The organism is Novosphingobium naphthalenivorans NBRC 102051 (assembly GCF_001590985.1).
GTDB lineage: Bacteria > Pseudomonadota > Alphaproteobacteria > Sphingomonadales > Sphingomonadaceae > Novosphingobium > Novosphingobium naphthalenivorans.
Genome location: NZ_BCTX01000003.1, coordinates 1 through 54,854 on the forward strand (window position 1 = coordinate 1; position 54,854 = coordinate 54,854).

The window sequence follows — 54,854 nt, forward strand, 5'->3', positions numbered from 1 at the left end:
GACTAGAAGGCAACCAGCAGGAGTTGCCCAAGCGGTTCCCGGGTCATTTTTTGGCGGCTTATCGCTCATACAGGGCGTTTCGCCGCACTCGCACCCTTGCAATCTTTTAATGAAATTAACCGGGTTGTATAAATGAAAGTTACCGCAGGGAGAGGCGGCACTTTAGGTAAGTTACACGAATGACTGCAAATTCCCGTAACAGACCCTTTTAAATACAAGCGACTCAAGACCTAGATGACAACAGGCCTTCCGCCGCTTCTGGTTGGAAAGGACTTGCTGCATAGCAACGCGGCCTGTCTCGTTTCGCCGATTACCAACGATTAATCATCCGATTTCCGGACACTTATGTCCGGAACTCCTCCCCCTGCGCCTTGTCCAGAGAGGAGACAGACCATGAGAAGGCTTACAATTGCCGCCTGCGCAATGACAGCACTGCTCGTCGGCTCGCCCGCGGTTGGAGACGTCATCGTGCAGGATGGAGGCTGGGCTGACCGGCCTTACGTCGAAGTCCGCTACGGCGACCTCAACCTTGACAGCCAGAGCGGCATCGCAACCCTGAACAAACGCCTGACCGCCGCCGTCATGACGGTCTGCGGTGACGACGACATCCGCCTGTTGCGGGAACATATGGCCGTTCGAAACTGCCGGAGCGATACGATGGAGCAAGCCTTCGCCGATCGTGACGCCGTGATCGCGGCACATATGGCGGCCCGCAACGATCCCACCAGGCTCGCCGCCATGGAGCTTCCAGCCTTGCGCGTGCATCGCTGACCTCAAGCCCCCGCCCGGGCCGGCTTGCGGGCGATACCCTTGCAGCACGTCCCACTGCAATCGCCCAGCGATCAAGTCCGGTCCGGCCCCAAGGCCCGCCCTCATCCGCAAGGGGCGGGCCTTGGCTCATCCGGTCGCGGCCCTGATTACGAAGCTGCTGTGGCGATCCGCGCACCGTCGGTGCGTCCATGGAAAGCCAGCACTCCATCGAAGGCGGCAATCTCTACTTTTTGATACCCGCGACGATGCCGCTGCCTTCGAAACCAGAACCGGCGGCATACCAGACATAGCCCATTTCTGCCCCTTGCGGTCCGAACAGAGATCCCGTGAAAGCTCCGGTCGCGTTTGATCCAGCAAGTGTTCCCGAAAAACCAGGGCCGCCGGAATCCAGCGAACCGGTTCCCGTGAACGATCCGAAATTTCGTGAAACACCGGTCTGGTACGAAGTGCCGGCAAGGTTAAGAGTCGTATTGACCGAGCCAGTTCCGAAATTGAGCGAGAACGTGGCAGAGGATTCACTGGTTCCGGTGTTGGGATCGGACAAGGTGTAGGTCGTGTCATCACTCATCACCGAGCCCCCGACGTATGTGTCGTAGGAGGCAGTTCCCGACTTGGGAATATCGCTTTTTTGGGTTTGCACGCCGCCGACGAACAGATTGTCACGCAATGCAGTTATTACGCTCCCTGCCGGCACATGCCGCCAAGTCCCGAACATCGTGTAGCTGAGCCGGACATTCTTCACCATAAGGCGCCACAACCAAACGTTGTCCCCAGCGGTACTGTCGCTCTTGCCGTAAACGCTCCTTACATTGTTCGACAGGGCGGAATCATAGTTCGCCTGAGTCATCGCGACCGAATAGCCCTCCGGCGAGGTCAGCATGTAGGCACCTGCAGACGCATCGTAGTCAACCCGGACTGCCGAACCGGCTTTGTAGCCTGTCGCTGAACTGCTGTTGCCCCGAAAAACCGGTACGTTAATGCTCGCCGTCTCGAATGTCTGAGTTCCGCTGAGCTGATCCAACGTTGCATATGTGGCAGCAGGCGTCGGGGCCGGCGTGCTGTTCACCCCGCCTCCGCCGCCGCACGCGGACAACGCAAACACCAGTGCCAGGGCTGTCGCCCCGCCAAAACCATGCTTCATCAATGTCGCACCTTCAGAAAGCCGAACTCACGCCCAGTTCGGCAGAAACGCGTTTGTAGTCATAGATCTCGATCGAAGACCGGTTGCGCTCCCACTTGACGCGCACCAGCGGCGCGAAGGCGCCAACGTGGAGGGCGCGCAGCGTGGCGGCGAGACTTGCGGAATAGCGGTCTTCCACGCGCCGATGGGGATAGAGGAACAACCGCGCGTCTGCTTCCAGGTGGCTATAGCCAGCCGTGCCGATCAGGGTAGTGCGGCCCACTTCGCGGAAGACGTAGACGCTCGCCCCGCCGCTCGCGAGCGAATAGCCCGGATCGCGTGCAGCCTCGCGGAAACCGTAGACCTGGACGCCCCCGCCCATGCGCGCGCTGAAGGCACGGTCGAGGCTGGCGCTGAGCGTGAAATCATCGGCGACCTGCAAGGCATTGCGCTTGTTCTCGACATGCGTGATGCCGCCCTCAATGCGCAACTGGCTGCGCTTTCCGGTGGGATGCTGCCAGTTTGCCGTGCCGCCGTAGCTGAGCGAATAGAGCGACTTGCCGTACCAGCGCCAGGTCGGCCCGGCGGCCAGCGTGATCCGGTCCTTGCCGGAAGCGTACTGCGGACCGATCTGCAGGCCGGTCGAGATATCGTTGAACGCACTGTCGCGGTAGAGGCTGCCGCCCCCGGATACCCGCACAAGCAGGTCGGTTCCCTTCTCCAGTCCCTCGCGCCAATAGGCCTGTCCGCGAAGATCGAGGCCGACACCCGATTTCGCCTGCGCATCCTTGTCCAGCGTGAAGTCGCCGATGACTGTCCCCAGCGTATCGGAACGGGTGGCGCGGTTGATGTTGCTGTCCGGCGCCAGCGCCACTTCGAACGAGCCGCCGAAGGGTTTGCGGGCGTTCAGTGCATTGGCATAGAAGCGCACCATGCGCTCGACCTGCGGCGGCAGGCCCGCCGCTTCGGCGGCGCGGAATTCGCGTTCGGCGGCGCGCATGTCGCCGGTCATCGCCAGCACGCGCGCCAGTTCCAGCCGCACGCGCGCGGCCCCTGGCTTGTCATCGAGGATTCGGCGGAACGCAATGGCGGCGTCGGTGTAACGATGCAGGTCATCCGCCAGCATCATGCCCAGGCGAAAACGGGCTTCGGTGCGCAGTTCGGGATCGGGATCGGACTCCAGCGCGTGATAGGCCGCTTCGGCCGTCGCGAAATCCCCCTTCGCACGGGCCGCATCGGCAAGCGCAAACACCTGCGCGGCGGAAAGCCGGGCCGGTGTTTGCGCAGGAGACGTCCTTACGTCCTGAGCATGCACCACGACTGGCACGGCTACCAGCGCGGCCGCGGCAACAACCTTCGACAAGCTAATGATTCGCACCCCTTTTCGCGCCCACTATGAGTGGCAAGAGTGCCTGTCTACAGGGACAGAAACGGAAATGCGGCGATTTGCGCCCGGCACTGTTTCGCTGCCGGCCCGGCAGCCGATTTCCGCCATTTTTCGGCAGTTAAAATTTAGCAACAACCGGAGATCCGCGCGGCCAGGACATGCCGGCTCAAGCAGCGGGTTGCCTCTCCTGCCCCGGCATCTAGAATTGCCCCATGCACAAAACGATGTCCGCGCTGGTAACGGCGCTTCTCGCCTCGATCTCTCAACCCACGCTCGCCCAGGTCTCCGTCGATCCCGGCCGCATCGTCGAAGACGTGAAGACGCTTGCGTCAGACACGTTCGAAGGGCGTGCGCCCGGCACTGCGGGCGAGGAGCGCACGATCGGCTACCTGATCGCGCGGATGCAGGACACCGGGCTCGAACCCGCCGGCCCCGGCGGGCAGTGGGTGCAGACGGTGCCGCTGCTCCACACCGCCTTGCAGCCTGCCAAAACCCTGGCCTTTGCGACGCCCCAGGGCGTCATGCCGGTCGGGCAGAGCGAGCAGGTCTATGTCTCGACCGTGCGGCCCGACGACGAGGCAGTGATTGCGAATGCGCCGGTGGTCTTCGTCGGCTACGGCGTCGATGCACCCGAGCGCGGGTGGGACGATTTCAAGGGCGCGGACCTCAAGGGCAAGGTCGTGGTCTTCCTTGTCAACGATCCGGATTTCGCCGCCACGAAGGGCGAAGCGCCCTATGGCAAGTTCGGCGGGCGGACGATGACTTATTACGGCCGCTGGACCTACAAGTTCGAGGAAGCCGCGCGGCAGGGCGCGGTGGGCGCGCTGATCGTCCACGATACCGATGGGGCGGGCTATGGCTGGAATGTCGTGATCAGCCCGGGCGGCGAGAACTACGACATCGTGCGCAAGCCCGAGGACCTCACTTCGCTGAAACTGCAGGGCTGGATTTCGGGCGATGCGGCGAAAGAGCTGTTCGCCAAGGCCGGGCTCGATCTGGCGAAACTGCGCGCCGATGCGCGCAAGGCCTCGTTCAAGCCGGTGCCCTTGAAGGGCGTGACCTTCGATGCCGACGTGCCGGTGACGCATGAGCAGATCGCCAGCCACAACGTGCTCGGGCGCATTCCCGGCACTTCGCACGCCGATGAAGTGGTGATGTTCGGCGCGCACTGGGATGCCTATGGCAAGGGCGCGCCGGATGCACAGGGCCGCATCTACCGCGCCGGGGCCAACGACGATGCGCTGGGCATTGCCGGCATCCTCGACATCGCGCGGGTGATGAAGGCGGGGCCGCCGCCGCAGCGCAGTGTCGTCTTCGCCGCCTGGACGGCCGAGGAGCGCGGGCTGCTCGGGTCCGAGTACTACGCGGCGAACCCGGTCTATCCGATGGCCAAGACTGTCGCCAACCTCGCCATCGACATCCTGCAGACGGCGGGCGCGGCGAACGACGTGGTGCTGGTCGGCAAGGGACAGGACACGCTGGAGGACGACATGGCGCGCGTCGCCGCCACGCAGGGCCGCACGGTCACGCCCGAAAGCCTGCCCGAGCGCGGGCTGTTCTACCGCGCCGACCACTTCTCCTTCGCCAAGCGCGGGGTGCCGGTGATGCTGCTGATGGGCATTGCTGGCGCGGCCGACCTGAAACAGGGCGGGACGGCGGCCGGGCAGGCGTGGATCGATGCCTATACCGGCCAATGCTATCATCAGGCCTGCGACGCTTATGGCCCGGACTGGAACCTCGCGGGCGCGGTGCAGGACATCGACCTGATCGGCACGATCGGCGACGAACTGGCGAATTCGCGCCATTGGCCGCAGTGGAAACCGGGCTCCGAATTCAAGGCGGCCCGCGACAAGAGCGCGGGCGAGCGGGACTAGGCCATGCGGCTGCACGCCCTTGCCCCCGCGCTGCTGGCCCCTGCCATGCTGACGCTGGCGCTCTCGGCCTGCGGGGGCGGCGTGCATTACCGGCCGGTCAGCGACACCCCGGTGCGGATCGGCCCGGCCTATACCGTGCGCGGGGTGACATATACGCCCGCCGCTGATCCGCATTACGACATGCTGGGCTATGCGACCTGGTACGGGAACGAGAGCGGCAACCAGGTCGCCAATGGCGAACGGTTCCGGCCCGACTGGATCACCGCCGCGCACAAGACCCTGCCCTTGCCGAGCTATGTCGAAGTCACCTCGCTCGATACCGGCCGGCGCATTCTGGTGCGGGTCAACGATCGCGGACCGTTCGGCGAAAGCGCGCGGATCATCGACTTGTCGAAAGGCGCGGCCGAACTGCTCGGCGTGCGGGCGAAAGGCAAGGCCGCGGTGCGGGTGCGCGTGGTCCAGCCGGACGAGCACGACCGCAAGGCCCTGCGCAAAGGGCACACGGCGCGCCAGCTGTCACCCGTTTCGGGCCGGGCGCTCGCCAATCTGCAGGCGCAATTCGCACGCGGCGTCGGCCCGCGCTGACCCCGCGCTGACATAGCCCGGCGCACATTGTCGCGTTTGCGACATTGCCTGCGCCGGATTGGAACAGGCCTTCAGAAGTTGCTGAAATGCCCTTCCTTGCGCGCCTGCGCGCGGGCAGAGGCAATGATTGCCTTCGACTTACCCGGCGGAGAAACGCGCGAAATCAGGCGGTTGACCGAATGGTTGCCGCACTTCGGACAGACCGGCTGGTCGCTCGCGCGCATCAGCAGCTCGAAATCGGCCGAGCATTCGGGACAGTGAAAATCGTATAGCGGCATCGGGCTTCCCGGTCAGTTTGGATGGGGCGGGAAGCCCGATGCGAGATCTGTGCCAGAATTCGGGACGAAGGGATCAGGCCGCCCGCAGTTCGTATTCCTCGGCTTCCTTGCCGATCAGGATGTCGGCGAGGAACCAGTAAGCCTCGCCCCATGCCGCCAGGACCTCGTCGGTCGCGGCCTCGCCCAGCACGTCGCGGATCGCGGGCAGCAGCGCTTCGGCCACCAGCGGATAGTGCTCGGCCTTCACCCCGGTATCGCAATGCCGCTCAACCATGCGGCGCACCGGAGCGTCGAGGTTCTGCAGCTTGTCCACATTCTGGGCATAGGCCAGGATCGCCCCGGCAAGGCGGCGCGGCTGCTCGCCGGAATCCTGCGCGGCCTGATCGAACATCGCCTTCACGGCCTCGTTCTGGAACAGGCGATCGTACATGCGGGTGGTGATCGCGACGCCGTGCTGCTGCAGCGCCGGGGCCGTCGCCTTGACGATGGCAATGGTCTGTTCGGAAAGCGGTGCGGCCATGAAAGTCTTCTCCCTAAAACATGCGAATCGGATGCATCTATACGACGATCCAAAAACATGTAAATAGAATGCATGATAACCCGCGAACGAGGACACCTGCCTTGCGCCTGACCGCGCACACCGATTACGCCCTGCGCATCCTGCTCCATGCCGCACTGCTTGCGGACAAGGATGCCGAAGGCCTGCTGTCGATCGCCGAAGTCGCCGAGGCCCATGCGATCTCGCGCAACCATGCGATGAAAGTGGTGAACCTGCTCGCCAACGCAGGCCTGCTGGAGACAGTGCGCGGGCGCGGCGGCGGGTTCCGGCTGGGGCAGCCCGCCGGAGAGATCCGGCTCGGCCAGGTCGTGCGGCTGACCGAGCCGTGCCTGTCTCCCGCCGACTGCGCCCAATGCCTGCTGCGCTCCGGCTGCGGGCTGACGGCCATGCTCGGCCGCGCGATGGACGCTTTCCTCGCCGAACTCGACACGCAGACCCTGGCCGACGCCGCAGCGGCATCGCGCCTGCCGGTCATGCCGGCCTGACCGGGAACTTTAAGGCGGCTACGGCGTTTTCTCCTTGAGAGGAGAACCGGAATGAACATCGGAGCCGAAATTCCCTTCCGCCGCAGCCGCCGCAGGCAGGATGCCACCGGATCGCTGATCTTCGATCGCGAACGCGACGCGCGGATGCGCGAGCAAGGGGAATCACAGACGGGCAAGATGCACGTCTGGATGAACGGGCACTTCCGCAAGGCTTGACCTTGGGCTTGACCTTGGGCTTGACCTTGGCGCCTGACTTCGGTCCCTGATTGCATTCCGGCGGCGCCGCCGTTTCCGGGCGCAACAAGCTTGCGCGCCGGAGCGGCGACGCTTTTCATTTTCGCGCCCTTCCCGCCACCGGACGAAACCCTTTTGCAATCGCTTCACAAGCTCTTGCAACGCGCTGGATTCTCGGTTTCAAGCAGTGCCCATGACCATACCGGCAGCCCTTCGCGCCGCGTCTTTCGCCGCGCCCTTCCCCCTATCCGGCTGCCGCACCCCTGGAGAGCATGACAATGAAAATCCGGCTCATGGCCGCCGCCGCTCCGTTTGCCATCGCCCTGCTCGGCGCGGGCGCCATCATGCCTGCTGAAGCGAAGACGGCGGCAGCCGCGCCCGCTTACACCGGCCCCTTCGCACAGCCCAGCACCCTGCCCTTCCACGCGCCCGACTTCAGCGTGATCAAGGACAGCGACTACCAGCCCGCCATCGAGGCCGGCATTGCCGCCGAGCTGGCCGAAATGGAAGCGATCGCCAACAATCCGGCGAAGCCCACGTTCGAGAACACGGTCGTCGCGATGGAGCGGGCCGGCACGCTGCTCTCGCGCGTCGCCGGCGTGTTCGACCAGCTCGTGAGCGCGAACACCAACGACACGCTCGATGCCACCGATACCGCGATGTCCCCCAAGCGCGAGGCGCTCAAGGACGAAATCTACCTCAACGACAAGCTCTTCGCCCGCGTGAAGGCCGTGCATGACAGCGCCGCGGGCAAGGCCCTGACCGGCGAGGACAAGATGCTGCTGGAGACGACTTACGCCAAGTTCGTCCACCGCGGTGCCGAGCTCGATGCCGCGCACAAGGCCGAGCTCAAGCAGATGAACCTGCGGATCGCCGCGCTGGAAACCAAGTTCTCGCAGACGCTGACGGCGGGCACCGATGCCGCCGCCGTCGTCTTCGACAGCAAGGACCAGCTAGCCGGCCTGTCGGACGCCGACATTGCCGCTGCCGCCAAGCGCGCTGCCGACAAGGGGCTTGCCGGCAAATACGTGCTGGCGCTGGTCAATACCACGCAGCAGCCCGCGCTTTCGCAGCTCACCAACCGCGAGACCCGCAAGAAGCTGTTCGAAGCGAGCGTCACCCGCTGCACCGGCGGTGACGACAGCACCATCGGCATCGTCAGCGAGCTGGCCGTGCTGCGCGCGAAGAAGGCCAAGCTGCTTGGCCTGCCCGACTATGCGACCTTCCAGATGTACGACCGCATGGTCACCAAGCCGGCCAAGGCGATGGAGTTCATGAAGGGCTTCGTTCCCGCGCTGGGCGCCACCCAGTCGCGCGAGCAGGCGATCCTGACCGAAGCCGCCAAGGCCGACGGCGTGACCAAGCTGGAACCGTGGGACTGGGGCTACTACGCGGAGAAGGTCCGCAAGGCGAAGTACGATCTCGACGATGCGCAGATCAAGCCCTACTTCAATGTGTGGAACACGCTGGAAAACGGCGTTTTCTATGCCGCCACGCAGACTTACGGCATTACCTTCAAGCGCCGCACGGACCTGCCGGTGTATCACCCCTCGATGCGCGCCTACGAAGTGTTCGACAAGGACGGCAGCCCGCTGGCGCTGTTCTACTTCGATCCCTATGCCCGCCCCAACAAGCAGGGCGGCGCCTGGATGACCAACTTCGTCGAGCAGTCCGATCTGCTGGGCGACAAGCCGGTGGTGGTCAACACGCTCAACATCACCCCGCCCCCCGAAGGCCAGCCGCCGCTGGCGACGTGGGATGATGTGACCACGATGTTCCACGAATTCGGCCATGCCCTGCACGGCATGTTCGCCAGCCAGAAGTACCCCTCGCTCTCGGGCACCAACACCGCGCGCGACTTCGTGGAGTTCCCCAGCCAGTTCAACGAGAACTTCGCCACGGTGCCGCAAGTGCTGCAGCACTTCGCCAAGAACGCGGCCGGAGAAACAATTCCCGATGCGCTGATGCAGAAGATCGAGGCCGCCGAGAAGTGGAACCAGGGCCTGGGCTTCGGCGAGACGCTGGAAGCGGCCATGCTCGACATGGACTGGCACACCCTGAACGAAGAGCAGGCCGCCCAGCCGCCGCTCGCTTTCGAGGCCAAGGCGCTGGCCGGCATGGACGCCGAAGGCCTGCACACCGGGATGATCCCGCCGCGCTACCGCACGCCCTATTTCCGGCACATCTGGAGCAACGGCTATTCGGCCGGATACTACGCCTATATCTGGACCGAAATGCTGGCCCACGACGGCTGGGACTGGGTGGAAAAGAACGGCGGCATGACCCGCGCCAACGGCGACCACATCCGCGCTACCTTCCTGGGCCAGGGCCACAGCAAGGACTTCTCGGTCATGTACCACAACTTCACCGGGCATGATCCGCAGCTGGAGCCGATGCTCGAAGCGCGCGGACTGACGGAAAGCCAGTAATACCAAGCTGCGATGATCGGAACCCATAGAGCCCTCTCCCCTTCAGGGGAGAGGGTTGGGAGAGGGGAAGTGCGCTGGCGTTCCCCTCTCAACTCCGGCTAGGCGGTCAAGCCGCCAAGCCTGCGTATCTCTCCCCTGAAGGGGAGAGAGTATATGAGTCATGTTCATCGCACGCTGGTATAAGCCACGCCCCCTCCCGCCTTTCACCTGAGGCGGGAGGGGCGCCTTGGGGTGGTCAGGAAACAGCCCCCCGATCACCTCATCAGTGCGGCACGTCCTTGCCCGGGCCATCGCCGGCCTGCGCGATCAGCAGCTTTTCACGCAAGCTGGCCCGCGACGTGGAAATGACGTGATCGACGCCTTCGATCGTGATCGCCAGGGTTCCGTGCTCGGTCGTCACGATGAAGCCCTTTTCCTTCAGATACCACAGATGAAACTCGAACAGCTCGTCCGAACAGTTCAGCAACTGGTGGACATAATATCTGCCGACACCGGCATCCTGCGCCTGCTCCCGCCTTCGCTTGTAGAGGAACAGAAGGATCTTCGCATGAGCATCGGCATCGGAAATCGCCGATCGTTCATCATCGAGTTCATCAGCGGCTGAAGGAAACAGGAAGCCCGTGACCTCGGAATAGACGATATCGTATTCGGCGCGCTTCTCAGGAGTTCTCAACGCCTTGTAGGCAGAGATGATCTTCGTCAGCTTCTCTACGTCACCGCCTTCGGAATGATCCGGGTGGTACTTCTTGGCCAGCAAGTGGTAGGCCGATTCAAGCGCCCTTGCACTGCAACTCGGACTGACTTCCAGAATGTCGTAATAATCAACGAATGTATCGTCTTTGGTCATCTTCGAATTACCTCGATCGGCACCGGTATTTTTTTACCGCAAGATGACGGAAACGCCAGTCATAGGCGCGAATTTCTCTACAGCTTCCAGAACAGGGCAGCCTAGACCAGACCGCCGGTCCGGGCCGTGACTGCGCCTAACCCACCGACAGCGCCCGCGCGCCGGGTTCGCCCACCCAGCGCGCCGGGCAGCCCCAGACGCGCTCGACCACGTCGGCGCCGAGCGCGAATTCGGGCGCGCCATCGGCCACGAGGCGCCCCCGGTCGAGCACGATCACCCGGTCGGCATGGTTCATCGCCATGGCCAGGTCGTGCAGCACCAGCACCACGCCGCGGCCCAGCACGGCCTGTCTGCGGAAGCAGGCCAGCAGCGCAGCCGCATGGGCCAGGTCGAGGCTGGCCAGCGGCTCGTCGGCCAGCAGCCAGCCCGGCCCCGTCGCCAGCACCCGCGCCATCAGCGTGCGCGCCCGCTCCCCGCCCGAAAGCTGCGAGACGCGGCGGTGGCGGAGCGCATCGAGGTCCATCGCGGCGATCGCCTCGTCGATCGCGACTTGCGCCTCGCTGCCGGGAACGCCGCGCCACGGCAGGCGCCCCAGCGAGACCAGCACTTCGACCGAAAGGTCCCAGGCCACTTCCGGCGCTTGCGGCAGATAGCCGATGGCCCGCGCGCGGGTTTCGGGATGGAGGCCGGCCATCGGCTGGCCGCCCAGCGCGACATGCCCCCGGTCCGGCGGTTGCAGCCCGGCCAGACAGGAGAGCAGCGTCGACTTGCCTGCGCCGTTGGGGCCGCAGATCGCCGTCACTTCGCCCAGATGCAACATGACCGTGAGATCGGCGATGCGGTCCTTCACGCCCAGATCCAAGGTCTGCAGGCTCATACCAGCCCCTTTCGCATCCGCAGGAGCAGGTTCAGGAAGAACGGCGCGCCCAGCAGCGACAGGGCAATGCCCAGCCGCAGCTCCCCGCCGCTGAGCGGCAGCACGCGGCACAGGCAGTCCGCGGCGAGCAGCAGCAGCGCCCCGGCCAGCGCGCTCGGCACGATCAGCGAACTGGGGCGCCGGTCGGTCAGCGGGCGGACCAGATGGGGCACCATCAGGCCGACGAAGCCGATGATCCCGGCGACGGCCACCCCCGCGCCGACCGTCAGGCCGATCCCGGCAATCATCAGTGCCTGCAGCCGCTGCGGATCGACGCCCAGCGAACGCGCCGCCGCCTCGCCCAGCGTCAATGCGTCGAGACTGCGGCCCGCAGCGATCAGCACGCCGATGCCTGCCAGCGTAAAGGGCGTCGCGATCCCAACTTCGCGCCAGGACCGGTCGGCCAGCGTGCCCATCAACCAGGTGACGATCTCGCTCATCGCGAAAGGCGTGGGCGAAAGGCTGATGGCGAGGCTCATCAGGGCCCCGGCCAGGCTGGAGATCATCAGTCCGGCCAGCGTGAACAGGGCAATGCCGCCCTCGCGCCCGGCGATCAACGCCAGCAGCGCCATGGCACTGCCCGCGCCGATCAGGGCGAAGACCGGCAGCAGCCACACCGAAGCGGCATAGCCGGTCCAGAAGCTGAGCACCGCCCCCAGCGCCGCGCCGGGGGCAATGCCGAACAGCCCCGGATCGGCGAGCGGATTGCGCAGGAACCCCTGCATCGCCGCTCCCGACGCGCCCAGCCCGGCGCCCAGCACCAGCGCCAGCGCCGCGCGCGGCAGGCGCAATTGCATGAGGATCACCGCGGCGTTGCGCGTCTCGGGCGCGAACGGGTCGATCCAGACCCGCCCCGCCAGCAGCGAGAGCGGCACAGCCACGATGAGCGCGGCCAGCAGGATCAGGATGAGGCGGCGGTTCATGGTTTCCCCACCCCTCTATCGCGGGCTTGAGCCCCCTCCTCTTCAGAGGAGGGGGGTGGGGGTGGTGCAATCCCGCGCCTGACCTCGGCCAGCCGCGCCACGGCGCGCGGGATGGTCGGCCCGCCGCACCAGAGCAAGGCACTTTTCAGCGGCGCGCGGACTGTGCCCTTGAGAGCCTGCAAGGCGGGATGGCGCAACATGCGGTCTTCCTGCGATTGTGGATTGCCCACGGCGAAGATCACGCGAGGCGGATCGGCCAGCACGCGTTCGAGCGGCAGGAAATCGGCCTGCGACAGCCCGCGCGCGGCCGCCCCATTGGTGAAACCTGTGTGCTGCAGGAGGTCCGCGATCAGCGTGCCGTCTCCCGCGACGATGCCGCCCGATTCCCACACCAGCGCCGGGACAGGCGCCCGGCCGGCGGGCGGCGCGGCCTTCGCCAAAGCCGTTTCGATGCGCGTGACCAGTGCTTCCCCAGCCTGCGCGTGTCCGGCCAGCCCGGCCAGATCGCGAACCTGCTGTTCGGATGCCGCGACATCGGACGGGATCGGCAATGTCACCACCCGGATGCCGAGATCCTGCAACGCCTGCCGCGTGGCCGGGGCGAGGAAGCTGCCCGCCACCACCACATCGGGCGCGAGCGCGGCGACTTCCTCCACCGATCCCGAGGTCGCCCGAAAGCGCCGCGCCTTGGCGAGGTCCATCGAACTGGAAGCCGGGTCCCGGCTGTAGTGCGAAATCGCCAGAAGCTGCCCCGGCGCGGCCACTTCGGCCAGGATCGCATCGGTGCAGGGATTGAGCGAGACCAGCGTAGGGCCTGCGGGGACAAGCGCCGCCGTCCCGCCCGCACCGGAGCCGCCGCAAGCGGCGAGCCCCAGCGCGGCAAGGATGACGGCGCCGCGCATCGTCAGAGCTTCACCCGGACCCCGGCATAAGCCGAACGGCCCGGCGTGCCGTAAGTGCGCACGACCTCGTAATGCTCGTCGAACAGGTTTTCCACGCGGCCATAGACCTCGATATTGTCCGTCAAGGCGTAGGACGCCCGCACGCCGGCAACGACATAGCCATCCAGATAATACGTGTTGGCCGTATCGTCATAGCGCCCGCCGCCCACGCGCAGATCGGCGCCAAGCTTCAAGCCCAGAGCCCAGCTCTTGTCCAGACTGGCGTAGAAGTTGTTCTTCTGCCGCCGGGCCAGCTGCGCGCCGGTATCCTCGTTGGTGGCGTCGAGATAAGTATAGGCCAGGTTCACGTCGAAGCCATGCCAGTTCGCCACCTGCATACCCAGTTCCAGCCCCTGTGCACGGGCACGGCCGACATTGTAGTAGTTCCAGTTGGCCAGATCGTAGTCGATCAGGTTCTTCGTCTTGCGATCGAAGTAGGTCAGGGTGAAGCGGCCGGTGCCTTCGGCGAAGGGCTGCTCGATCCCCACGTCCCAGCCCTTTGACGTCTCGGGATCGAGCGCACGGAAACCGGCATTAGTGTAGAGCTGATAGAGCGAAGGCGCCTTGAAGCCCTCGCCATAGCTGGCGCGCAGCACCGGCGCTTCGTCGCCCGAACCGATCACCCAGGCGCCGTTCGCGGCGAAGGTGGTCTTGTGGCCGAAATCCGAATTGTCGTCGTAGCGCAGGCCGCCGTTGAGCGTCAGCCCGGCGAGCGGGCGCAGCGTCAGGTTGCCGTAGTAGCTGTCGATCGAGGTCGAATCCTTCGAGCCATAATTGTCGTCAAACTTCTGCTTCTCGGTCTCGGCGCCGACGAGGATCGAGGCCATTTCCACCGGCGTGAAGGACACCTGCCCTTCGACCCGCTCGACGCGGCCATTGGTCTCGTAAGGGCCCCAGACGGCATCGTTCGAAATGCGGTGGGTGTCGGTCAGACCATAGCCCACGCGCGCATTGAGGCGATCGTCGAGGCCCGAATAGCGCAGATTGGCATAGCCCAGCGCATCGCGCTTGAGGCCGGTGTTGAGCGCATCGGCACCGGTGTTATCGTAATCGTAGTTGGCCTTGGTCCAGTAGCCGCCCACGTCGGCCGAAAAGCCCGAGACCAGTTCCACTTCCGCGCGGGCATTGGCGCTCTTGCTTTCGAAGCCATCCTTCTCGGTGCCGCCAAGCCGCTCGTCGAAGGCCGAGAAGCCATCGCCCTTCATCCAGTTGCCGCCGAGCGTGAGGCCGACCGGCCCCAGCTTGCCCATGGCCGAGGCGCTGGCCTGACGGCGATTGCGCCAGCCGTATTCGGCCTGCGCCCGGCCGGTCCACTGATCGGTGGGACGCGCGGTGATGAAATTGATGACGCCGCCGATCGCGCGGCTGCCCCACAGCACGCCCGAGGACCCGCGCACCACTTCGACGCGGTCGAACTGGCCGATGGTGAGCGAGCCGAAATCGAAGCCGCCGCCGACGTCGCCCGGATCGTTCACCGGCACCCCGTCGATCAGCACCAGGCTCTGCGCATTGTCGGCGCCGCGGATGAACACGCTGGCGGGCTGGCCGAAGCCGCCCGACTGGGTGAACGAGACCCCCGGCAGACGCGCCAGCACGTCGAGCGCGGTGGTGGCCTGGGTGCGCTCGATCTCGTCGCGGGTGACGACGCTGACCGACTGGCCGATCTGGGTGATCGGGGTGGGCTCGCGCGTGGCCGTGACGACAATGGTATCAGCGGTATCGGCGGTATCAGCCGCTTCATCGGCCCATGCGGGCGTGCTCACCGCCAGCGCGGTGCCGAGCAGAAACAGGGACTTCATATGCATTCCTCCAACCTGAACGATAAGCCGTTCATGGCGGAGGGCACGCTCTTCACGGCGTGCGTCTCGCTGCATTCCGGTACACCCCGCCCGGCGCGGAACGACTGTCTCTGGGCAGGTCTCCTGGCTTCCGGGTCGATGCCCGCCCCCGCCTTCCCGGTCTTTCGACCAGTGGCCTATCGGGGGCAGACTTCCCGGTCACAGTTGCGGGGGCAGCGCCGGAATCGAACCGGCTTCCCTCTTCGGTCCGGAACCTCTTGCAAGGCCCGCGGACAACCCATGACATGACCGCGCCGATAGAGCGGCGTTACGGGCTTGGCAAGCACGAGCCGCGCCCCGTCCCCCCGCAATGGCACCAAAGCGAAATCTTAAGGCCTTTAAGCCTATCCCTGCCCCCTGTCCCGCCAAGGGACGGTGCGCAAAGCGCGGATGCACGGCCCGCCAAGCCGGGTTAGGCCCCAGATTAGGCCTATTGTACGCGTCTTTGCGCCTGCCGCCGCGAAAGGAACCGAGTGCCCGCAGCCGCCCTCTTCTCTGACCCGCTCTGGGCCGAATGGGAAGAAGCGCGCCCGCGCGATTTTGCCGCGCGGTTCGCTCGCCGCGCGCGCGGTGCCGGTCACAAGCCGTTGAAAATGCAGCGCCGCTGGACGCTGGGCGTCACCGCTCTCGCCGCCATCGCCCTGCCCGCCTTCGCCGCGCCGGACGAATGGAACCGGTTCCAGATCGCCGATGCGGTGGAACAGGACGGCACAGTCGCGCCGATGCCCTTCGAACAGGCGGGATCGAGCTTCCCCGGCTCGGCCTTCTATTATCTCGAAGCCGAACAATCGGTGCCGCAAGTGGGCGAAGGCATCCATTCGGATGCCGATGACTCCGTATCCGGCCCCTCGCTCGGCAAAGGGCCCAGTGCCCGGCCGCTCTATATCGACAATTCGGGTGTCGACCGCACCCGCGCGCTGCAATGCATGACCGCCGCGATCTATTACGAGGCCGCCAGCGAATCCGACGCCGGGCAGCGCGCGGTAGCGCAAGTGGTGCTCAACCGCGTCGCCCATCCCGCCTTTCCGAACACGGTCTGCGGCGTCGTCTATCAGGGGTCAGAGCGCCCCACCGGATGCCAGTTCTCCTTCACCTGCGACGGTTCGCTGGCGCGCCGCCCCTCGGCGCTGTTCTGGAACCGCGCCGAGACCATCGCGCGGCAGGCGCTGGCCGGTTACGTCTATGCGCCGGTCGGGCTGGCCACGCATTACCATACCGTTCAGGTCAGCCCCTACTGGGCGCCGAGCCTGCATTACCTCGGCACGATCGGCGAGCACCGCTTCTACAGCTTCAATGGCCCGGCCGGAAATCCGGCCACGTTCCGCTATGCCTATGCCGGAGGCGAGCCGGCCGCGCGGCCCGCCGCCCGCACCAACCTGGCCGAGCCGGACCCCGCGCTGGATCCGGTCACGCTGCAACGCGCCTTCGCCGCGGCGCAACCGCCCCAGCCAGCGGAGACACTCGCTGCCGCGCCGGCAGCCGTGCCGGCTCCGGCCGTGCCCAACTATACCCGCGACGTGCGCGAACGCGGCGGCGATGCGGTCTATCGCGCCCAGAGCCTTCCCGAAGCCCATGGCATAAAGCCGGAGTTCGCCAACTCCGGCCGCTGGATCGCACAACCCGGCAGCTAGAAACTTTAATGGTTTCCAGCGTGTTAGCATAAGTAAATGCCCGCATCATGGTGATGAACGGCTAAGCAACCAAAGCTTCTCACCAATGTTTAGCGCCTGCCTCGCTAAAACCGGTGTCCATGCAGCTGACACGATTCGAGGCCCCCTGAAAATGACGATCCGTTTTGCTGCTGCCTGGGGTGGAGCGACTCCGGTCATCATGCGGTCCCTGTGCCGCTCGGCTCCGCTCGGCGCGGTCAACGACAACTACCGTATGCTGACCGTGCGCCGGATCACGCAGCGCCCCGCCCGCGCGATCGCGCCGGTCGAAGGCCATGGCGAGATCCTGACGGCAGCGCTGCGCCATTTCGGCCGCTACGGCCTTGCCGCCGCCGCGAAAGCCCGCACCGAGGCCATCCTCGCCCATGCCTCCGGAGACACGGAAGGCCGCGACCACTGGCTCGCAATCTGCCGCCAGCTCGACCGGCGCATGGCCTCGTCCTGCGAGCTCAGCCTCCTCACCGAAGACGACTGAGCCACCGGGCCAGACGGCCCGCCCGACCTTCGCATGGCGGAGGAATCCAGCCCCGCCTCATAGCCGTTGCCCCCGCAAGCAGGGATGACGAGGAGCAACGGCGCAATCTTCAGATTGGGATAAGGCGTCCGGCCCCCGGCCGACTCGCCCGGCAGCGTCCGGAACGGGTGAAAACGGCCTGTCGGGAGCGAAAATCCGCGTGCCGGAACGCTTGACTTTCCGATTTTCCTCCGCATTATTGATACTGCGAACTGTTATCAATTAAATCTGCAGTTACAGCTTCAAAATGCATCGTTTAGCGGTTGCAATGCCTGCACGACGGGCGTAGGGCGCGCTCTGCAACACCGGCGCCTGCCTTTAGCGGGATGAAGCAGACCGCCTTGAAGTCCGTCAATCCCGCCACTGGGAAGGACACGATCGCATCATGGCTCGTAAGAAGATTGCCCTCATTGGCGCCGGCAACATCGGCGGCACCCTCGCGCACCTCGCCGCGCAGAAGGAACTGGGCGACATCGTCCTGTTCGACATCATGGACGGCGTCCCGCAGGGCAAGGCGCTCGATCTTTCGCAGTGCGGCCCGGTCGAAGGCTTCGACGCCAAGATCACCGGCACCAGCGACTATGCTGACATCGCAGGCGCAGACGTCGTCATCGTCACCGCCGGCGTTCCCCGCAAGCCGGGCATGAGCCGCGACGACCTGCTGGGCATCAACCTCAAGGTCATGAAGGCCGTCGGCGAAGGCATCAAGGCCAACTGCCCCGACGCGTTCGTGATCTGCATCACCAACCCGCTCGACGCGATGGTCTGGGCGCTGCGTGAATTCTCGGGCCTGCCCCACAACAAGGTCGTCGGCATGGCCGGCGTGCTCGACTCGGCCCGCTTCTCGACCTTCCTCGCCTGGGAATTCGGCGTCTCGGTGCGCGACGTGACTTCGTTCGTGCTCGGCGGCCACGGCGACACCATGGTGCCGGTGGTCGAATACTCGACCGTCAAGGGCATCCCCGTTCCCGACCTCATCAAGATGGGCAAGACCACCCAGGAGCGCATCGACGAGATCGTCAAGCGCACCGCCAACGGCGGCGGCGAAGTGGTCGCCCTGCTCAAGACCGGTTCGGCCTTCTATGCCCCGGCTGCTTCGGCGATCTCGATGGCCGAATCGTACCTCGGCGACCAGAAGCGCATCCTGCCCTGCGCCGCCTACCTCGACGGCCAGTATGGCGTTGACGGCCTCTACGTCGGCGTGCCGGTCATGATCGGCAAGGACGGCGTCGAGCAGATCATCGAAATCGAGCTGAACGAGACGGCCAAGGCCGGCCTGCAGGTCTCGATCGATGCGGTCAAGGAACTGCTGGTTGCCTGCAAGGGCATCGACAGCGACCTCGCCTGATTGCAGTTGGGTCCGCGATTCCGGCCTTGTTCACAAGGCTGGTATCGCGGAACCGAATAGCTACTTGATACCTCCCCGGCCCACAGCGGCTGCTTCCAGGCTCAGGAACAGGAAAAACCGATGTCCATCCTCGTAAACAAGAACACCAAGGTCATCACCCAGGGTATGACCGGCGCGACCGGCAGCTTCCACACGCAGGCCGCGCTCGATTACGGCACGCAGATGGTTGCGGGCGTGACCCCCGGCAAGGGCGGCACCGAGCACCTCGGCCTGCCCCAGTTCAACACCGTGCATGAAGCCAAGGCCGCGACCGGCGCCACCGCTTCGTGCGTCTATGTGCCGCCGGCAGGTGCCGCCGACGCCATTCTGGAAGCCATCGACGCCGAGATCGAACTGATCATCTGCATCACCGAAGGCATCCCCGTGCTCGACATGATCCCGGTGAAGCGCGCGCTGACCGGTTCGAAGTCGCGCCTGATCGGCCCGAACTGCCCCGGCGTCCTCACCCCGGACGAGTGCAAGATCGGCATCATGCCCGGCAACATCTTCTCCAAGGGTTCGGTCGGCGTCGTCTCGCGCTCGGGCACGCTCACCTATGAAGCCGTGTTCCAGACCACCAATGCAGGCCTCGGCCAGACCACCGCGGTCGGCATCGGCGGCGACCCGGTGAACGGCACCAACTTCATCGACGTGCTCGAACTGTTCCTGGCCGACGACGACACCAAGTCGATCATCATGATCGGCGAAATCGGCGGCTCGGCCGAAGAAGAAGCCGCGCAGTTCCTCAAGGACGAAGCCAAGCGTGGCCGCAAGAAGCCGATGGCCGGCTTCATCGCGGGCCGCACGGCACCTCCGGGACGCCGCATGGGCCACGCCGGTGCGATCGTCTCGGGCGGCCAGGGCGGCGCCGAAGACAAGATCGCGGCGATGGAAAGCGCGGGCATCCGCGTCAGCCCCTCGCCGTCGCTGCTCGGCGAGACGCTGCTCCAGGCGCTCAAGGAAACCGTCTGATTTCCTCCGGCCGGGGCGCGGATTGAGGGCACAGGCCCGATCCGCGTCCCGGGCGGACAATCACGGCGACAATAACGACAAGGCGTTCAAGCGCCGGAACACATCGTGGACTGCGGCTTTTCCTCCCAAGAAGCCGACAGCCCGAAACTAGATTGCTCGATGCGGCGGCTGCAATGGCGCCGGCGCGTGAAAGGTGCTTCCTATGGGCAACGAGAATATGGATTTCACGCCCGATATGGGTCTCGACGAACCGCCGCAAGCTGGCCCCAGCTGGCAACGTTCCAACTGGCCCCGTGTCGGTGCCGAGTTCGAGGACGACTGGACCCAGGGCCTCGACCCCACTGCCCTCAAGGCGCAGATCGAAAAGGCGGCCGCCAAGGGCGGCGCCAAAGTTGACCAGGCCCGCATAGACGAAGCCGCGGCGGATGCCATCCGCGCGATGATGCTGATCCGCACCTATCGCGTGCGCGGTCACCTCGCGGCGGACCTCGACCCGCTCGGCCTCAACCAGCGCCAGCTTCCGGCCGACATGACGCCGGAATACCACGGCTTTTCCGGTGCCGCGCAGGACCGTCCGGTCTATGTCGGCGGCAACCTCGGCCTCGAATGGACGACCATCCGCGAACTCGTGCAGATCCTGCGCGCGAACTACTGCGGCAAGGTCGGCCTCGAATACATGCACATCGCCGATGTCGAAGAGCGCCGCTTCCTGCAGGACCGCATGGAAGGCGCCGACAAGGAGATCGAGTTCACCGCCAACGGCAAGAAGGCGATCCTTCAGGCCGTCGTTCGCGGCGAGCAGTACGAGAAGTTCCTCGGCAAGAAGTACGTCGGCACCAAGCGCTTCGGCCTCGACGGCGGCGAATCGATGATTCCCGCGCTTGAGAGCGTGATCAAGTACGGCGGCCAGCTCGGCGTCCGCGAGATCGTCTATGGCATGGCCCACCGCGGCCGCCTCAACGTGCTCGCCAACGTGATGGCCAAGCCCTACAAGGTGATCTTCCACGAATTCTCGGGCGGCACCGCCAATCCTGAGGACGTGGGCGGCTCGGGCGACGTGAAGTATCACCTCGGCACGTCCACCGACCGCGAGTTCGACGGCATCAAGGTCCACATGAGCCTGATGCCCAACCCCAGCCACCTCGAAACCGTGAACCCGGTGGTGCTGGGCAAGGTCCGCGCCTACCAGACCATCCACGACGATATCGGCGACGACATCGGCCCGGGCGCCAAGCACAAGCAGGTGCTACCGGTGCTGATCCATGGCGACGCTGCCTTCGCCGGCCAGGGTGTAGTGTGGGAATGCTTCGGCCTTTCGGGCGTGGCCGGCTACAACACCGGCGGCTGCCTGCACTTCGTCATCAACAACCAGATCGGCTTCACCACCTCGCCGGCCTTCGCGCGCAACTCGCCCTACCCGACCGATGTCGCCAAGGGTGTCCAGGCGCCGATCCTGCACGTCAATGGTGATGATCCGGCGGCCGTGACGTTCGCCTGCAAGCTGGCGATCGACTACCGCCAGACCTTCGGCCGCGACGTCGTGATCGACATGTGGTGCTACCGCCGCTTCGGTCACAACGAAGGTGACGAGCCCAGCTTCACCCAGCCGCTGATGTACGCGCAGATCCGCAAGCATCCGGCCGTGAGCAAGATCTACGCCGAGCGCCTCAAGGCCGAAGGCGTGATCGACGACACCTTCCTGCCCGAGACCGAGGCTGCGTTCAACGAGCACCTCGAACAGGAATTCGAGGCGGCCAAGACCTACAAGTCGAACCACGCCGACTGGTTCAGCGGCCAGTGGAGCGGCTTCAACAAGCCGGCCGATCCCGAAACCGCGCGCCGCAACGTGCACACCGGGATCGAGGGCAAGCTGTTCGACAGCCTCGGCCGCGTGCTCACCACCGTTCCCGAGGATCTGACCGTCCACAAGACGCTCGGCCGCGTGATCGATGCCAAGCGCGAGATGTTCACCAGCGGCGAAGGCTTCGACTGGGCCACGGCCGAGGCACTCGCGTTCGGTTCGCTCTGCTCGGAAGGCTACAATGTTCGCCTGTCCGGCCAGGACTGCGAACGCGGCACCTTCTCGCAGCGCCACGCGGTCTGGGTCGACCAGACCAGCGAGCGCAAGTACACGCCGCTCAAGACGCTGCCGCACGGCCGCTTCGAAGTGCTGAACTCCACGCTGTCCGAATATGGCGTGCTCGGCTTCGAATACGGCTTCGCCAGCGCCGACCCCAAGACCATGGTCCTGTGGGAAGCGCAGTTCGGTGACTTCGCCAACGGCGCGCAGATCATCATCGACCAGTACGTGGCCGCATCCGAAGCCAAGTGGCTGCGCGCCAACGGCCTCGTCATGCTGCTGCCGCACGGGTACGAAGGCCAGGGCCCCGAGCACTCCTCGGCCCGCCTGGAACGCTTCCTGCAGCTTTGCGCGAGCGACAACATCCAGGTGTGCAACATCACCACGCCGTCGAACTACTTCCACGTGCTTCGCCGGCAGATGCACCGCCCGTTCCGCAAGCCGCTGATCATCATGACGCCCAAGTCGCTGCTGCGTCATCCGATGGCGAAATCGAGCACGGACGATTTCGTGGGCGAAGGCCACTTCTTCCGCATCCTCTCGGACCCCAAGCCCGCAGCGGACAAGGACACGAAGAAGGTCATCCTGTGCTCCGGCAAGGTCTTCTACGACCTCGTCGAAGCACGCGACCAGAACGAAATCGACGATACCCAGATCATCCGCCTCGAACAGCTCTACCCCTTCCCGGGCGAGCCGCTGGCCCTGCGCCTTTCGCGCATGGCCAACCTTGAGGAGATCGTCTGGTGCCAGGAAGAGCCGCGCAACAACGGCGCCTGGTTCTTCGTCGAATCGCTGATCGAGGAAGCCGCCAAGGAAGCCGGGGTGAAGGCCCCGCGTCCGCGCTATGCCGGCCGCAACGCTTCCGCCTCCCCGGCCACCGGCCTCGCCAAGCGCCACACTGCCGAACAGGCCGCGCTGGTCGCCGATGCACTCCACCTTTCCGTCCGTGACGAACTACGACGCAAGCAGAAGGCTTGAGATAAACCATGTCCACCGAAGTCAAGGTCCCCACGCTCGGAGAATCCGTCTCCGAGGCCACCATCGGGCAGTGGCTCAAGCAGCCCGGCGAAGCCGTCGCCGCTGACGAGCCCATTGCCAGCCTCGAGACCGACAAGGTCGCCATCGATGTCATGGCGCCCCACGCCGGCGTCATGGGCCAGCAGCTCGCCGCCGAAGGTGACACTGTCACTGTCGGCGCGCTGATCGCCACCATCGAGGAAGGCACCGGAGCCGCCGCGGCTCCCAAGGCCGCTGCCCCCAAGGCGGAAGCGCCCGCGCCGGCTGCTGCCGCTCCGGCCCCCGCCCCGGCCGCCACGGAAGCGCCTGCAGGCGCCGCCGTGCTCTCGCCCGCGGTGCGCCGCGCGGTGCTGGAATACGGCATCGATCCCGCGACCATCACGGGCACCGGCAAGGACGGCCGCATCACCAAGGATGACGTGATCGCCGCCGCCAAGAACAAGCCGGCCTCGGCGCCCGCCGCTGCCGCGCCTGCCGCTGCTGCGGCCTCGGCCCGCAACGAAGAGCGCGTGAAGATGACGCGCCTGCGCCAGACGATCGCCAAGCGCCTCAAGTCCGCGCAGGACAACGCCGCCCTCCTCACCACCTTCAACGACGTCGACATGTCGGCCGTCATCGAAGCGCGTGAGAAGTACAAGGACGTCTTCGCCAAGAAGCACGGCATCAAGCTCGGCTTCATGTCCTTCTTCGCCAAGGCTTCGGTCCTCGCGCTCAAGGACATCCCGGCGGTCAATGCCCAGATCGACGGCGACGAGATCGTCTATCACGACTACGTCGATATCTCGATCGCGGTCTCGGCCCCGAACGGCCTCGTCGTGCCGGTGGTGAAGGACTGCGACAAGCTGGGCTTCGCCGGCATCGAGAAGGCCATTGCCGACTTTGGCAAGAAGGCCAAGGAAGGCACGCTGACCATGGCCGACATGGCCGGCGGCACTTTCACGATCTCCAACGGCGGCGTGTTCGGCGGCCTGATGTCGACCCCGATCATCAACCCGCCGCAGTCGGCCGTGCTCGGCCTGCACCGCATCGAGGACCGTCCGGTCGTGCGTAATGGCGAGATCGTCATCCGCCCGATGATGTACATCGCCCTCTCCTACGACCACCGCATCATCGATGGCCGCGAGGCGGTGACCGCGCTCAAGACCATCAAGGAAGCGATCGAGGATCCCACGCGTCTGCTGATCGATCTCTGACGTCCCCATGCCGCGCGGCATCCTTCGACAAGCTCTCAGATGAGCGGACGCTGCGCGGTATTCTTTTGAAGTAAGCACTATTCCCGCTCAGGCTGAGCTTGTCGAAGCCCAGGCGCGACGGAGGCCTAAAATGGCTGATTACGATTACGACGTCCTTGTCATCGGTGCCGGCCCCGGCGGTTATGTCGGCGCGATCCGCGCTGCGCAGCTGGGCCTGAAGACGGCCTGCGCCGAAGGGCGCGAGACGCTGGGCGGCACTTGCCTCAACGTGGGCTGCATTCCCAGCAAGGCCCTGCTCCACGCTTCGGAATACTTCGAAGCGGCCAAGGGCGGCGCGATGGCCAAGATGGGCATCAAGGTCACGCCCGAACTCGACCTCGACACCATGCAGGGCCAGCGCAAGGACGCGGTGAAGGGCCTGACCGGCGGCATCGAGTTCCTGTTCAAGAAGAACAAGGTCGACTGGCTGAAGGGCTATGCCCAGTTCAAGGATGCCCACACCGTCGAAGTGGCGGGCAAGACCTACACCGCCAAGAACATCGTGATTGCCACTGGCTCTTCCGTCACCCCGCTCCCCGGCGTCGAGATCGACAATGCCAAGGGCGTTGTGGTCGACAGCACCGGCGCGCTGGAACTGTCCTCCGTGCCCAAGAAGATGGTCGTCATCGGCGGCGGCGTGATCGGTCTGGAACTCGGCTCGGTCTGGCGCCGTCTGGGTGCGGAAGTCACGGTCGTCGAATTCCTTGACCAGCTCCTGCCCGGCATGGACATGGACGTGCGCAAGGAAGCCTCCAAGATCTTCAAGAAGCAGGGCATGACGCTCAAGCTTTCGACCAAGGTCACGGGCGTCGAAGTGAAGGGCAAGAAGGCCAAGGTCTCGGTCGAACCCGCTGCTGGCGGCGATACCGAAACGCTGGAAGCCGATGTCGTGCTCGTCGCGATCGGCCGCCGCCCCAATGTCGAAGGCCTCGGCCTCGACAAGATCGGCCTTGAACGCAACGCACGCGGCCAGATCGAAACCGACCATGACTTCGCCACCAAGGTGGACGGCGTCTGGGCCATCGGCGACGTGATCCCCGGCCCGATGCTCGCCCACAAGGCCGAGGACGAAGGCCTGGCCGTGGCCGAGAACATCGCTGGCCTCACCGGCATCGTGAACCACGACGTGATCCCGGGCGTGGTCTATACCCAGCCCGAAATCGCCGGCGTGGGCCTGACCGAGGAAGCCGCCAAGGAACGCGGTGCAGTGAAGGTCGGCAAGTTCCCGATGCTCGCCAACAGCCGCGCCAAGACCAACCACGAGCCCGACGGCTTCGTGAAGGTGATCGCGGACGCTGAAACCGACCGCGTGCTCGGCGTATGGTGCATCGCCTCGGTCGCGGGCACGATGATCGCCCAGGCCGCCCAGGCCATGGAATTCGGCGCCACCAGCGAAGACATCGCCTACACCTGCCACGCTCACCCGACGCACTCCGAGGCGATCAAGGAAGCGGCGATGGCGGTGACCGGCAAGCCGATCCATATCTGATCGGCTTCACGCCAACGCACACGAAAAGGCTGGCCTTGCACCTGCAACGCCAGCCTTTTTCATAGCGGCGAGGCTATGAACGCGGCTCGCCATGCGCCGGTTTACCGGTTATTCCCCGCACCATGACCCTGCGCCCCTTCCACCTCGCCTTCCCCGTCCACGACCTCGACGCCGCACGCGCGTTCTGGGGCGGGCTGATGGGCTGCGCGGAAGGGCGCAGCAGCGACCACTGGGTAGATTTCGATTTCTGCGGCCACCAGATCGTCGCGCATCTGGTGCCCGGCATGACAGGCGCCGATGCTGCCACCAACCCGGTCGATGGCCATGGCGTCCCGGTGCCGCATTTCGGCCTCGTGCTGGACATGGCCGACTGGCAGGCGCTGGCCGAGCGGCTCAAGGCCGCCGGGGTCGAATTCGGGATCGAACCCTATATCCGCTTCAAGGGCCAGCCGGGCGAACAGGCCACGATGTTCTTTCGTGACCCGTCGGGCAATGCCATCGAGATGAAAGCCTTCGCGGACCTGGGTCAGCTTTTCGCGAAGTAGCTCACTTCACCACGTCGGCTTCGTGCCACACCACCGCCTGCGCGGCCTTCATGCAGTTCTCGGCCGTATCCCAGCTGATCGTCGGCGAGCCATAGAGCCGCCAGCCCTGCGCCAGCGCCTCCGAGACGCGGTCACAAAAGGCGCGGTCATCCTGACCGGTGAGCAAGCGGTAGATCGGGCGGTCTTCGGGAGTCTTGTACATGGCAATCCTCTACATCTGTTGTTTTGTCATTGCGAGCAAAGCGAAGCAATTGAGTGTAGTTCTACACCGCTCTGGATTGCCGCGCGACCTACGGCCGCTCGCAATGACGAAGAAAAGGAGATGACCAAAGTTTAATGCCCTTCATCGTTGCGAGGAGCTCGGCAACAAAGCAATCCAGGGCGATGCGGCGCGATTTTCAACCGGCTGTCTACATCATGGCCAGCGAACGCAACGGAACTCTGTACGTTGGCGTCACCTCATGGTTGCCCAAGCGCGCATGGGAACACCGCGAAAGCATGATCGGCGGGTTCACCAAACGCTATGATTGCAAACTGCTGGTGTGGTTCGAACTGCACGCGACAATGGAATATGCGATCGCGCGCGAAAAGCAGATCAAGGGTGGATCGCGAAAAAAGAAGCTGGCCCTGATCGAGGCCGCCAATCCGCAGTGGCGGGACTTGTTCGAGGAAATCTGCCTGCCCTGAACACCCCTCTCTTCGTCATTGCGAGGAGGCGAAGCCGACGAAGCAATCCAGTGCCGGCGCAAACCGCCCTGGATTGCTTCGCCTACGGCTCGCAATAACGAAGCGGAAGAAGAGTATCATCAGCGGTGATGGAACGGCGCCCCTACGCGCCCTCACATTGCAAGCGCCTCAGGATCGCCAGTGCCCGCTCCCCGTCGCCCTCGGGCACGAACACGTGATCGTGGTGATAGGCCGCCACCATGTTGCAGGGGATGCCTGCCTCTGCGAGCGCGCCCGAAACCGCGGCCGTCAGGCCGGTCCCGTCCAGCGCCGAGTGCACTTCCAGCACGATCCGCGCCATCGGCAGCGAGACGTCGTGGCCCGCCTCCCGCGCGGTATCGAGGGGGAGGATCTGGCTCAGCCCCTCCTCCTCGCGGAACGTGGCAAGCGCATCCGCCTGTAGCGGGCCGCCGGTGCAGAAGACCCAGGGCTGCGGATCGGGGCGGGGATTCATCCCCGCGATCATCGCCTCGCGTCCCTTTACCGGCCCGCCCATCGCCGGCTCAGAGAATGTACTTCGAAAGGTCCGCGTTGCCCGCGAGGCCTTCCAGCTTCTCGCGCACATAGGCCTCGTCGACCGTCACTGTCTCGCCCGCGCGGTCCTCGGCTTCGAAGCTGAGTTCCTCCAGCAGCTTTTCCATGACCGTCTGCAGGCGGCGGGCGCCGATGTTCTCGACCGTCTCGTTCACTTGCGCGGCGATCTTCGCCACTTCGCCGATGGCGTCGGCCGTGACGTCAATCGTCACGTTCTCGGTGGCCAGCAGCGCGCGGTACTGTTCGACGAGGTTCGCGCGCGTCTCGCTGAGGATGCGCACGAAGTCCGCCTCGGTCAGCGCCTTCAGTTCCACGCGGATCGGCAGGCGGCCCTGCAGTTCGGGCAGCATGTCGCTCGGCTTGGCGACATGGAACGCGCCCGAGGCGATGAACAGCACGTGGTCGGTCTTCATCGGGCCGTACTTGGTGGCAACCGTGGTGCCCTCGATCAGCGGCAGGAGATCGCGCTGCACACCCTCGCGGCTAACCGAGCCGCCGCGCACGTCGGACACGGCGATCTTGTCGATCTCGTCGAGGAAGACGATGCCGTTGGTCTCGGCATTGGCCAGCGCCGAGCGGGCCACATCGTCCTGATCCATGCGCTTTTCGGACTCCTCGTCGACCAGCTTGTCCCAGGCATCGGGCACCCGCATCTTGCGGCGCTTCAGCTTCTGGTTGCCGAACGCCTTGCCCATGATGTCCGACAAGTTGATCATGCCGACCGAGCCGCCCATGCCGGGGATCTCCATCGGCGCATTGGGCGTGTCTTCCACTTCGATCTCGACTTCGGTGTCGTTCATCGCGTTTTCGGTGATGCGCTGGTGGAACGCGGCACGGGTCGCTTCCGAGGCGCCTTCACCGACGAGCGCATTCAGCAGGCGGTCCATCGCCGCCTTGCTGGCCGCCTCGCGAACGCTCTCGCGGCGGCGGTCCTTTTCGAGCCGGATCGCTTCCTCGACCAGGTCGCGGGCGATCTGCTCGACGTCGCGGCCGACATAGCCGACTTCGGTGAACTTGGTGGCTTCCACCTTCACGAAAGGCGCGTCGGCCAGCTTCGCCAGGCGGCGGCTGATCTCGGTCTTGCCGCAGCCCGTGGGGCCGATCATCAGGATGTTCTTCGGCGTCACCTCGTCGCGCAGGTCGAGCGGCAGACGTTGACGGCGCCAGCGATTGCGCAGCGCGACGGCCACGGCCTTCTTGGCCTCGCTCTGGCCGACGATGTGCTCGTCGAGCGCGCGGACAATGGCTTTGGGGGTGAGATTGTCGTTCATTCTTTCCTCGAACCTCTCTCCCCTTCAGGGGAGAGATACGGAGACTTGGCTGCGCAGCGGGCTAGTCGGAGTTGAGAGGGGATTGGCCACGCACGCCCCCTCTCCCAACCCTCTCCCCTGAAGGGGAGAGGGCTATTATACCGTTTCCACCGTCACGCGGTCGTTGGTGAAGACGCAAATATCGGCGGCGACCTGCATGGCCTTGCGCGCCATCTGCTCGGCGTCGTCCTCATAGGCATCGAGCGCGCGGGCAGCGGCAAGCGCATAGTTGCCGCCCGAGCCGATCGCGGCGATCTGCGACTGCGGGCCGCCTTCGGGCTCCAGCACATCGCCGTTGCCGGTCAGCACCAGCAGCGTTTCCGCATCGGCCACGATCATCAGCGCTTCGAGGTTGCGCAGATACTTGTCGGTGCGCCAGTCCTTGGCGAGTTCGACCGCGGCGCGCATGAGCTGGCCGCGATACTGCTCCAGCTTGCGCTCCAGCCGTTCAAACAGAGTGAAGGCATCGGCCGTGGCGCCGGCAAAACCGGCAATGACCTTTCCGCCCTCGCCGATCCGCCGCACCTTGCGCGCGTTCGGCTTCATCACGGTGTTGCCCATGGAGACCTGACCGTCACCGGCGATGACGGTCTTGCCGCCTTTCTTCACGCCGATGATGGTCGTACCGTGCCACTGGATCAGGCCGTGGCTCGCCCCGTCATTATGCATGGGCAGCATATATGCCGCCCCGGGCGAGGTTCAAGCCACCGCGCCGCCTGCGAAATCAGCTTCCGTTCGGACCGGGGCCAGTGTTGCTGCCTCCCGCACCGCTGCCCATGCCGGCAGCACCGACCGCGCCGATATTGCCGAACAGATCTTCCAGCAGCGAGCGGTGGCGGCCCAGCGTCTGCGTCTTGTCGCCTTCGGGGCTGATGCGCGCGACCTGCTCCATGCCGCGCTTGTCGACCGCGGTGACATTGCCCGCCGCATCGAAGCGCACGCGCAGGATCGTCTCTTCCGCCGTGCGCGGACGGCCGAACGGCGGCGTCTTCACGATCTGCGAGACGTAGTAGTAATCCTTCTGGCCGAACTGGCTGACGAACGTCGGGCGGCCAAGCGTCTTTTCCACCGAAAGCCGGTTGTCGATGCCCGGCTGGACCGAATCGAGCAGGGTCTGGTCGATCAGGTAGCCGCGGTGATCGCGGATCGACGTGCAGCCGCTGGCCAGCGCGGAAAGCGCCAGAACCAAGCCTGCCGTCCTGATCTTGAGACCAACCTTGCGCATTCTCATACTCCAAACCCGGCGGATATCGCCGCCGCCCCATCGAAGCTTCGACGAAGGCATTGCAGCCGGTATCCTAGCCCTATATCGCCCATGGCCTTAAGGCCCCGGAAGCGCCCGCGCAATGGGCGTTGGCCCGGATCGATTGAATTGCCGCTGAACGAAAGGCTTCACCCCCGTGATTTCCAGCCCTGTGATTTCAGGCCCCGTGATTTCGAGGTTCCCGTGTCCCTGATCTCCCGAATCCTCGGCAAACGTCCTGCTTCGCGCGAAGCGGTGCGCCCGCTGTGGCACCGCGTGGTCGAAATCGCGCGCGAGAAACCCTGGTATGCCGAGTGCGGCGTGGCCGACACCGTGGCGGGACGCTTCGATGCGATCACGCTGGTGCTGGCGCTGGTGATGCTGCGCATGGAAGACCATGACGCGCTGATCGAGCCCTCGGCGCGGCTGACCGAACTCTTCGTGGAGGACATGGACGGGCAGCTGCGCCAGTCGGGCGTGGGCGACCTTGTCGTCGGCAAGCACATCGGCAAGCTGATGAGCGTCATGGGCGGCCGGATCGGCGCTCTGAAGGAGGCGCTGCCGCAGGACGATGCCGCGCTGACCGCCGCGCTCCAGCGCAACGTGACGCTGATCGAAGGCGCCGACATGGCCCGCCTTGCCGCCGAAGTGCGGCGCCTCCACGCCCAGATCGGCGCGCTTTCGGACGAGGATCTGCTGGCTGCGAGGATCGCGCGATGACGGCGCCGGAAAACGCCGGAGCCGAATTTTCCCGCCTGCTCGACGTGCGGCAGGTGGAAGGCAAGGCCGCGCACCTCGAAGCCAACGAAGCCGAACGCAAGGCGCTGGCCAAACGCTTTGCTCTCGTGCGGGTGGACAGCCTCTCCGCCGATCTCGAACTGCACCGCAGCGACGAGCGCACCGTGGAAGCGCGCGGGCGCCTGAAAGCGCACTTCGTGCAGCCCTGCGCCGTCTCGGGCGAGGACCTGCCCGTCTCGGTCGACGAGCCGCTGTTCTTCCGCTTCGTGCCGGAAATGACCGGCTACCAGCCGGATGAGGAAATCGAACTCACCGCCGACGATTGCGACGAGATCGAATATACCGGCAGCCACTTCGACCTGGGCGAAGCCGTGGCGCAGAGCCTGGGCCTCGCGATTGATCCCTACCTCACCGGCCCTGAGGCCGATGCCGCGCGCAAGGCTGCCGGGATCGGTACGCCCGAGGATCAGGGGCCGTTCGCGGCACTCAAGGGGTTGAAGCTGGGGAAGGAGTAGGCCTCCCCGGCCCAGACCGCCCCCCCGAGACCACACTCAGCCGGGCAGCCCGCCCATTCCGGGGACCCACTCCAGCCCCTCATCCCAGTCGGCGCGGCTGGCAAGGCAGATATGGGCATCGGGGCGAAGGCCGACATCGCCGTCCAGACTGCCGGCCGGCACGGTTATCCATGCCCCGTCCCCCTGCACGTCCGGCACGGGCGCCCCGCACCGGGCACAAAAGCTGCGCGCGTGACGCGTGCCTTCGACCTTGTAGGAGGTCACGTTTTCACGCCCCGAAAGCCAGGTCAGCTCCGCCGCCGCCGAAATCAGATTGGCAGCGTGGGCCGAGCCCGTCCCCTTCCGGCAACGCGAGCAATGGCAAAGAAAGAAGCCGTCGAAATCGCCCTCGACCCGGAACGTGACGCTGCCGCAGAGGCAGGAACCGGTTCGGACTAACATCATGATCGCGCGATCAGAACGGGATATCGTCGTCCAGATCGTCGCCGAAGCCGCCGCTGCCGCCCGAGGAACCGCCGGTGCGGCCCCAATCGTCACCGCCGCTGGAGCCACCACCAGACGAACCGCCCGAACGGCCCCAGTCGCCGCCGCCGACCGAGCGGCTGCCACCGCCGAAGCCGCCGCCCGAAGAGCCGCCCTCGTTCCAGCCGCCGCCACCGCCGCCGCGCTGGCCACCGCCGCCGGGCGCACCGTCGAGCATGGTCAGCACGCCGCCCATGCCGCCGACCGAAATCTCGGTGGTGTAGCGGTCATTGCCGTTCTGGTCCTGCCACTTGCGGGTGCGCAGCTGGCCTTCGATATAGACTTTCGACCCCTTGCGCAGGAAGCGTTCGGCCACGCCGACAAGACCGTCCGACTGGAGCACGACGCTGTGCCACTCGGTGCGCTCCTTGCGCTCGCCGGTCGCGCGGTCCTTCCAGCTTTCGGAAGTCGCGATGCGCAAGTTGGCGATGCGCCCGCCGTTCTGGAACGACTTCACCTCGGGATCGGCCCCGAGATTGCCGATGAGAATGACCTTGTTGACGCTGCCTGCCATGATGGAATCGCTTTCCTGTGAACTTTGGCGGATGGGTTAGCGAAGGACAGGGCTTTCTGCCAACTGCCGCCGGGGCTGTTTTCCCCGTTTGGTGGGAATGGGCAGGCTGGGCGTTACGCTAAATTCCGGCCTGAACGACGGATGGCTTTCACGAAGGCACTAAGATGCCGGATAACCGGGAAGCAGGGGAACTCCCGGCGAAAGAACTCGTCACCCCGCGAAGGCGGGGCCCCGCTTCCTTGTCGTCACCTCGCCCAGACAGAGCGGAAGCCGAAGAAAAGCGGGATCCCCGCCTTCGCGGGGATGACGGGAATGGGTGGGAGAGAAGAGTGAGCTCGCTGGATGGCCGCTTTGTCAGGGTGAGCAGACATTGCTTTGAACCCAGCGATATGAAATCACTTGCTGCATGAGGATCAAAGCAGACGAATACGCGGACCTGCGGGATTGGCTCGCAGTTGTGTCGCCTCTTGTATTCAATTTGCGCGAACTTCCTCCTGAACTATCTCCAATCGCCACGTTGGACGGTATTGCTGAGAAGTCACCCGCGAAGGCAAGAGAAGGTCTGTCGATGGCGATCGGCGACATTGTTGAAATGACCAACATGTGGCCATCTCACACGATTTCCGGGCTGAACGAGAAGCTTGCTGATGCAGGCTTGCCTAGCTTCTCAACTGTTCGATCGCGATTCTCCCAGTCTATTCAGACCATACTCCGGAGGGGGAAGATCAAAAACAAACGAGAGTATTGTGCTGTTCGTAATGCCGTTGAAGAGTCGCCGCACAACGAGGGCGCTCTTTGGAGTTTGCTAGCGGACTACGAAAGACGAATTACACCTTAAGCGTCCGCTAAGTCGGCGTATCCGGAACGTCGCCTTTTGAGACGAAAGCATCCAAAAACGGCCATCGCAACCTGACGCGGAAACGCCCCTAAAGCCCCGCCGCCACCGCGATCCAGTACGTCGCGCCCGCCGCCACATAGGCAAGGCCAAACAGGTAGGCGAGCATGAACGCCGGCCACTTCCAGCCATTGGTCTCGCGCCGGGTCACGGCGATGGTGGACATGCATTGCGGCGCGAAAACGAACCACGCCAGGAACGCCAGCGCCATCGGCAGGGTCCAGCGGCTCTTGAGCTGGTCGCCCAGTTCGGCGGCCTGCTGGTCCTCGTTGTCACCGGCATCGACGGCATAAGTCGTCGCCAGCGAGGAGACGGCAACCTCGCGCGCGGCCATGGCGGGGATCAGCGCCAGGGCCATGTCGCGGTTGAAGCCGATCGGCTCGACCACTACGGCAAGGCCATTGGCGAGCTTGCCCGCGATCGAGGCATCGACCTGGCTCTCGCCGGGCTTGGCCTGCGGAAAATTGAGCAGGATCCACAGCACCACGGTGACAGTGAAGATGATCGTGCCCGCGCGGCGCAGGAAAATCCAGGCGCGCTGCCACAGGCCGATCGCCATGTCCTTGAGGCGCGGCAACTGGTACTTGGGCAGTTCCATGATAAAGCCCGAAGCCTCGCCCTTCGTCACCGAGCGGCGCAGGATCAGCGCAACCAGCATCGCGCCGAGCACGCCCGCGACGTAGAGCGCGAAAAGCACCAGCCCCTGCAGCCCCACGCCGCCGCCCACATTGGTGTTGGGAATGAAGGCAGCGATGATCACGGCATAGACCGGCAGGCGCGCCGAGCAGGTCATCATCGGCGCGATCAGGATCGTCGTCAGCCGGTCCTTGGGATCGGTGATCGAGCGAGTCGCCATGATGCCGGGAATGGCGCAGGCAAAGCTGGAGAGCAGCGGAATGAAGCTGCGCCCCGAAAGCCCCACGCGCGCCATCAGCCTATCCATCAGGAAGGCCGCGCGGGCCATGTAGCCCGAAGCCTCCATCGCGAGAATGAAAGCGAAGAGGATGACGATCTGCGGCAGGAACACGACGACCGCGCCGACACCGGAAATCACGCCTTCGGTGATGAGGTCGCGCAGCAGGCTGGGCGGCATCAGCGCCTTCACGGTATCGTGCAGCCATGTCACCCCGGCATCGAGCGCATCAGCGAACGGCGTTGCCCAGGCGAAGACGGCCTGAAACACCACGAACAGCAGCGCCAGCAGGATCACCGGGCCAAGCCAGGGATTGAGCAGCATCCGGTCGAGCCGGGCATGGAGGCGGTGGCGCTTCGATTCGGACAGGATTGCGGCGTCCGCCATGGCATGAGCGGCCACGCGGCGCTCGGTCTGTGTCAGATTGGTGATGCCGGGGCCCGGATGGCGCGCTTCGGCCGAGGCAATCGCCTCGCCCAGTTCGCCGAGCCCGCGCCGCCGCACCGCGACGGTCGGGATGACCGGCACGCCGAGTTCTTCCTGCAGCACCGCCGGATCGAGCACCAGCCCGTCGCGCTCGGCCAGATCGACCATGTTGAGCGCGACAACCGTGGGCTTGCCCAGCGCCAGCACTTCCTGCGCGAAAACCAGATGCTGTTCGAGGTTCGAGGCATCGAGCACCACGATCAGCACGTCGGGGGCGGCCTCCCCCGGGAAATGGCCGCTGATGACCTTGGAGGTCACTTCCTCGTCCGGACTCGTCGGATCGAGGCCATAGGCACCCGGCAGATCGGTCATCTCCACCGGTTCGCCGGTGGGCAGGATGAAGCGGCCCGACTTGCGCTCGACCGTCACGCCCGGATAGTTCGCGATCTTCTGGCGCGCGCCGGTCAGGGCATTGAACAGCGCACTCTTGCCCGCATTGGGATTGCCAACCAGCGCGACTTTGCGGGGACGGCTCAAATGCTGGCCCTCTCAAGGATTTCGACGTTCATCGCCAAAGCATGGGTCCGGCGCACGGCCACCGTCATGCGTCCGACCGTGACGGCGATCGGGTCCCGGCCGCCCAGAATGCCGCGATGGGCAACGGCGACACGCGCGCCCTCTTCAAGCCCCAGCGCGCGCAGGCGGCGGGCCTCTTCGGGCACGAGCGCCGACCAGTCGACCGCAACGATGCGGGCGGTTTCGCCGATGGGTAGCAAGTCGAGAGTCATGAGAGATTTGCTGCCAGATATTGCGACCAATTGCAACTGGTTCGCAATATCCATGAGGACTTGTCATTGTCCCGGATCAAATTGCCGCATCGCCCCGGCAAAAGCCGGAAATCCCGGCTCCCCGCACTGCGCCTCAATGCGCTGGATAGCGGATGCGGCCCAGCAGGCGAGTCATACTGAAACGCTCGTCCGGCTTGCGCAGGACCTGGCCCTTGGCCTTTTCGAAGCGCATGATTCCCTCGATCCGGCGATCCAGAAAAGCGCGGGTCTCGACCTTGTCCTCGCTGGTATCGCGGGCGAAGACCTGCAGCGTGGCAGCATAGATGCCCGCAAGGATCGCGCGCTTGGTGTAGTGGTTGTAATCGGTCGCGGTATCCCCCGCGAGCCGCCACATCCGGTCCGCGCTACGCCATCCCAGCCGTGCCGAGGCGGCCAGATTGCGAGGCAGCGCCATCACTGCCAGCGCACGCGTGAGCGCTTCCTCCCGCCCGGCCACGGCATCGAGCCGGGCCATGACCAGACGGCGGATGCGTTCGCGGATGGGCAGATTCGACAACGCCGCCGCGGGAACCGTTTCCGCCATGCGCGCATCGACATGGCCGATCCAGGCCTCGATCATCGCCATCTGCCCCTCACGGAAGGCGAACAGGGCAAGATCCCGGTCCACGCCCGCCATCTCGGCCGCGTGCTTCACGGCATCCGTGCTCCAGCCGTCGAAAGCGGCGGCATCGGCGATGGCCGGGGCCAGTTGCACGCGCAGGGCGTCGAGAGTCGCGGGATCATTCATCAATCGTCTGCCTCAGAAGACCGGGCCGTAGACCGGCTTGGAAGATTTGGAAGCGCCCTTCTTCGCGTAAGTCTCGATCGTGTTTACGAGACTGTTGCCGTCCCCTTCGAGCTTCGCATAGTCGCGCGCGCTGCGGCCCGAATTGTCCGCCCAGTCCGGATCGGCGCCTGCTTCCAGCAGCGCCTTGATGAGCTGCGTATCCTTGCGGTGCACCGCGGAAATCAGCGGCGTTTCGCCGGCATCGTTGGAAACGTCGGTGCGGGCGCCATGTTCGACAAGGAACTCGGCCCCGTCGCGCCAGCCCAGATTGACTGCCAGTTGCAGCGGGGTGAGCCCATGGTCGTCGCCCTGATTGACGTTGGCGCCCTTGCCGATGAGGTAGCTCAGCCAGGTCAGATCGCGCCGCTGGGTAACGATGTGCAGCGCCGTCTCACCGGTCGAGACATCGCGCGCGTTGACGATCGAACCCGAGTCCATGATCGCCTGCTCGACCTTCTCACCCTCTTTCTTCTTCACCGACTCGAGGAACTTGTACCCATCGGAAAAATCGGCCCATGCGGGCGATGGCAGGACCAGACCCATGGCCAATGCGGGAATGGCGGCCTTCAGGATGGCCCGCGAAAGGGAAATCCTGCTTGCGGTCTTACGCTTCGACACCTTGAAATTCCTCCGGACTTTTCTCGATCGCAGGACGCCCCGCCAGCCGCGCCTTGCATAGCCGCGTTTAGCAGAGCATGAACCGGCGCGCCATGACCTACCAATATTCCCGGATTGCAAAACTCGCGTTTGGCCTTGCCCTGGCCGCGCCTGTCATCATGCCGCTCGCCGCGTGCCAGCAGCAGCCGCAGGCGGAAAGCCCGCCGCTGGAAGGCGCGGCGATCGGCGGCCCCTTCACGCTGGTGGACAAGAACGGCAAGACCGTCACCTGGGACCAGTTCAAGGGCGAATGGCGGATCGTCTATTTCGGCTACACTTTCTGCCCGGACGCCTGCCCGCTGGACGTGCAGGCGATGATGCGCGGCTTCAACCTCTTCACCAAGGCGCACCCGGATCTGGCAGCGAAAGTGCAGCCGATCTTCATTTCGATCGACCCCGCGCGCGACACGCCCGAAGTCATCGGCGAATGGACCGGCGCTTTCGGCCCGCGCCTGATGGGCCTGACCGGGACGCAGGAGCAGGTGAACAAGGCCGCCGATGCCTTTGCCGTCTATCACAAGCGCGGCGCGGATACCGCCGGCGGCTACCTGATGGACCACAGCCGCATCAGCTACCTGATGGACCCCAACGGCAAGCCGATCGCCATGCTGCCGACCGACAAGGGCCCCGAAGCCGTTGCGGCCGAACTGGCGAAATGGGTGAAATAAGCCAGTGAGCGCAGACAAACCGTTCTGGGAACGGCCGCTCGCCTCGCTCAGCCGCGAGGAGTGGGAAGCCCTGTGCGACGGGTGCGGCCAGTGCTGCCTGCACAAGGTGGAGGACGCCGATACCGGCGAGATCTACCACACCAATGTCGCCTGCAAGCTGCTCGACCTCAAGACCGCGCGCTGCAGCGACTATGCCCACCGCCGCCGCTTCGTGCCCGACTGCATCCGCCTGACTCCGGAAACAGCAGGCGAACTGGCCTGGCTGCCGCTCAGCTGCGCCTACCGCCTGCGCGCCGAAGGCGATCCGCTGCCCGAATGGCACTATCTCGTCTGCGGAGACCGCGAGGAAGTGCACCGCGCCGGGATGTCGGTGGCCGGCAAGGTCATCAGCGAGACAGTCGCCGGGCCGCTCGAACACCACATCGTCTGGCCCTACGGCGATGACGATGACGACCTCGGGGACGGGGATGAATACGAAGACGATGACGAGGACGGCGTCACCCAGCCCTGGGATGTGAGCTGAGGCCCATGCTCGACTGGCTGCGCCGCGATCCCCATGCCGAGCCCACCGTGGAGATCGCCGGACGCGCCCTGCCTGTGGTGATCCGGCGGCTGGAGCGTGCGCGGCGCATGACCATGCGGCTCGCGCCCGACGGCAGCGAAGTGCGCATCTCGATCCCGCGCTGGACCCGCACCGCCGAAGCCCTCGCTTTCGCGCAGTCGCGCCAGGACTGGCTCGCCCGCCAGATCGCGGCGCTGCCCCCCGCCGTCACTCTGGCCCATGGCGCCGAACTGCCGTTCCGGGGCCGCCCCCTGCAACTGGTTCATGACCCGAAAGCCGCGCGCCGCCCGGTAGTGACGGACACCGCCCTGCATGTCGGGGGACCCCAGTCCTCGCTCGAAACGCGGCTGCTGCGCTGGCTGCGCGCCGAAGCGCTGGACGTGCTGGCAGTGGACCTTGCCGAATACTGCGCGCGCGCCGGACAGCCCGCCCGGCGCATCGCCTTGTCAAACGCGCGGCGGCGCTGGGGATCGTGCGCGCCCGATGGCTCGATCCGGATCAACTGGCGGCTCATCATGGCGCCCGACATGGTGCGCCGCTCGGTGGTCGCGCACGAAGTGGCGCATCTCGTCCATTTCGACCATTCCCCGGCCTTCCATCACTGCCTGAAAGAGCTGTTCGAAGGTTCGGTTCATGAAACCAACCGCTGGCTCAACACGCACGGCCGCGCGCTCTACGCGCCATTCGGGTAGCGTTCAGCCCGATTAGCGCCTAGATAGCGCCGATGGTTTTCATGAAGCGTTCGGGATACTGGAAAGACGTCAGCCCTACCGGGATGATCGCGGACTTCCGGCTGGTCTGGAATCAGGCCGGTCATAACCGCTGGCGCATCGCCGCGCTGGCCGGTGCCTGCACTTTCGGCGTGTTCTACCTGATGGCCCAGCAGGAAGGCGAAGCGCCGCATCCGCCGCCCAAGGTGATCTACATCTCCACCCTGCCCGCGCACCGCAGCGACGAGGAGATCATGAAAGAGAACCTCGCCAACCAGAAGCGCAAGGAAGCCTGGCTGGCCGAGCAGGCCAAGCGTGACGCCGAAGTGCGCGACATCTATCGCACCATCGGCCGCGCCTCGGGCATGGACGTCGACAAGATCGAGCACGACGCCGCCGTCGAACGCGCCGCCGAGGCAAAGGCCGCGGACGAAAAGGCCAAGGCGGAAATCGCCGCCGGCCGTGCTGCCGCCGAAGCCAAGGCGAAACAGCAGCAGGAACAGCAGCAGCAGTGACCTTGGCGGGGGACGGGGATGCGCGCTGGCTCGCGGCCGCTGCCGCCCTGGCCGCGCGTGCCCGGCCGCTGAGCCGCCCCAATCCGGGCGTCGGCGCCATCCTGGTAAAGCAGGGCCGCGTGATCGCGCGCGGCTGGACCCTGCCCGGCGGGCGCCCCCATGCCGAGGCGGTCGCGCTCGAAGCCGCTGGCGAGGCCGCGCGCGGGGCCACGCTTTACGTCACGCTGGAACCTTGTGCGCACCGGTCGGCGCGCGGCCCGGCCTGCGCCGATCTGGTCTGTGCCTCGGGCGTGGCGCGCGTCGTTATCGGCTGCATGGACCCGGACCCGCGCACGGCGGGCAGCGGCATGGCGCGCATCCGCGAAGCCGGGATCGCAGTCGAATACGTTCCATCGGCCGCGTGCGAGGCCAGCCTTTCGGGCTATCTCGCCACGAAGCACCTCGGCCGCCCCGAAGTCACGCTCAAGCTCGCCCTCTCGCTCGACGGCTGCATTGCCATGGCCAGCGGGGAAAGCCAGTGGATCACCGGGCCGGAAGCCCGCGCCCACACCCATGCCATGCGCGCCAAGGCCGACGCGATCCTCGTCGGCGGCAGCACCCTGCGCGCCGACAATCCCCGCCTCGACGTGCGCCTGCCGGGCCTTGGCCAACGCAGCCCCGAGCGCTGGGTGCTGACTCGCGGCGAAGCGCCCGAAGGCTGGCGCGCCCTGCCCTCGCCCTCGGCGATTTCGGCAATGGAAGGCGTGCAGTACCTCTTCGTCGAAGGAGGCGCGGTTACGGCTACCGCCTTTCTTGCCGCCGGTCTGGTCGACCGCCTGCTGATCTACCGCGCGCCGATCCTGGTCGGCGGCCGTCCGGCGCTGGGCGACTTCGGGCTGGCCTCGCTCGCCGGCGCCCACGGAAAATGGCACCTGCGCGAACGGCGGCAGCTTGGCAGCGACACTCTGGAAGTTTACGAGGCCCGCTTATGTTCACCGGAATAATCACTGCCATCGGCACGATCCGCGAAGCCCGCCAGGACGGGGACCTGCGCGCCGTCATCGCCTGCCCCTTCGACCCCGCCGGCATCGCCATCGGCGCCTCGATCGCCTGTTCGGGCGTGTGCCTGACCGTCGTCGAAAAGGGCGGCGCGCCCGGAGATGCGTGGTTCGCCGTGAACATCTCGGGCGAATCGGTCGCCCGCACCGTTCCTGGACGCTGGCAGGTGGGAACTCAGCTCAACCTCGAACCCGCGCTGAAACTGGGCGACGAACTGGGCGGCCACATCGTCACCGGCCATGTCGACGGCACCGGCACCGTGGCGAGCGTGACCCCGGAAGGCGATTCGAAAAAGTTCGTGATCGCCGCGCCGAAGGAACTGGCACCCTACCTCGCCCCCAAGGGCTCGATCACGGTCGATGGCGTGTCCCTCACCGTGAACGAAGTGTCCGATCAGCCGGATGGCACCTGCCACTTCACGCTCAACATCATCCCGCATACGGCCGAAGTGACCACTATCGGGGCGTTGAAGGCAGGGGACGGCGTGAACCTGGAGATCGACGTGCTGGCGCGGTATCTGCAGCGGATGCAATCGCTGCGGGGGTGAGGCAATGGAGCGGCTTGAGCGCGACACACCACTTCCAAGCCCAATGCAGGGAAGCTGGAGTGATACAAATGATCCCTCGTCAAAGCTGATCATCAACGGCGGTGAGATTACCTGCTTCGGCCAAACTGTCGAATATGACTATAAGCTCGTTAGTTATGAAGATGGCGCCCTCACTGTAAGCCTCAGGATCAATAATCCGGCATCCGAAGACGAATTTCAGCGCGTAAATATAACTGAACTCGTCATCACCCCAGAAGGTGAATTTCACGCCTACAATACCAAATTCGCAAGTGAGTTTATCCGGATAGATGGCTGATCGCAGCTTGTTCACCCCGAGCTTGCCAAAGCCTCAAATCCGCCGGATCGGCCCCGGATATTGCGCCACAATCTCGTCCGCCGTCACCAGTGTGATGCCCTCGACCATAGCCTGCGCAATCAGCAGCCGGTCGAAGGGATCCTTGTGGATCGCGGGAAGCACGTCGATCTCAACCGCATGTTCGCTCGCGATCGCCAGTTCGGCGTAGCCGTTATCCAGCAGACCGCGCCGGATCAGCCGGGCATTGGCGGAGAAATCCTCACGCCCCAAAGCGCTCTTGATCGCAATTTCCCACATGCTGGCCGCGCTGAAGACCAGTTCGTTGTTCAGGTCTTCCAGCAGGTCCCGCGCCGCCGGCGACAGCCGCTCCGGAAAGCCCGCCGCCCAGAGGAGCACATGGGTATCCAGCAGCAGCTTCACGGACGGCCGTCAAACAACGCGCCGATCTCATCCGCGCCCATGCGATCGAAATCGGCGGGCACCTTGAGCTCCCCCTGCATGAACCCCAGGCGCTTGGCCTTCCTGCCGGGCTCTCCCGCATCCAGCGGCACGATCTTGGCCACCGGCTTGCCCGCCTTGGCGATCAGGAAGCTGCCGCCATGCAGAACCCGTTCGAGGAGCCGCGACAAGTGCGTCTTGGCCTGATGAATGTTGACCGTTTCCATGACAACCCCGGACTTAGTCCACTTGACTTAGTCTATACTGTCCACAGTGCGTCATCAAGCCGCTTCGGCAGTACGGCACCGGTCAGCCGGAAAGCGGCCCGCCCGCAAACCCCTCGCGCGTGATCTCGTAGATCACATGCCGCACCATCGCGCCGCCGCGTTCGAACGTCCGCGTGCGGTCGGTCAGGACGCCGCCGATGTTCTCCATCGCCCGGCGCGAGATCACGTTGTCCTCGCCCACCTGGAAGATCGCGACGGGATAGTGCGCCAGCGCGTGGGCCAGCATCAGCCGCTTGAATTCGGCGTTGTAGCCCTTGCCCCAATAAGCACGAGCCAGGAACGACCAGCCGATCTCGATCTGGCCGGGGCCTTCGATCTCGGGCTTGTCGAACTGGCTGGAGCCGATGATTTCCCCGCTGGCCTTGTCGATGATCGCCAAGGCCCCGCCGCGCGTGAAGGCATCGGCGAAGAACTGGCGGAACACCGGCTCCTGCCAGCGGTCGTGCGAGGGATGTTTCGCCCAGATCTGCGGATCGCTGGCGACGGCGTAGAGCGCGTCCCAGTCTTCGCGGACGAGGGGCCGGAGCGTGAGCCGGTCCCCTTCGAGGACCGGCTGGCGGTCCATCAGACGGTCACGGCCGCGACGGCGGCGATGAACTGGTCGATATTGCCCATGGTCAGGCCGGCCACGTTGATGCGGCCCGAACCGGCGAAGTAGATACCGTGCTGCGAACGCATCGCCTGCACCTGCTCCGGGGTGAAAGGGATGATCGAGAACAGGCCGTTCTGCCCGCCGATGGGCGTGAGGTCGACGCCGCCGGTCTTGCCGGCCGCGGCGAGCTTCGCACGCACCTGCCGCATACGGTCGCGCATCTCGTCAAGCTCGGCGAGCCAGTCGGCCGTCAGCGCCGCATCTTCCAGCACCAGACGGACAGCGGCGGCACCGTGATCCGGCGGCTGCGACCAGTTGGCGCGGGCCAGCGAGTGGCCGTTCGACATGACCTTGGTGAGATCCGCCGGATCGGCGACCATCGCATAGAGCGCGCCGACGCGGTCCCGGTAGAGGCCGAAGTTCTTGTCGCACGAATAGGCGATCAGCGCTTCCGGCACGGCAGCAAGCACGCGGCGCAGGCCATAAGCGTCTTCCTCCATGCCCATGCCAAGGCCCTGATAGGCCAGATCGATGATCGGCAGCAGCTTGGAAGCCGCGAGCAGGCCCGCGATCTCGTCCCACTCGGCGTGTGAATAGTCGATGCCGGTCGGGTTGTGGCAGCAGCCGTGCAGCAGGATGGCGTCGCCTTCCTCAGCCGCCGCGATGGCGCCGCGCAGGGCAGCCATGTCCGTGGTGCCGTCAGCAGCAGCGTGGTTGAACTCGACGACGCCGAGGCCAAGGTCGGCGCAGATCTGGTTGTGGTTCGGCCAGCTCGGCTTGCCGACGATCACGCGCTTGTAGCCGGCGCGCTTCACCATGCCGAGCGCGAGACGCAGCGAGCCAGTGCCGCCCGGCGTCTGCATCCCTTCGATCCGGCCGCCCATGTCGGGGCTGTCCTTGCCGAAGACATAGGGCATCAGCGCCGCGACGAAGCCCATGTCGCCCTCGGGCCCGAGGTAGGCCTTGGTGTCCTGCTCGGCGGCCAGCTTCTTTTCCGCGGCCTTGATCGAGCGGAACACCGGGGTGTCCCCCTCCGCCGTCTTGTAGACGCCGACGCCGAGGTCGATCTTGTCGGCGCGCGGGTCCGCGTTGTGGAGCTTGATCAGCGCAAGAAGCGCGTCGGCGGGCTGTTGCTGAAGGTCAGTAAGCATGGCGGGCGCGGCCTTACTCCCGCTCGGCACGGGGTGCAACAGGGGAGTGCGCAAGATACTTTCGCGCGCTCAAACAAGGCGCGAAACTGTACTCGCCCGGATCAGAACGGCAGCCACCGCTGCTTGTGCGAGAACTTCATGTAGCCGATGTTCGCGCCCAGCCGCAGACCGGCCCCCGCGCGCACCGGGATCAGCACGATATTGCCGCGGCGCAGGTAGCTGACAGTGAACCCGCCCACCAGATAGGCCTGCCCTTCGCCCGCGCCGAAGCGGTGAAACAGATCCTCGCTATCGTAGAGATTGTACACCAGCACGAAAGCGCTGGCGGCATTGGCGCCCGCGTCGAAGCCGATCGAAGGGCCGGTCCAATAGACCGGCTGCTCGCCCTCGACCTTGTGGTGCAAGGTGCCCGAGCCATAGCGCAAGCCCACTGCCAGCGCGCCGCCGGCTTCGCGGCCGACGATATAGGCATTGGGTTCGCCCTGCTTGGCCAGCAGGTCCTTGATGAGATCGGCAAGGCCCTTGGCCCCCTTGCCGAATACGCCTTCGGCCGCGCCGATCAGGTCGTCCTCGCGATAGGTGGAGCTGGTATCCTGGACGGGGGGAACCGAACTGGCACCCGGTGCGGGCGCGCCCAGCTGATCCGCCTTCCAGTCCGCAACCCCGCTTTCGGTTTCGATCGGCGTGCCGTTTCCAGTGGCCTGAGCGGCAGGCTGCTGCGACGGCAGCTCTCCCGAAGGCGCCGGAGCCGGAGTCTGGGTAGCAGCGGGCGCCGGATTGAGATCGGCATCGATCGCGGCATCGGGATCGACCGTCGTAATCTGGGCCAGAGCCGGACCGGCCGGTGCGACAACCGCGAGCAGCGCCGCCGCCAGGGCAACGAGCGACCGGCCGGCGCGGCGGCGCACCGTCTCCGGATCGTGTTTGCTGACTGGCATTATGTGGCCCTCCCCTATGCTTGTACGGCCCGAAAATCATGACTGCCCCGAAAACCGGGACGGACGCGCCTGCCCCGATGCGGGACAAATGACGCACACTCAAGAGAATGCACTGCACCTTACCCCGCAATGAATGGGCGACGGAGCGAGTCGGTTTTGCGGCGGATCGAATCGCGAAGGCCCCTGTTCCGCCGCTTTCAAGGAAATCGCACAATCGGCATTCCCCCCCCTTGCTGCCCTGAAAGGCCATCGCTATAGGGACGCGCCTAGCCGCAGCCGGAGACGTGGGTGAGTGGCTGAAACCAGTTCCCTGCTAAGGAACCGTACTCGATTAGGGTACCGTGGGTTCGAATCCCACCGTCTCCGCCACTTTCCGGCCTTCACAGCGCACAGAAAGCGCCCGGACGGGCCCTGCAGGTCACTTTTTCGCGCAAGATCACTTGTCCGCGCGCAGTGACTTTCCGATCAGGAACAGGTGCAGGGCATGAATGCCCACGAACAATAGCGCCACGCAGAGAATCACCGGGACTTCCAGCCATTCCTGCCCTGGCCTTGGCGTCATCAGCACGGACAGGACGACCGTGAGCAGAAGCACGCAGGCCGCCAGAACCGGCGTAAAGGCAAGGGCGGCCCGTCTCGGCGCCGTCCAGATGACCGAACCATCCAGAAGCCACTGCATGGGCAGCCTGGCCTCACGATGAAGACGCACATCGGCCCGCCATGACATGGCGATGAGAACAGCCATGGCGATCAGCGCGATGAGAGACTGGGCCATACCGAAGTCCTTTCCCGTCAGTGTCCATCCCGAATCTACATCATCTGCACCGGATTATCTGCAACATTTCACCTGCCGCGGCTTCGCGCTATGGGCCCGCCATGCAGATCCCTCATCCCGAATCCAACGCCCCGGTTTGCGTGGCCGCTCTCTATCGCTTTGCCCCGTTTGAGGACTTCGCGGGCCTGCGCGATCCCTTGCTGGACTTGTGCACCCGCGAGGGCATTCGCGGCACGCTGCTGCTTGCGGCAGAGGGCATCAACGGCACGATCGCCGGATCGCGCGAAGGGATCGGCAAAGTGCTGGAACACATCCGCGCCCTGCCCGGCTGCGCGGATCTCGACGTCAAGCTGTCGGGCGCGTCGGCCATGCCGTTCCACCGCATGAAAGTGCGGCTCAAGCGCGAGATCGTCACGATGGGCCAGCCGGACATCGATCCGCTGGCGAGCGTGGGCACTTATGTCGAGCCGCAGGACTGGAATGCGCTGATTGCCGATCCCGGCACGATCGTGATCGACACGCGCAACGATTACGAAGTGGCCGTCGGCACCTTCGAGCGCGCGATCGATCCCAAGACCGCCAGCTTCCGCGATTTCCCCGAATGGTTCCGCGCCGAACGCGAACGGCTGCTGGGGACGGGAACGCCGCCGAAAGTCGCGATGTTCTGCACCGGCGGCATCCGCTGCGAGAAATCGACCGCGTTCCTCAAACAGGAAGGGATCGAGGAGGTCTACCACCTCAAGGGCGGCATCCTGAAGTACCTCGAAACCGTGCCCGAGGAAGAAAGCCTGTGGCGCGGCGAATGCTTCGTCTTCGACCAGCGCGTGACGATCGGCCACGGCCTGGTCGAGGGCAGCTATGAACTGTGCCACGCCTGCCGCCGCCCGGTGAGCGCGGAAGACCAGGCCTCGCCGCTCTACGAAGAAGGCGTCAGCTGCCCCGCCTGCTATGGTGAGCGCACCGATGAACAGCGCGCCTCCTACCGTGAACGGCACCGGCAGGAGCTGCTCGCGGCACAGCGCGGCGAGACGCATGTCGGGGCCCGTTATGTCGGAAACACGGATGATCCTGCCGGCTGATCCCGTCCTCTACAGCTTCCGCCGCTGCCCTTATGCGATGCGGGCAAGGCTGGCGCTGGCCGTCAGCGGCACCCGCTGCGAGCTGCGCGAAGTGAAGCTCTCGGCCAAGCCCGAGGCCATGCTGGCCGCTTCGCCCAAGGGGACCGTGCCAGTGCTGGTCCTGCCCGGCGACGCCGTGATCGACGAGAGCCTCGACGTGATGCGCCACGCCCTTGCGCTTGGCGATCCGGAAGCCTGGCTGGCGCGCAACGACGCCGCACTGATCGCGGCGAACGACGGGCCCTTCAAGCACGATCTCGACCGCTACAAGTATCCCGAGCGGCACGGCTCGGATGCCCTCGCCCACCGGGAAAGCGCGCTGGCCTTCCTGCGCGATCTCGACGCGCGGCTGGCGGCGGCAGGCCAGCTTTGCGGTCCGGTGCGCGGGCTGACGGACATGGCGGTGATGCCTTTCGTGCGGCAGTTCGCGGCAGTGGACCCGGCGTGGTTCGGCGCGCTGCCGCTGCCTCACCTCAAGGCGTGGCTGGCGGGGCACCTGGCATCGGACCTGTTCGCCGCGATCATGCTGCGCGTGCCGCCATGGTCGCCCGGCGATGCGCCAGTGCGATTTCCGCCGGATTAGGACATGACGGCCCCTTTCGTCATTGCGAGCCCGAAGGGTGAAGCAATCTAGGGCGGTGCCACTGTGCTCTGGATTGCCGCGGCCCTGCGGGCCTCGCAATGACGAAGGAAGGGGACAAAAGTCATCTGCACTTGGTTCCGTTCGTATCGAGCGAAGTCGAGACACGTTGAACCCGCGCTCCGGGGTCGCGACTTCGCTCGACACGAACGGTGAGGAAGCGGATTTCCCGTGCGATGCCTTATCCGGCGAATCCCGTCGCCACTTGCACCACCGCGGCTTCCACCTCGTCCGGCCGCGCCATCGCGGCGCCGATCAGCAGCAGCGCCGGGCCATCGCCCAGCGCCGTGCGCGCGGCCAGCGGCAGCAGGTCGAGCCGGGTGTGGAAATGACGCTCGGTGGGCAGGCTGGCGCTTTCGATCAGCGCCACCGGCGTATCGGCCGGGAGCCCCGCTGCGATCAGCCTGGCGGAAACTTCCGGCGCGGCCGCCTTGCCCATGTAGACCGCCAGCGTCGCTTCGGGATCGGCCAGCCGGTCCCAGTCGAGCTGCAATTCCTCGCCCGCGCGGGCATGGGCGGTTACGAAAGTCAGCTTGCGGGCAAGGCCGCGCAGAGTGAGCGAAGCGCCAAGGCTGGCGGCGGCGGCGCTGGCAGCAGTCACGCCGGGGCAGATGCGCACCGGCACGCCCGCCGCGCGGCAAGCGTCGAGTTCCTCGGTCGCGCGCCCGAAGATCGCCGGATCGCCGCCCTTGAGGCGCACGACCTTCTCGCCTTGCAGCGCCGCCTCGACGATCAGCTTGTCGATCGTCCCCTGATCCTTCGAATGACGGCCCGAGCGTTTTCCGACATGGACCAGCCGCGCCGAACGGGCGGCCATCTCCAGAATGTCCGGGCCGACCAGCGCGTCGTAGAAGACCACCGTGGCCTCCCCGATCAGGCGTTCGGCCTTACGGGTGAGCAATTCGGCATCGCCGGGGCCTGCGCCGACAAGCCATACCGATCCGAGGGGAAAATCGGTCATTGGGCAGCTTCCTGTTCGAGAGAGGAATAGATTTTGATGAGCTTGGCGATGGCCGGACGGCACGATCCGCAATTGGTGCCCGCCTTGGTGCAGGCGCCCACTTCGGCCACGGTGGCGGCACCGTCATGGACGGCGAGCGCAATGTCCTTTTCGCCGACGCCATGGCACACGCAGACGATCGGACCGCGATCGGGCAGCGGCGTGCTCGGTCGTCCGGCCAGCAGTTCCGATGCGCTGGCGTCGTCGAGGCCGAGTTGCCCTGCCGCCCAGGCTCGCGCCGGCAGTTCGCCCGAGCGGGTCAGATAGGCCGCCGCGACCAGCGCGCCCTGCTCGCCGCGCACGGCGATCCGGCGCATTCCGCGCACAGCGTCGGCCACTTCCAGACGCTCGCCTTCGGGCAGCAGCACGGCGAGGTCGATGGTGCCCTCACCGGCGAGTTCATAGAGCCAGCCCGTCTTCACCCGTGAGCGGGTCCAGTAGAGCAGGCCTTCGGGCGCGATCACATCGCCGCGCACGACGAAGGCCCGCCATTCGGGCTGCACTGCCACAACGCGCGCGGCGCTGTTCTTGTAGCCGGGTTGGCCGGAGACGGGGTCCACCGCCTGTGAGGGCAAACGGTTCGAGCGCCCCTCCCCGGCCATGGCGTCAGCCCAGTGCATCGGCACGCAGATTTCTCCCTGCCGCTGCCCCGGGGACACGCAAACACGATAGACGGACGCACCGCTGGCAGTCTCGACCCGGCCCAGCCCGCCATCGGCCAGCCCGAACGCTTCCGCATCGGCGGGGTGCACTTCCAGCAGCGGCTCGGGGCGGTGCTGCGACAGCGCGGGCGACAGGCCCGTGCGCGTCATCGTGTGCCACTGGTCGCGGTAACGGGCGGTGTTGAGACGCAGCGGGAACGCGGCGCTCGTCACCGGCGCAGGCGGCGTCAGGCTGACCAGCCGCGCCTTGCCCGATGCCGTGGGATAGCCGCGCGAGAGCGGGCGTTCGCCGCCCCACTGGAACGGCTCCAGCGCTTCGTATTGCGCCGCGCTGATCGCGGCATGGGCCGTCAGGTCCAGCACTTTGCCGCGCGCCTTGGCCAGCGCCGTCATCTGCGCATATTCGCGGAAGACATCCGCCGCGCTATCCCAGGCGAAGCTGTCGCCCCAGCCCATGCGCGCCGCCACGTCAGCCACGATCTGCCAGTCGGCACGCGCCTCGCCCGGAGCCGGAAGCAACATGCGCTGACGGCTGATGCGGCGTTCGGAATTGGTAACAGTGCCGTCCTTCTCGCCCCAGCCATGCGCCGGCAGGCGGACATGGGCGAAGCGCCCGGTGTCGGTATCGGCAATGATGTCCGAGACCACGACGGTCGGGCAGCGCGAGAGGGCTTCGCGCACGAACTGGCTGTCCGGCAGCGAAACCGCCGGATTGGTGGCCATGACCCAGAGGAACTTGATCCGCCCTTCGTGGACAGCGCGGAACATGTCGACCGCTTTCAGGCCCGGCCCCGCACAGATATTCGGCGCGTTCCAGAACTCCGCCACTTCCGCACGCTCCCCGGCGGAAAAGCCGAGGTGGCACGCGAGCATGTTGGCCAGGCCTCCCACCTCGCGCCCGCCCATGGCATTGGGCTGGCCGGTGATGCTGAACGGCCCCGCGCCGATCCGGTTGATCCGGCCTGTCGCGAGGTGGAAGTTGGTGATCGCATTGCCCTTGTCCGTGCCGCAGACCGACTGGTTCGCGCCCTGGCTGAACAGGGTAATCATGCGCGGATGGTTCGCCACCAGATCGCAGAGCTGTGCGAAGATAGACTCGGGGATGCCGGATTCACAGGACAGGCCGTCCCAGAACCCGGCATCCTCCTCCACATGGGCGGCAAGGTATTCCTCGTCCACCAATCCGCGCCGCTTCATCTCGGCGAGCAGCGCGTTGAACAGGGCAATATCGCCATCGGGCGCGACCGGCACGTGCAGGTCGGCTTGCTCGGCAGTTTCGGTCCTGCGCGGGTCGATGACAACTATTTTCGTGCCCCGCCGCTCGCGGGTCTTTTCGAGCCGCTGCCAGACCACCGGATGGCACCATGCCGTGTTGGAGCCGACCAGCAGCACGAGGTCGGTAGCGTCGAGATCCTCATAGGAGCACGGCACCACATCCTCACCGAACGCGCGGTTGTAGGCGGCCACGGCGCTCGCCATGCAGAGGCGGGAATTGGTATCGACATTGCCGGTGCCGATGAAGCCCTTCGCCAGCTTGTTGGCGGCGTAATAGTCTTCGGTCAGCAACTGGCCGGAAAGGTAGAGCGCGACGCTGTCCGGCCCATGCTCGGCCACGCATTCGCGCATCCGGCCCGCGACGAGATCGAGCGCCTCGTCCCACGACGCCGCGCGATCGCCGATCATCGGCGTCAGCAGGCGTCCTTCAAGACCCACCGTCTCGCCCAGATGCGTGCCCTTGGAGCACAGCCGCCCATGATTGGCCGGGTGCGCGCGATCCCCGGTGATGACAACCCCCCGATCATCACCACCGGAAACCTCGGCGGAAACCTCGGCGGCAATGCCGCAGCCGACGCCGCAATAAGCGCAGGTTGTGCGGATCACCTCCATGGCGGTCAGGCCGCCTTGTCCTGCGCGCCGATGACGGCGGAGCGCAGAAGGTAAATACGGCCGGCATCGACCTTGAGCGGAATGGTGGGCACGCAGCCCTCGTCATCGCCCAGCGCCTTTCCGGAGCGCAGCGAGATGTTCCAATTGTGCAGCGGACACGTCACCACGTCGCCATGGACGATGCCCTGGCTGAGCGGCCCCTGCTTGTGCGGGCACTTGTTGACGATCGCGAAGAATTCGTTCCGCATGGTGTGGAACACCGCGATCTCCTCTCCGCCGACGACCGGCAGGGTGCGGGCGGTGCCGGGTTCGATCTGGGTAATCGGACCGATATCGAGCCAGTTGCCGATCATCATGCGTTCTCCATCTGCGAAGCCGGGAAAGGACGGACTTCGGCAAGGTGCTGGTGCAGTTTCTCGTGCTCGCCCGCGGCGCGCTTGGCCCAGGGATCGTCCTGCATGAACTGCTGCGAGTAGTGGAAGCGCGCGGCATAACGCTCGACCGCGCCCTCTTCGCCCAGCGCGTCCTTGACGTATTGCAGGCCAACCCGCTCCACCCAGGGCGCGGTGCGTTCCAGATAGTACGCATCCTCGCGGTAGAACTGGATGAAGGCCGCGCACATATCGAGCGCCTCCTGCTCGGTCTCCACCTTGCACAAGAGGTCGGTCGCGCGCACCTTGATGCCGCCGTTGCCGGCGATGTGCAGTTCGTAGCCCGAATCCACGCAGACCACGCCGAAGTCCTTGATCGTGGCTTCCGCGCAATTGCGCGGGCAGCCGCTGACGGCGATCTTGAACTTGTGCGGCATCCACGAGCCCCAGGTCATCCGCTCGATCTGGACGCCAAGCCCGGTCGAATCCTGCGTACCGAAGCGGCACCATTCGCTGCCGACGCACGTCTTCACCGTGCGCAGCGACTTGCCATAGGCGTGGCCCGAGACCATCCCGGCGGCGTTGAGATCGGCCCAGACGGCGGGCAGGTCTTCCTTCTTGATCCCGAAGATGTCGAGCCGCTGGCCGCCGGTGACTTTCACCATCGGCGCGTTGAACTTCTCGACCACATCGGCGATCGCGCGCAGTTCCTTCGGACTGGTGAGGCCGCCCCACATGCGCGGGACCACCGAATACGTGCCGTCCTTCTGGATATTGGCGTGCATCCGCTCGTTGACGAAGCGGCTCTTCTGGTCGTCCTCGTACTCACCCGGCCATGCACAAAGCAGGTAGTAGTTGAGCGCGGGACGGCACGAGGCGCAGCCATCGGGCGTGGTCCAGTGCAGTTCCTGCATGACCTGCGGGATTTCCTTGAGCCCCTTCTCGACGATCAGCTTGCGCACGTCGCCGTGGGTGAAGCTGGTGCACTTGCACATCGTCTTCGGGCCACTCTCGACCTCGCCGCCCAGCGTCAGCGCCAAGAGGCTTTCGACAAGGCCGGTGCACGAGCCGCACGAGGCCGAGGCCTTGCAGGTGGAACGCACCGCGTCGAGCGAATGCGCGCCTCCATTGATGCACGAGACGACCTGACCCTTGGAAACGCCGTTGCAGCCGCAGATTTCTGCGTCGTCCGAAAGGGCAGCAACGGCGGCATTAGGGTCCGCGAGGGCGCCCCCCGAGGCGAAGGCCTGGCCGAAGATCAGCGCCTCGCGGATGTCCGAGACATCCTCGCCCTTCTTCATCAGGTCGAAGTACCAGGAACCATCGGCGGTATCGCCGTAGAGCACGGCGCCGAGCACCTTGCTGTCCTTGACGATCACGCGCTTGTACACGCCGCGCGAGGCGTCGCGCATGACGATGTCCTCGCAGCCCTCCCCGCCCGAGAAGTCCCCGGCGGAGAACAGGTCGATGCCGGACACCTTGAGCTTGGTCGACGTGACCGAACCCTCGTAACCCGAAGGGCTTTCGGTCACGAAATCCGCCAGCGCGCGGCACATGTCCCACAGCGGCGCGACAAGGCCATAGCACAGGCCCCGGTGCTGGACGCATTCGCCGACCGAAAGGATCGCCGGGTCGGACGTGACCATGTGGTCGTCGACCATGATGCCGCGCTCGACCTCCAGCCCGGCTTCGCGGGCCAGCCCGGTCGCGGGGCGGATGCCGACCGCCATGACGACGATGTCGGCGGGAATTTCGGTGCCGTCTTCCAGACGCACACCGGCAACCTTTCCATCCTTGCCGATAATTTCCTTGGTGTTAGCGCCGGTGAGGATCGTCTGGCCGCGCCGTTCCAGCTCGGTCTTGAGCAGCCAGCCGGCCGCTTCGTCGAGCTGGCGCTCCATCAGTGTGGGCATCAGGTGGATGACGGTAACGTTCATGCCGCGCAGGTTGAGGCCATGGGCGGCTTCGAGACCCAGCAGGCCGCCACCGATGACGACGGCCCTGCCCTGTCCACCATCGGGGCCGCCCTTCTCGGCAGCGTCGAGCATCTTGTCCACGTCATCAAGGTCGCGGAAGGTCACCACGCCGTCGAGGTCCTTGCCGGGAACCGGGATGATGAAGGGATCGGAGCCGGTGGCGATCAGCAGCTTGTCGTAAGGCTCGATCCGGCCCGACGCGGCGACGACGCGCTTGTGCTCACGGTCAATCTCCACGACCTTGTCGCCCGAGACCAGCGTGATGCCGTTGTCATCGTACCATTCCTGGGTGTTGATGACGATCTCGTCGAAAGTCTTCTCGCCCGCCAAGACCGGCGAAAGCATGATGCGGTTGTAGTTCACCCGCGGCTCGGCGCCGAAGATGGTGACATCGAACCGGCCGGGATCGCGGGCCAGGATCTCTTCCACCGCACGGCAGCCTGCCATGCCGTTGCCGATCACCACGAGCCGCTCCCGGACCTGTCCGGCGGGCTTGCCCTCCTCGAAGTTCATCGGTGCATTCACGTCACGTCTCCGTCCGCAACGCGCACAACAAAAAACCGCCTCGTGCCTGTTCCCCTTGGGGAAAGGTACGGGCGGCTTCGTTGCCACGCGTCTGTCAATCTGAAAGCGAGGCGCTGAAATCGTCCAACGGCGGACGGCGCTCTCTCGCTGATTTCTATTTAACCGATTCGCCCCTCCGTGGGCAAGCCGGTTTTTGCAGTGCAGCAGGAAAAGTGGGCCGAAGCCCACCTTTCCCTGTTATCGTCAGTACTTGAAGGAAACCTGCAGCCAGAACTTCTCGGTATCGGTGCCGAAAGCCTTGGCGTCATAGTTGGCGTACTTGAGCAGCACCGGATAGCCGGCCACAGCAAAGCCCAGGCTGGCATCCCATTCCTGCCCGTAGTTCACGCTGCCGAAATCGCTTTCGAACTTGTGATAGACGACGGCGCCGTTCAGCCCTTTCAAGGGACCGGCATTGCCGAACTTCTTGGAGAGGCCGCCATAGTAATCGCGCAGGCCGTTGGCCGGCGTGGTCAGGAACAGATCGGCCCAGCCGTTGAAGGCGTGAAGCGTCGCCAGCGGCGTCTGGAATGCGGCCACGCCATCGTCGCTGCCCAGCACTTCGACACCGCCCTTGAGACCGAAACCGGCCACCGATGCGCCCAGTTCCGCCCCGTAGTAGTCGGCCGAGTAGTGGACCGGGTTGAGCTTGTAGTCCTGCTGACTGGCATAGCGCAGCTTGAAATCGAGCTTGGCCTTGCCGCCCAGCGGCAGCGAGCCCGCCGCCATCACGCCGTAAGTCTGGCTGGAGAAGGCAATGCGGGTGTCGTAATCAAGCATATAGGCAAAGCCGGTGATCTTGACCGGCTTCACATCGACCGCGGCGTTGACGAGAATGAAGTCGCCATCGAAATAGGCATTCGGGCTGTCGACGCCGAAAATGGTGCGCTGCGAGATCGAATAGGTCGCATCGAGCGAGACCGGACCCACCTTGGCTTCACCGCGAATGGCATCGAAAGTCTGCTCGTTCTGGCGCCAGCCGACATTGCCGACGAAGCGCGCATCATCGAGGATGATGCGCTGGCGGCCGATCGTGACCTTTGCAGCCTTGCCCTTGTACGAAAGCTGGAACCGGTTCAGTTCCACGTTCTGCGGATCGGCCACCACCGAATAGGGCTCGGCACCGAGATAGCCGTTATTGCCCGCAATCGTATCGTTGTAGTGATCCGAGATCGCCAGCGTGCCTTCCGCTTCGGCCAGCAGCGAGAGACCATGCGTGGTCGCCTCGGCACCGGCGCGGATGCGCATGGTCACGGCATCGGCATCAAGGCCGGCGTTGTCCTGATCGACATGTTCCCAGCGCAAGTTGCCTTCAATGATCGGATCGATGGTGAGATCGTCGCTGACCTTGATGGGATCGCCCGCCTTGGCGGCAGCCGGCGCGGCCATGGCGAACGAA

The 54,854-nt window shown here is 65.4% G+C and carries 58 protein-coding genes, 1 tRNA gene and 1 riboswitch (1 of these 60 running past the window's edge); of the genes, 28 read left to right on the forward strand and 31 right to left on the reverse strand.

Going from position 1 to position 54,854, the window contains the following annotated elements:
• The first annotated feature begins 393 nt into the window (after nt 1-393).
• The gene (locus tag NN5_RS01600) at nt 394-771 is read left to right on the forward strand and encodes a UrcA family protein (RefSeq protein WP_169800931.1); all 378 of its coding nucleotides are present in this window, start codon (nt 394-396) and stop codon (nt 769-771) included.
• 223 nt (nt 772-994) lie between these two features.
• Here NN5_RS01600 and NN5_RS01605 read toward each other — a convergent pair whose 3' ends face one another.
• Nucleotides 995-1,912, reverse strand: coding sequence for a transferrin-binding protein-like solute binding protein (locus NN5_RS01605; protein WP_157080959.1), 918 nt, complete (start codon nt 1,910-1,912; stop codon nt 995-997).
• Nucleotides 1,913-1,925: 13 nt separating this feature from the next.
• Nucleotides 1,926-3,254 carry a surface lipoprotein assembly modifier gene (locus NN5_RS01610; RefSeq protein WP_084384668.1) on the reverse strand — a complete coding sequence of 443 codons (1,329 nt, stop codon included), beginning with the start codon at nt 3,252-3,254 and terminating at the stop codon, nt 1,926-1,928.
• 236 nt (nt 3,255-3,490) lie between these two features.
• Here NN5_RS01610 and NN5_RS01615 point away from each other — a divergent pair, with 236 nt between their 5' ends.
• Together NN5_RS01615 and NN5_RS01620 are read left to right on the forward strand one after the other, a co-directional pair.
• A complete protein-coding gene (locus NN5_RS01615; protein ID WP_067732312.1) occupies nt 3,491-5,152 on the forward strand; it encodes a M28 family metallopeptidase in 1,662 nt (553 codons plus the stop codon).
• 3 nt (nt 5,153-5,155) lie between these two features.
• Complete coding sequence (locus NN5_RS01620) at nt 5,156-5,737, forward strand: septal ring lytic transglycosylase RlpA family protein (RefSeq protein ID WP_067732313.1); 582 nt, start codon at nt 5,156-5,158, stop codon at nt 5,735-5,737.
• Nucleotides 5,738-5,808: 71 nt separating this feature from the next.
• Here NN5_RS01620 and NN5_RS01625 read toward each other — a convergent pair whose 3' ends face one another.
• Nucleotides 5,809-6,015, reverse strand: coding sequence for an FmdB family zinc ribbon protein (locus NN5_RS01625; protein WP_067732314.1), 207 nt, complete (start codon nt 6,013-6,015; stop codon nt 5,809-5,811).
• A gap of 73 nt (nt 6,016-6,088) precedes the next feature.
• A complete protein-coding gene (locus tag NN5_RS01630) occupies nt 6,089-6,535 on the reverse strand; it encodes a globin domain-containing protein (protein WP_067732315.1) in 447 nt (148 codons plus the stop codon).
• 101 nt (nt 6,536-6,636) lie between these two features.
• Between NN5_RS01630 and NN5_RS01635 the strand changes: the two genes are divergently transcribed.
• The 3 genes from NN5_RS01635 (at nt 6,637) to NN5_RS01640 (ending at nt 9,722) form a co-directional block, all read left to right on the forward strand.
• Nucleotides 6,637-7,059 (forward strand): Rrf2 family transcriptional regulator, encoded by a 423-nt coding sequence (locus NN5_RS01635; RefSeq protein ID WP_067732316.1) that lies wholly within the window; start codon nt 6,637-6,639, stop codon nt 7,057-7,059.
• Between the two features lie 51 nt (nt 7,060-7,110).
• Nucleotides 7,111-7,275 carry a hypothetical protein gene (locus tag NN5_RS26215; protein ID WP_169800932.1) on the forward strand — a complete coding sequence of 55 codons (165 nt, stop codon included), beginning with the start codon at nt 7,111-7,113 and terminating at the stop codon, nt 7,273-7,275.
• A gap of 296 nt (nt 7,276-7,571) precedes the next feature.
• The gene (locus NN5_RS01640; protein WP_245656134.1) at nt 7,572-9,722 is read left to right on the forward strand and encodes a M3 family metallopeptidase; all 2,151 of its coding nucleotides are present in this window, start codon (nt 7,572-7,574) and stop codon (nt 9,720-9,722) included.
• A gap of 262 nt (nt 9,723-9,984) precedes the next feature.
• Here NN5_RS01640 and NN5_RS01645 read toward each other — a convergent pair whose 3' ends face one another.
• The 5 genes from NN5_RS01645 to NN5_RS01665 all read right to left on the reverse strand — a co-directional run bounded on the left by NN5_RS01645 (nt 9,985) and on the right by NN5_RS01665 (nt 15,148).
• A complete protein-coding gene (locus NN5_RS01645; protein ID WP_067732317.1) occupies nt 9,985-10,569 on the reverse strand; it encodes a J domain-containing protein in 585 nt (194 codons plus the stop codon).
• 136 nt (nt 10,570-10,705) lie between these two features.
• Nucleotides 10,706-11,446: an ABC transporter ATP-binding protein gene (locus NN5_RS01650; RefSeq protein ID WP_067732318.1), complete on the reverse strand. Its 741-nt coding sequence runs from the start codon at nt 11,444-11,446 to the stop codon at nt 10,706-10,708.
• The gene (locus NN5_RS01655; protein WP_067732319.1) at nt 11,443-12,408 is read right to left on the reverse strand and encodes a FecCD family ABC transporter permease; all 966 of its coding nucleotides are present in this window, start codon (nt 12,406-12,408) and stop codon (nt 11,443-11,445) included. The genes NN5_RS01650 and NN5_RS01655 overlap by 4 nt, the downstream gene beginning before the upstream one ends.
• A complete protein-coding gene (locus NN5_RS01660) occupies nt 12,405-13,310 on the reverse strand; it encodes an ABC transporter substrate-binding protein (protein WP_084384670.1) in 906 nt (301 codons plus the stop codon). Before NN5_RS01660 ends, NN5_RS01655 begins: the two co-directional genes overlap by 4 nt.
• A 2-nt stretch (nt 13,311-13,312) precedes the next feature.
• Complete coding sequence (locus NN5_RS01665) at nt 13,313-15,148, reverse strand: TonB-dependent receptor domain-containing protein (RefSeq protein WP_067732320.1); 1,836 nt, start codon at nt 15,146-15,148, stop codon at nt 13,313-13,315.
• A 98-nt stretch (nt 15,149-15,246) separates the two neighbouring features.
• Nucleotides 15,247-15,441, reverse strand: a riboswitch (cobalamin riboswitch).
• 219 nt (nt 15,442-15,660) lie between these two features.
• Here NN5_RS01665 and NN5_RS01670 point away from each other — a divergent pair.
• The 8 genes from NN5_RS01670 (at nt 15,661) to NN5_RS01705 (ending at nt 26,093) form a co-directional block, all read left to right on the forward strand.
• Nucleotides 15,661-16,818, forward strand: coding sequence for a cell wall hydrolase (locus NN5_RS01670; RefSeq protein ID WP_067732321.1), 1,158 nt, complete (start codon nt 15,661-15,663; stop codon nt 16,816-16,818).
• A 151-nt stretch (nt 16,819-16,969) separates the two neighbouring features.
• Nucleotides 16,970-17,332: a hypothetical protein gene (locus NN5_RS01675; RefSeq protein ID WP_067732322.1), complete on the forward strand. Its 363-nt coding sequence runs from the start codon at nt 16,970-16,972 to the stop codon at nt 17,330-17,332.
• 424 nt (nt 17,333-17,756) lie between these two features.
• Nucleotides 17,757-18,719 (forward strand): malate dehydrogenase, encoded by a 963-nt coding sequence (gene mdh, locus NN5_RS01680; RefSeq protein ID WP_067732323.1) that lies wholly within the window; start codon nt 17,757-17,759, stop codon nt 18,717-18,719.
• Nucleotides 18,720-18,839: 120 nt separating this feature from the next.
• A complete protein-coding gene (sucD, locus tag NN5_RS01685) occupies nt 18,840-19,730 on the forward strand; it encodes a succinate--CoA ligase subunit alpha (RefSeq protein WP_067732324.1) in 891 nt (296 codons plus the stop codon).
• A gap of 202 nt (nt 19,731-19,932) precedes the next feature.
• The gene (locus tag NN5_RS01690; RefSeq protein WP_067732325.1) at nt 19,933-22,788 is read left to right on the forward strand and encodes a 2-oxoglutarate dehydrogenase E1 component; all 2,856 of its coding nucleotides are present in this window, start codon (nt 19,933-19,935) and stop codon (nt 22,786-22,788) included.
• 8 nt (nt 22,789-22,796) lie between these two features.
• Entirely contained in the window at nt 22,797-24,020 is a 1,224-nt protein-coding gene (odhB, locus tag NN5_RS01695; RefSeq protein WP_067732326.1) for a 2-oxoglutarate dehydrogenase complex dihydrolipoyllysine-residue succinyltransferase, read from the forward strand.
• A gap of 130 nt (nt 24,021-24,150) precedes the next feature.
• Nucleotides 24,151-25,548 (forward strand): dihydrolipoyl dehydrogenase, encoded by a 1,398-nt coding sequence (gene lpdA / locus NN5_RS01700; protein WP_067732327.1) that lies wholly within the window; start codon nt 24,151-24,153, stop codon nt 25,546-25,548.
• Nucleotides 25,549-25,670: 122 nt separating this feature from the next.
• Nucleotides 25,671-26,093 (forward strand): VOC family protein, encoded by a 423-nt coding sequence (locus NN5_RS01705; RefSeq protein ID WP_067732328.1) that lies wholly within the window; start codon nt 25,671-25,673, stop codon nt 26,091-26,093.
• 1 nt (nt 26,094) lies between these two features.
• Here NN5_RS01705 and NN5_RS01710 read toward each other — a convergent pair whose 3' ends face one another.
• Nucleotides 26,095-26,295: a DUF1737 domain-containing protein gene (locus NN5_RS01710; protein ID WP_067732329.1), complete on the reverse strand. Its 201-nt coding sequence runs from the start codon at nt 26,293-26,295 to the stop codon at nt 26,095-26,097.
• Nucleotides 26,296-26,477: 182 nt separating this feature from the next.
• On the opposite strand from NN5_RS01710, the gene NN5_RS01715 reads away from it, so the two are divergent.
• Complete coding sequence (locus NN5_RS01715; RefSeq protein WP_067732330.1) at nt 26,478-26,780, forward strand: GIY-YIG nuclease family protein; 303 nt, start codon at nt 26,478-26,480, stop codon at nt 26,778-26,780.
• A gap of 142 nt (nt 26,781-26,922) precedes the next feature.
• Here the strand turns inward: NN5_RS01715 and NN5_RS01720 are convergent, their stop codons facing one another.
• The 4 genes from NN5_RS01720 to NN5_RS01735 all read right to left on the reverse strand — a co-directional run bounded on the left by NN5_RS01720 (nt 26,923) and on the right by NN5_RS01735 (nt 29,888).
• Nucleotides 26,923-27,315, reverse strand: coding sequence for an ACT domain-containing protein (locus NN5_RS01720; RefSeq protein ID WP_067732331.1), 393 nt, complete (start codon nt 27,313-27,315; stop codon nt 26,923-26,925).
• Nucleotides 27,316-27,322: 7 nt separating this feature from the next.
• The gene (gene hslU / locus NN5_RS01725; RefSeq protein ID WP_067732332.1) at nt 27,323-28,624 is read right to left on the reverse strand and encodes an ATP-dependent protease ATPase subunit HslU; all 1,302 of its coding nucleotides are present in this window, start codon (nt 28,622-28,624) and stop codon (nt 27,323-27,325) included.
• A gap of 135 nt (nt 28,625-28,759) precedes the next feature.
• On the reverse strand, nt 28,760-29,332 hold the full coding sequence (hslV, locus tag NN5_RS01730; RefSeq protein ID WP_067732410.1) for an ATP-dependent protease subunit HslV: 573 nt from the start codon (nt 29,330-29,332) through the stop codon (nt 28,760-28,762).
• Between the two features lie 55 nt (nt 29,333-29,387).
• Nucleotides 29,388-29,888 (reverse strand): outer membrane protein assembly factor BamE, encoded by a 501-nt coding sequence (locus tag NN5_RS01735; RefSeq protein WP_067732333.1) that lies wholly within the window; start codon nt 29,886-29,888, stop codon nt 29,388-29,390.
• A gap of 222 nt (nt 29,889-30,110) precedes the next feature.
• Here NN5_RS01735 and NN5_RS01740 point away from each other — a divergent pair, with 222 nt between their 5' ends.
• Nucleotides 30,111-30,626 carry a ubiquinol-cytochrome C chaperone family protein gene (locus NN5_RS01740; RefSeq protein WP_067732334.1) on the forward strand — a complete coding sequence of 172 codons (516 nt, stop codon included), beginning with the start codon at nt 30,111-30,113 and terminating at the stop codon, nt 30,624-30,626.
• Nucleotides 30,623-31,159 carry a YceD family protein gene (locus tag NN5_RS01745; RefSeq protein WP_067732335.1) on the forward strand — a complete coding sequence of 179 codons (537 nt, stop codon included), beginning with the start codon at nt 30,623-30,625 and terminating at the stop codon, nt 31,157-31,159. Before NN5_RS01740 ends, NN5_RS01745 begins: the two co-directional genes overlap by 4 nt.
• A 36-nt stretch (nt 31,160-31,195) precedes the next feature.
• On the opposite strand, the gene NN5_RS01750 is transcribed toward NN5_RS01745, so the two are convergent.
• Both NN5_RS01750 and ssb read right to left on the reverse strand, forming a co-directional pair.
• Nucleotides 31,196-31,600: a GFA family protein gene (locus tag NN5_RS01750; RefSeq protein WP_067732411.1), complete on the reverse strand. Its 405-nt coding sequence runs from the start codon at nt 31,598-31,600 to the stop codon at nt 31,196-31,198.
• A gap of 13 nt (nt 31,601-31,613) precedes the next feature.
• On the reverse strand, nt 31,614-32,195 hold the full coding sequence (gene ssb / locus NN5_RS01755; RefSeq protein ID WP_067732336.1) for a single-stranded DNA-binding protein: 582 nt from the start codon (nt 32,193-32,195) through the stop codon (nt 31,614-31,616).
• Nucleotides 32,196-32,601: 406 nt separating this feature from the next.
• Between ssb and NN5_RS25575 the strand changes: the two genes are divergently transcribed.
• On the forward strand, nt 32,602-33,033 hold the full coding sequence (locus tag NN5_RS25575; RefSeq protein WP_157080960.1) for a hypothetical protein: 432 nt from the start codon (nt 32,602-32,604) through the stop codon (nt 33,031-33,033).
• Nucleotides 33,034-33,121: 88 nt separating this feature from the next.
• On the opposite strand, the gene feoB is transcribed toward NN5_RS25575, so the two are convergent.
• The 4 genes from feoB to NN5_RS01775 form a co-directional block, all read right to left on the reverse strand.
• The gene (gene feoB / locus NN5_RS01760) at nt 33,122-34,966 is read right to left on the reverse strand and encodes a ferrous iron transporter B (protein ID WP_067732337.1); all 1,845 of its coding nucleotides are present in this window, start codon (nt 34,964-34,966) and stop codon (nt 33,122-33,124) included.
• Nucleotides 34,963-35,217 (reverse strand): FeoA family protein, encoded by a 255-nt coding sequence (locus tag NN5_RS01765; protein ID WP_067732338.1) that lies wholly within the window; start codon nt 35,215-35,217, stop codon nt 34,963-34,965. Before NN5_RS01765 ends, feoB begins: the two co-directional genes overlap by 4 nt.
• Nucleotides 35,218-35,350: 133 nt before the next feature.
• Complete coding sequence (locus NN5_RS01770) at nt 35,351-36,004, reverse strand: COQ9 family protein (RefSeq protein WP_067732339.1); 654 nt, start codon at nt 36,002-36,004, stop codon at nt 35,351-35,353.
• A 12-nt stretch (nt 36,005-36,016) separates the two neighbouring features.
• The gene (locus tag NN5_RS01775; RefSeq protein WP_306305097.1) at nt 36,017-36,661 is read right to left on the reverse strand and encodes an ankyrin repeat domain-containing protein; all 645 of its coding nucleotides are present in this window, start codon (nt 36,659-36,661) and stop codon (nt 36,017-36,019) included.
• A 77-nt stretch (nt 36,662-36,738) separates the two neighbouring features.
• On the opposite strand from NN5_RS01775, the gene NN5_RS01780 reads away from it, so the two are divergent.
• The 7 genes from NN5_RS01780 to NN5_RS24905 are packed head-to-tail and all read left to right on the forward strand — an operon-like array spanning nt 36,739 to nt 41,056.
• Entirely contained in the window at nt 36,739-37,368 is a 630-nt protein-coding gene (locus tag NN5_RS01780; protein WP_067732341.1) for an SCO family protein, read from the forward strand.
• 4 nt (nt 37,369-37,372) lie between these two features.
• Entirely contained in the window at nt 37,373-37,891 is a 519-nt protein-coding gene (locus tag NN5_RS01785) for a YcgN family cysteine cluster protein (RefSeq protein WP_067732342.1), read from the forward strand.
• A 5-nt stretch (nt 37,892-37,896) separates the two neighbouring features.
• A complete protein-coding gene (locus tag NN5_RS01790; RefSeq protein WP_067732343.1) occupies nt 37,897-38,622 on the forward strand; it encodes a M48 family metallopeptidase in 726 nt (241 codons plus the stop codon).
• Between the two features lie 41 nt (nt 38,623-38,663).
• A complete protein-coding gene (locus NN5_RS01795) occupies nt 38,664-39,155 on the forward strand; it encodes a hypothetical protein (RefSeq protein ID WP_245656136.1) in 492 nt (163 codons plus the stop codon).
• Nucleotides 39,152-40,138, forward strand: coding sequence for a bifunctional diaminohydroxyphosphoribosylaminopyrimidine deaminase/5-amino-6-(5-phosphoribosylamino)uracil reductase RibD (gene ribD, locus NN5_RS01800; protein WP_373280316.1), 987 nt, complete (start codon nt 39,152-39,154; stop codon nt 40,136-40,138). Before NN5_RS01795 ends, ribD begins: the two co-directional genes overlap by 4 nt.
• Nucleotides 40,123-40,740 carry a riboflavin synthase gene (locus NN5_RS01805; protein ID WP_067732346.1) on the forward strand — a complete coding sequence of 206 codons (618 nt, stop codon included), beginning with the start codon at nt 40,123-40,125 and terminating at the stop codon, nt 40,738-40,740. Before ribD ends, NN5_RS01805 begins: the two co-directional genes overlap by 16 nt.
• A gap of 4 nt (nt 40,741-40,744) precedes the next feature.
• On the forward strand, nt 40,745-41,056 hold the full coding sequence (locus tag NN5_RS24905) for a hypothetical protein (RefSeq protein ID WP_084384671.1): 312 nt from the start codon (nt 40,745-40,747) through the stop codon (nt 41,054-41,056).
• 33 nt (nt 41,057-41,089) lie between these two features.
• Here the strand turns inward: NN5_RS24905 and NN5_RS01815 are convergent, their stop codons facing one another.
• From NN5_RS01815 to NN5_RS01835, 5 genes are all read right to left on the reverse strand, one after another.
• Nucleotides 41,090-41,476 carry a type II toxin-antitoxin system VapC family toxin gene (locus tag NN5_RS01815; RefSeq protein WP_067732348.1) on the reverse strand — a complete coding sequence of 129 codons (387 nt, stop codon included), beginning with the start codon at nt 41,474-41,476 and terminating at the stop codon, nt 41,090-41,092.
• Nucleotides 41,473-41,721 (reverse strand): type II toxin-antitoxin system Phd/YefM family antitoxin, encoded by a 249-nt coding sequence (locus tag NN5_RS01820; protein ID WP_067732349.1) that lies wholly within the window; start codon nt 41,719-41,721, stop codon nt 41,473-41,475. Before NN5_RS01820 ends, NN5_RS01815 begins: the two co-directional genes overlap by 4 nt.
• A gap of 82 nt (nt 41,722-41,803) precedes the next feature.
• Nucleotides 41,804-42,346 (reverse strand): GNAT family N-acetyltransferase, encoded by a 543-nt coding sequence (locus tag NN5_RS01825; RefSeq protein WP_067732350.1) that lies wholly within the window; start codon nt 42,344-42,346, stop codon nt 41,804-41,806.
• Nucleotides 42,346-43,524 carry an amino acid aminotransferase gene (locus tag NN5_RS01830; RefSeq protein WP_067732351.1) on the reverse strand — a complete coding sequence of 393 codons (1,179 nt, stop codon included), beginning with the start codon at nt 43,522-43,524 and terminating at the stop codon, nt 42,346-42,348. The genes NN5_RS01825 and NN5_RS01830 overlap by 1 nt, the downstream gene beginning before the upstream one ends.
• Before the next feature lie 101 nt (nt 43,525-43,625).
• On the reverse strand, nt 43,626-44,462 hold the full coding sequence (locus NN5_RS01835) for a DUF1134 domain-containing protein (protein WP_067732352.1): 837 nt from the start codon (nt 44,460-44,462) through the stop codon (nt 43,626-43,628).
• Between the two features lie 278 nt (nt 44,463-44,740).
• Here NN5_RS01835 and NN5_RS01840 point away from each other — a divergent pair.
• A tRNA-Ser gene (locus NN5_RS01840) sits at nt 44,741-44,831 on the forward strand.
• A 67-nt stretch (nt 44,832-44,898) separates the two neighbouring features.
• On the opposite strand, the gene NN5_RS01845 is transcribed toward NN5_RS01840, so the two are convergent.
• A complete protein-coding gene (locus NN5_RS01845; RefSeq protein ID WP_067732353.1) occupies nt 44,899-45,237 on the reverse strand; it encodes a hypothetical protein in 339 nt (112 codons plus the stop codon).
• A gap of 101 nt (nt 45,238-45,338) precedes the next feature.
• Between NN5_RS01845 and trhO the strand changes: the two genes are divergently transcribed.
• Nucleotides 45,339-46,316 (forward strand): oxygen-dependent tRNA uridine(34) hydroxylase TrhO, encoded by a 978-nt coding sequence (trhO, locus tag NN5_RS01850; protein WP_067732412.1) that lies wholly within the window; start codon nt 45,339-45,341, stop codon nt 46,314-46,316.
• Entirely contained in the window at nt 46,300-46,938 is a 639-nt protein-coding gene (locus NN5_RS01855; RefSeq protein WP_067732354.1) for a glutathione S-transferase, read from the forward strand. The genes trhO and NN5_RS01855 overlap by 17 nt, the downstream gene beginning before the upstream one ends.
• 238 nt (nt 46,939-47,176) lie before the next feature.
• On the opposite strand, the gene cobA is transcribed toward NN5_RS01855, so the two are convergent.
• The 5 genes from cobA to NN5_RS01880 all read right to left on the reverse strand — a co-directional run.
• On the reverse strand, nt 47,177-47,956 hold the full coding sequence (gene cobA, locus NN5_RS01860) for a uroporphyrinogen-III C-methyltransferase (protein ID WP_067732355.1): 780 nt from the start codon (nt 47,954-47,956) through the stop codon (nt 47,177-47,179).
• A complete protein-coding gene (locus tag NN5_RS01865) occupies nt 47,953-50,544 on the reverse strand; it encodes a nitrate reductase (RefSeq protein WP_067732356.1) in 2,592 nt (863 codons plus the stop codon). Before NN5_RS01865 ends, cobA begins: the two co-directional genes overlap by 4 nt.
• A 5-nt stretch (nt 50,545-50,549) precedes the next feature.
• Nucleotides 50,550-50,897 carry a nitrite reductase small subunit NirD gene (gene nirD, locus NN5_RS01870; protein WP_067732413.1) on the reverse strand — a complete coding sequence of 116 codons (348 nt, stop codon included), beginning with the start codon at nt 50,895-50,897 and terminating at the stop codon, nt 50,550-50,552.
• Nucleotides 50,897-53,404: a nitrite reductase large subunit NirB gene (gene nirB, locus NN5_RS01875; RefSeq protein WP_067732357.1), complete on the reverse strand. Its 2,508-nt coding sequence runs from the start codon at nt 53,402-53,404 to the stop codon at nt 50,897-50,899. The genes nirD and nirB overlap by 1 nt, the downstream gene beginning before the upstream one ends.
• Nucleotides 53,405-53,659: 255 nt before the next feature.
• On the reverse strand, nt 53,660-54,854 hold the 3' portion of the coding sequence (locus NN5_RS01880) for an alginate export family protein (RefSeq protein WP_067732358.1). 44 nt of this gene lie beyond the right edge of the window; the window shows 1,195 of its 1,239 coding nt (coding positions 45-1,239); its start codon lies off the right edge, out of view — the gene reads right to left on this strand; its stop codon occupies nt 53,660-53,662.

Bases quoted from the DNA above. Each gene is read 5' to 3' on its own strand.
- NN5_RS01600 (WP_169800931.1), top strand. From the start codon at position 394: ATGAGAAGGCTTACAATTGCCGCCTGCGCAATGACAGCACTGCTCGTC.
- NN5_RS01605 (WP_157080959.1), bottom strand. From the start codon at position 1,912: ATGAAGCATGGTTTTGGCGGGGCGACAGCCCTGGCACTGGTGTTTGCG.
- NN5_RS01615 (WP_067732312.1), top strand. From the start codon at position 3,491: ATGCACAAAACGATGTCCGCGCTGGTAACGGCGCTTCTCGCCTCGATC.
- NN5_RS01620 (WP_067732313.1), top strand. From the start codon at position 5,156: ATGCGGCTGCACGCCCTTGCCCCCGCGCTGCTGGCCCCTGCCATGCTG.
- NN5_RS01625 (WP_067732314.1), bottom strand. From the start codon at position 6,015: ATGCCGCTATACGATTTTCACTGTCCCGAATGCTCGGCCGATTTCGAG.
- NN5_RS01630 (WP_067732315.1), bottom strand. From the start codon at position 6,535: ATGGCCGCACCGCTTTCCGAACAGACCATTGCCATCGTCAAGGCGACG.
- NN5_RS26215 (WP_169800932.1), top strand. From the start codon at position 7,111: ATGAACATCGGAGCCGAAATTCCCTTCCGCCGCAGCCGCCGCAGGCAG.
- NN5_RS01640 (WP_245656134.1), top strand. From the start codon at position 7,572: ATGAAAATCCGGCTCATGGCCGCCGCCGCTCCGTTTGCCATCGCCCTG.
- NN5_RS01645 (WP_067732317.1), bottom strand. From the start codon at position 10,569: ATGACCAAAGACGATACATTCGTTGATTATTACGACATTCTGGAAGTC.
- NN5_RS01650 (WP_067732318.1), bottom strand. From the start codon at position 11,446: ATGAGCCTGCAGACCTTGGATCTGGGCGTGAAGGACCGCATCGCCGAT.
- NN5_RS01655 (WP_067732319.1), bottom strand. From the start codon at position 12,408: ATGAACCGCCGCCTCATCCTGATCCTGCTGGCCGCGCTCATCGTGGCT.
- NN5_RS01660 (WP_084384670.1), bottom strand. From the start codon at position 13,310: ATGCGCGGCGCCGTCATCCTTGCCGCGCTGGGGCTCGCCGCTTGCGGC.
- NN5_RS01665 (WP_067732320.1), bottom strand. From the start codon at position 15,148: ATGAAGTCCCTGTTTCTGCTCGGCACCGCGCTGGCGGTGAGCACGCCC.
- NN5_RS01675 (WP_067732322.1), top strand. From the start codon at position 16,970: ATGACGATCCGTTTTGCTGCTGCCTGGGGTGGAGCGACTCCGGTCATC.
- mdh (WP_067732323.1), top strand. From the start codon at position 17,757: ATGGCTCGTAAGAAGATTGCCCTCATTGGCGCCGGCAACATCGGCGGC.
- sucD (WP_067732324.1), top strand. From the start codon at position 18,840: ATGTCCATCCTCGTAAACAAGAACACCAAGGTCATCACCCAGGGTATG.
- NN5_RS01690 (WP_067732325.1), top strand. From the start codon at position 19,933: ATGGGCAACGAGAATATGGATTTCACGCCCGATATGGGTCTCGACGAA.
- odhB (WP_067732326.1), top strand. From the start codon at position 22,797: ATGTCCACCGAAGTCAAGGTCCCCACGCTCGGAGAATCCGTCTCCGAG.
- lpdA (WP_067732327.1), top strand. From the start codon at position 24,151: ATGGCTGATTACGATTACGACGTCCTTGTCATCGGTGCCGGCCCCGGC.
- NN5_RS01705 (WP_067732328.1), top strand. From the start codon at position 25,671: ATGACCCTGCGCCCCTTCCACCTCGCCTTCCCCGTCCACGACCTCGAC.
- NN5_RS01710 (WP_067732329.1), bottom strand. From the start codon at position 26,295: ATGTACAAGACTCCCGAAGACCGCCCGATCTACCGCTTGCTCACCGGT.
- NN5_RS01715 (WP_067732330.1), top strand. From the start codon at position 26,478: ATGCGGCGCGATTTTCAACCGGCTGTCTACATCATGGCCAGCGAACGC.
- NN5_RS01720 (WP_067732331.1), bottom strand. From the start codon at position 27,315: ATGGGCGGGCCGGTAAAGGGACGCGAGGCGATGATCGCGGGGATGAAT.
- hslU (WP_067732332.1), bottom strand. From the start codon at position 28,624: ATGAACGACAATCTCACCCCCAAAGCCATTGTCCGCGCGCTCGACGAG.
- hslV (WP_067732410.1), bottom strand. From the start codon at position 29,332: ATGCATAATGACGGGGCGAGCCACGGCCTGATCCAGTGGCACGGTACG.
- NN5_RS01735 (WP_067732333.1), bottom strand. From the start codon at position 29,888: ATGCGCAAGGTTGGTCTCAAGATCAGGACGGCAGGCTTGGTTCTGGCG.
- NN5_RS01745 (WP_067732335.1), top strand. From the start codon at position 30,623: ATGACGGCGCCGGAAAACGCCGGAGCCGAATTTTCCCGCCTGCTCGAC.
- NN5_RS01750 (WP_067732411.1), bottom strand. From the start codon at position 31,600: ATGTTAGTCCGAACCGGTTCCTGCCTCTGCGGCAGCGTCACGTTCCGG.
- ssb (WP_067732336.1), bottom strand. From the start codon at position 32,195: ATGGCAGGCAGCGTCAACAAGGTCATTCTCATCGGCAATCTCGGGGCC.
- NN5_RS25575 (WP_157080960.1), top strand. From the start codon at position 32,602: ATGAGGATCAAAGCAGACGAATACGCGGACCTGCGGGATTGGCTCGCA.
- NN5_RS01765 (WP_067732338.1), bottom strand. From the start codon at position 35,217: ATGACTCTCGACTTGCTACCCATCGGCGAAACCGCCCGCATCGTTGCG.
- NN5_RS01770 (WP_067732339.1), bottom strand. From the start codon at position 36,004: ATGAATGATCCCGCGACTCTCGACGCCCTGCGCGTGCAACTGGCCCCG.
- NN5_RS01780 (WP_067732341.1), top strand. From the start codon at position 36,739: ATGAACCGGCGCGCCATGACCTACCAATATTCCCGGATTGCAAAACTC.
- NN5_RS01790 (WP_067732343.1), top strand. From the start codon at position 37,897: ATGCTCGACTGGCTGCGCCGCGATCCCCATGCCGAGCCCACCGTGGAG.
- NN5_RS01795 (WP_245656136.1), top strand. From the start codon at position 38,664: ATGAAGCGTTCGGGATACTGGAAAGACGTCAGCCCTACCGGGATGATC.
- NN5_RS01805 (WP_067732346.1), top strand. From the start codon at position 40,123: ATGTTCACCGGAATAATCACTGCCATCGGCACGATCCGCGAAGCCCGC.
- NN5_RS24905 (WP_084384671.1), top strand. From the start codon at position 40,745: ATGGAGCGGCTTGAGCGCGACACACCACTTCCAAGCCCAATGCAGGGA.
- NN5_RS01820 (WP_067732349.1), bottom strand. From the start codon at position 41,721: ATGGAAACGGTCAACATTCATCAGGCCAAGACGCACTTGTCGCGGCTC.
- NN5_RS01825 (WP_067732350.1), bottom strand. From the start codon at position 42,346: ATGGACCGCCAGCCGGTCCTCGAAGGGGACCGGCTCACGCTCCGGCCC.
- NN5_RS01830 (WP_067732351.1), bottom strand. From the start codon at position 43,524: ATGCTTACTGACCTTCAGCAACAGCCCGCCGACGCGCTTCTTGCGCTG.
- NN5_RS01835 (WP_067732352.1), bottom strand. From the start codon at position 44,462: ATGCCAGTCAGCAAACACGATCCGGAGACGGTGCGCCGCCGCGCCGGC.
- NN5_RS01845 (WP_067732353.1), bottom strand. From the start codon at position 45,237: ATGGCCCAGTCTCTCATCGCGCTGATCGCCATGGCTGTTCTCATCGCC.
- trhO (WP_067732412.1), top strand. From the start codon at position 45,339: ATGCAGATCCCTCATCCCGAATCCAACGCCCCGGTTTGCGTGGCCGCT.
- NN5_RS01855 (WP_067732354.1), top strand. From the start codon at position 46,300: ATGATCCTGCCGGCTGATCCCGTCCTCTACAGCTTCCGCCGCTGCCCT.
- cobA (WP_067732355.1), bottom strand. From the start codon at position 47,956: ATGACCGATTTTCCCCTCGGATCGGTATGGCTTGTCGGCGCAGGCCCC.
- NN5_RS01865 (WP_067732356.1), bottom strand. From the start codon at position 50,544: ATGGAGGTGATCCGCACAACCTGCGCTTATTGCGGCGTCGGCTGCGGC.
- nirD (WP_067732413.1), bottom strand. From the start codon at position 50,897: ATGATCGGCAACTGGCTCGATATCGGTCCGATTACCCAGATCGAACCC.
- nirB (WP_067732357.1), bottom strand. From the start codon at position 53,404: ATGAACTTCGAGGAGGGCAAGCCCGCCGGACAGGTCCGGGAGCGGCTC.